The organism is Acidobacteriota bacterium, assembly GCA_040756905.1.
Classification (GTDB): Bacteria; Acidobacteriota; Aminicenantia; order JBFLYD01; family JBFLYD01; genus JBFLYD01.
On record JBFLYD010000030.1, the window covers coordinates 1 to 42,035 of the forward strand.

Consider the following 42,035-nt stretch of genomic DNA (forward strand, 5'->3'; position numbering starts at 1 on the left):
ATACAAACGCATTAAATAAATTGTAGGGCAACCCTTTAGAGCCTGCCCCGAACTTGATTCGGGGGTTGCTTAATGCAAGGCTAAAGCCTTGCCCTACATGTAACAATATTTTATGCGTTTGCTATAGATATTTAAGGGACAGCACACTAGTGTCGTGTCACTTAAATATCTTTCGTTATTCTTATGTGACACGACACTTTCCCTATGGGGGCAAGCCCCCCTTAGACGCTTCGCTGAGCACCCTCCAGACATGGGGAAGCCTCTTCCCCATACCCCTTCAGTGTGCTTTAGGAGAAATTCTTTGTTTGCGAAGATATTTATGGGACAGCACACTGAGTTATTTATTTATTCTGTTCCAGAATATTTTTGAGTCTTTCCCTTGTTTCTTGATCCTGAGCAAGGGGAAGGATTTTATTTAAAATCATTAAAGCTTCTTCTTTCTTATCCAATCTTATAAGAATTCTTATTAGATTTTCATTTATTACAACATCATCTGGAGTAAATTCAAGGGCTTTTCTGAATGAATGTTCTGCTTCTTTTAACTTTCCCTTTTCTTGGAGTAAGATACCTCTTAAGTTGTGAGCAATAGAATAGTGGTTTCTTTTTTCTATCGCTAAGTTTATCATTTTAAAGGATTCTTCATAATTTTTTTGAATGTAGTACAATCTTGCAAGGTTGTAATAAGAAATTTCTTTCTGTTGATAATTTTGATCGGATATCACTTTCTCAAACTCTTTTTTTGCTCTCTCAAAATCTCCTTTCTCCTGATAAATAATTCCTAAATTGTTATGAACCTCGGTAAACTCTGGATTTATACCCAAAGATTTTTCAAAATATGAAATTGCCTTATCCCATTCTCTTTTTATTGTGTATGATAAGCCAAGGGCATTGTATGTCTTATAATTTTTAGGATCCAGTTGAGCACATTTTTGTAAATGGATTATCGCAAGATCTATCTTTCCCTCATTCAGGAATAAAAGCCCCATGTTTAACTGATACAAAGGATCTTTTTCTCTTTTTTTAATCAGGTTAACCTGGGAGGGTACACAGAGATAGAATAGAATTAAGAAAGCACACACAAAAGAATATATTAATAATTTTTTATTCATAAAATTAAAGTTTATTCTACTACCTCCCATACTCTTACATATCTTTTTATACCTTCAATCTTTCTCTCACCTAAAAAATTTGTTTTGAATTTATCTCTTATAAGATTATATGTATTTTCTCCTATTATTAATTGATTTGGCTCTGCGATAGCGTTCTGAAAACGAGATGCAAGGTTTACCGTATCTCCAATGCATGTATATTCCATTCTTTTAAGCGAACCAAAATCACCCACGATTGCTTTGCCACTATTGATTCCGATTCTGACCTTTATTTCTTTTTTAAAGGCAGATTCCATATTTATTTTCTTTGTTTTTCTTATCATTTCCAATCCAGTTTTAGCAGCTCTTTCTGCGTGATTTATCTGGGAAAATGGGGCTCCGAATATAGCCATCAGTCCATCTCCAAGATATTTATCGAGCGTCCCTTCGTTTTCAAAAATTATTTCGGTCATTTCTGAAAAAAAATAATTCAAAAGTAGGCCGACTTCAGAGGGCTCTAATTCTTCAGAAATTGAAGTAAACCCCACAATGTCAAGAAACAAAACAGAAACATCCTTTTCTGAAAATCCCAATTTTTGCTGGGTTAGCTCCATAAGTCTTGAGACAATACCTGGAGAATGATATCTCTCCAGTTTCTCTCTCATTTTAATCTCTTCTGCTAATTTTTGTGTTAAGTCAAACTCATGGAGCGCTATCCCTGCGTAATTTGCTAAAATTGATAAAATTTCTAAATGTTCATTTGATAATTTATTTCTTTCATCGCGGGAGTCAGCATATATAAGACCGAGAACCGAATCCTCGATCCATAAAGGTACACTTATGGCCGATTTAATTCCGTATATTCTTATGCTTTCAGCTTCATCAAATCTGTGATCAATCGATGAGCCAGAAAAGAGGATAGCAACTTTTTCATTAATTGATTTATTTACAATGGTTTTACTCAAAGAAAGTTTTCTCTCCCTTTCCACTTTTTGCAAAAAAATTATGGGTTCAAGGCTATTATTTTCCTTGCTTAATAGTAAAATTGATACTCTTTCGGAAGGGGTAAGTTCAAAAATTGAATTCACAAGATATTTTAATATTTCTTCCTGATTCTTTATTGATATCAAACTTTTGCCAAACTTCAGAATTCCTCCTAAAAGTTTTATCTTTTCTTTTTCCACTATTTCTCCCTTTATGAGAGGAGAGACTTCGTCAACAGATTTTATCATTGTAACCCATGAATCTGCTTCTTCTGTGATTTCAACCTCTGATTCCCTTTGAGAAACTTTTATTTCAAATTTACCTAATTTTATGGTATCACCTGATTCAATTATAGATTCTTTTATTTTTTTTGAATTTAAGAATGTTCCGTTCTTGCTATCTAAGTCTTTTATCCGAAAAGTATCCCCTTCTTTTATTATTTCTGCATGATGACGGGACACTGATATATCAGGAATGACCACGTCATTTCCTGAAGCTCTTCCAAGAGAAGTTTTTTTCTTTTCGAGAATGTAATGAATTTCTTTACTATCTATTTTATAAGAAATATAGAGAGTCATTCTTCTTTCAATTTTCTTGTCATTAGCTCAGATATAGCAACTTTTATATCCTTTCCTTCATAAAGGGTTTCATATATTTTTTCTGTTATAGGCATTTCAATTTTATTTATTTCGGATAATTTCTTAGCCACATACGTTGAAGTGACACCCTCTGCAACCTGACCTGAATCAAGAATAATTTCATCTAATTTTTTTCCTCTTGCTAATTCGATTCCTATCTTTCTGTTCCTGCTCAACTCCCCTGTACATGTTAAAATCAAATCGCCAATCCCTGCCAGTCCATAGAATGTTTTCCTTTTAGCTCCCATTTTTATTCCGAGTCTTGAAATTTCTGCAATTCCTCGAGTCATTAAACTTGCTAATGCATTATAACCCATAGAGAGACCTGAAACAATTCCTGCAGCAATGGCAATCACATTTTTTAAACCCCCTGCTAATTCAACCCCTTTTACATCTGAATTCGTATAGATACGAAATTGAGAAGAAGAAATCTGGCTTTGGATGAATTTCATTAATTTTTTATTTTTTGATGCTACTACAACTGCGGTGGGATATCCCTTTGCAACTTCTCTTGAGAAACTTGGACCTGAAAGCACAGCGATAGGAGGTGATGGAATAAAAATTTCTTCCATTAATTCTGAGATTCTTTTTAGTGATATGACATCGAACCCCTTTGTTAAACTTATTAACGGTACATCTTTTTTTATAAAAGGAGAGGTTTGTTGAAATAGATCTCTGCAGAATTTAGATGGCACTGCAAAAAAAATAACTTCAGCATCAGAAAAAACTTCTTTGAAATCTCCGGTTGGTTTTAATGAATCTGGCAGGATAAATCCTGGGAGAAAAATATTATTTTCTCTGTATTTTTTTATGTATTCCACAATATCTTCTTCTCGAACCCATAGATTTATCCTATATCCAAGACGGGTTAAATAAAGAGAGAATGCTGTTCCCCAGGAGCCTCCGCCTATTACTGAAATTTTCATCCTTCCCAGTCCTTTTGAAATTTTATGTCAAGCATTTTGTAAAGGGGATTTTTCCAATGGAATGTATTGTGCTCCATCAGGTTTCAATATGCTTCTGAATAAGATAATTTCTTTTACTTTTATTTTACCAAACAATGTTTCTCTTTCCTTTTCTATCACATCAAGAATTTTGGTGATATGTTTGGAATCTTTTACCCGTCCTATAGTAATGTGGGGAGAAAACTTTCTTGTTTCTCTCTGAAAGCTCAGTTTTTCCATCTCTTCTTCTATGTTTTCCTGTAGCCGCTTTAAATTAGTTTCCTCTTTTATTCCTATCCATATCACCCTTGGAGATTTTGATCTTTCAGGAAAAGTTCCCATTCCCTGAACAATAAGAGAGAAAGAAGGTATGCTTTCAGATATTTTTTTCAATTTATTATTGATTAAATTTAGTTTGTTCTCGTCTATCTCCCCAAGAAACTTGAGTGTCAGATGTATTCCCTCCTCTCTTATCCATTTAATATTTGCTTCAAATTTTTTTAATACATCTATTTTTTCATAAATCAATTTTTTTATTTCTTCTGGAAAATCGATGGCTATGAATGTTCTCATTAAATGATCAAATCAATATCATGTTTTATAATTACTTTTTTCTATTATATGTCTTCTCAGCATGTCTAAAGCTTTTTGAGTAGCCTGAAATTTTATTTGAGACCTTGTTCCAAAAAATTGATTTTTTGAATGTTTATAGCCTCCTTCAAATGAAAGAGCAACATGGACAAGACCCACTGGCTTTTCTTTGGTTGAACCAGCAGGTCCTGCAATTCCAGTTATGCCAATTCCATATGTAGTTTTACTTTTTTTTCTGATGCTTTCAGCCATAGCAATCGATACTTCCCGACTGACAGCTCCATGTATTTCTAAAAGTTTTTTTTCTACGTCAATCATTTCAACTTTAGATTGATTTGAATAACATATTATGCCCCTTTCGAAATAATCTGAACTTCCTGGTACATCTGTAATTCTTGATGAAAGGAGGCCCCCTGTGCATGATTCAGCAATTGCTAAAGTTTCATTTCTTTCCCTCAGGAGTTCACCCAAATGTTCTTCAAGAGATTTTTCAGAAGTGGAAAATACATTATCACCGAGCCTTTCTTTAAATTTTAAAGCTAACCCTTCTACCGTCTCTTCAGCTTCACTCTGGCTTTTTTTACTCCTTCCAAGAATGTGTATTTCGATTTGTCCAGGATAAGCAAGGAGAGTTACCCTTGGATTTTTAATGTTTCGATAGATATCAGATATCATTGAATCGGTTTCAGATTCGCTCAATCCTGCAATTTTTAAAGTTTTTCTTGAGATATGATATGGAGCTAATTTTCTCAGTTTAGGAATCACATATTTTTCCATCATCGGGATTAACTCAGAAGGAGGACCTGGCAAAATTGCAATTTTGTTCGATTCATCTTCTATCCACATCCCAGGAGCAATACCTACTTCATTATCCAGTATTTCAGCTCCCTCAAGGAAAAAAGCCTGTCTTACATTGATTTCAGGCATTTCAATTCCTTTTTTCTTAAATCTTTCTTTTATCTTATGAAGGATTTCTTCTGAAAATATTAATTTTTTAGCAAGAGCTTTTGAGAAAGCACTTTTTGTAATGTCATCTTCAGTTGGTCCAAGTCCTCCTGTGGTTATTAATATCGGAACTCTCGATGTCGCTATTTTTATTGAATTTATAATATCGTCTTCATTATCTCCAACCGTGGTTTTAAATCCGACGATAATTCCATTTTCTTCGAGCTTCCTTGTTAAATACATTGAATTAGTTTCTGTAAAATAAAACGAAAGAAGTTCTGATCCGATTGTAATTATTTCAGCTCTCATTTGAAAATTGTAATTAATATTCGAAGGAAAATGTTTGCCCAGATTCCAGCAAATACATCATCAAGGACTATGCCCCATCCGCCATTTAGCCTTTGGAGATATCTTGCTGGAAAAGGTTTTGCGATATCAAAGAATCTGAAAAGTATAAAGCCAAGCAGTACATTCTTCTGAGTTGCAGGTATCATAAAAAGAGATACAATCTGACCTATTACTTCATCAATGACAATCGGCTTTGCGTCCTTTTTGAGAAAATATTTTTCAGATGCGGTGGAAGTAGGAATTCCTGTCACGGTAAGAAAAAGAATTAATATCAGAATTAGAATATTAGGTTGATTTCTTAAAAAGAAATAATATAAAGCTGCAGAAATAAAACTTGCTGTTGTTCCTGGGATGAGAGGAAAGTAACCAACTCCAAAAAATGTGGAAACCAATCTGCTTAGATTATTCACCTATGATTTTCCCGAAAAGGTCATGGTATCCAATTTTCTCGACTTTTGCTGTTAAGAAGTCTTTTTTTATAAACCTGTTTTTCCTTGCATAAAAATAACCATCTACTTCAGGAGCCTGAACTTTGGTTCTTCCTATAAAATAATTGGGGTTTTCATCGGAGGTGCCCTCGATTAGAATTTTCATTTCTTTTCCGAGCAGCGTTGCGTTTTTCTCAAGGGATATTTCTTTCTGGAGTCTAAGAAGAATGTTTTTTCTCCTCATTTTTTCTTCTTTTGGGATTGGGTCTCCTAAATGTTCAGCTTTTGTTCCGTTTTCTTTTGAATAAGTGAAAACCCCAAGCCGATCAAATCTTGCTTCTTTGATGAAATCAATCAAATTCGAAAATTCATTTTCTCCTTCCCCAGGAAATCCCACAATGATTGATGTTCTGATAACAATGTCTGGCACTTCTTTCCTAACTTTTTCTAAAAATTTTAAAATCTTTTTCCCATCCATCCCCCTTCCCATTTTCTTTAAAATTTTTTCTTCAGAGTGCTGCACAGGTATGTCAAGATATGGACAGATTTTCTCTTCCTTCAACGTATCTAAAAGAGAATCATAAACTTCATCTGGATATCCATAGAGTATTCTAATCCATTCGATTCCTTTTACGTTCGATAATTTTTTAAGAAGTTTTAAAAGACCATGTTTCAACGCCAAATCTCTTCCGTAGGAAGTTGTATCCTGAGAAATTAGATTTATCTCTTTTATTCCTCTGTTTGCTAAAATTTCCGCTTCCCTTACAATAGAATCAATTGTTCTTGACCGAAAATCACCTTTTATCGAGGGAATCGAGCAGAATGAACAGGAATGGGAACATCCCTCTGCTATTTTAATGTATGTCCAGTTTTTTGGAGTGGAAAGTAATCGCGGAGATTTTTCTGAGTAGATGTAAGGAGTTGAAGAGAAGGGTTTTTGTTTTTTTTCCAGTATATCAACAATTCTTTCCACATCATTTACTCCGAGAAAAACGTCCACATCAGGGAATTCATATTTTAAAGAGTTTTTGTATCTTTCAGACATACACCCCGTAATAACTATTCTTTTATTTTCTTTTTTAAGAGGCAGAACCTCTAAGATGGCCTCCCTTGATTCCTTTCTCGCCTCATCGATAAACCCGCAGGTATTTATTATTATTGTGTCGGCTTCGTTTATCTTATTTGTTATTTCATAACCTTTTTTTTTGAGCGTTCCGAGCATCACCTCAGAATCCACAGTATTTTTTGCACATCCTAAAGATATGATTCCTACTTTATTCATGGATATATTCTGTAGAGAAGCCTTGGATAGGGAATTGTTTCTCTTATATGCTCAATTTTGCATATCCAGGCAACTGTTCTTTCAAGTCCAAGGCCAAACCCTGCATGGGGAACTGAGCCAAACCTTCTTAAATCTATATACCATTCATAATTTTCTCTTGGAAGGTTGAATTCTTCCATTCTCTTTAAAAGGACATTTTTGTCATGAATTCTTTGGCTACCTCCGATAATTTCGCCGTAGCCTTCGGGTGCTAACATATCCATGCAGAGGGCTAAATCAGGCCTTTCTGAGTCTGGCTCCATGTAAAATGCCTTAATCTTTGCTGGATAATGAGTGATTACAACTGGCTTTTCGAATGATTCTGAGATTATGGTCTCTTCGTCTCCACCCAGGTCATCACCCCATTTTATTCCAGAACCTTTTTTGTGGAGGATTTCTACAGCATCATCGTATCGGATTTTTGGAAAGGGTTTTTTTATAATTTCAAGTTTTTTTGTGTCTCTGTTGAGAGTTTCAAGCTCTTTTTTGTTTTTCTCTAAGACCTTTTCAACTATGTATACGATTAAGTCTTCTCCAAGGTTAATGATATATTCAAGATCAGCATAGGCAATTTCAGGCTCTGCCATCCAGAATTCCATAAGATGTCTTCGAGTTTTACTTCTTTCAGCTCTAAAAGTAGGCCCAAAGCAATAAACCTTGCCAAAAGCCATGGCATTTGCTTCATTGTAAAGCTGACCACTCTGGGTTAGAAAAGCTTTCTCATCGAAATAATTGGTTTCGAATAAAGTTGTGGTTCCTTCACAGGCTGCTGGAGTTAAGATTGGAGTGTCAAGAAGAATGAATCCATTTCCATCAAAAAAATCTTTGATGGCTTTTATTATCGTAGCCCTTATCCTCAACACGGCATGTTGTCTTGATGAACGTAACCAGAGATGTCTATGATTCATAAGAAAAGCAATACCATGTTCTTTTGGTGTTATTGGATATTCATCTGCTATCTGGATAATTTTTATGTCAGAAACTTCTAACTCATATCCTCCAGGAGCTCTTTTATCTTCTCTGGGTTTTCCTGTGACTATTAATGATGATTCCTGAGTTAAACTATCAAAAGTTTCAAATATGGGGTCATCTTTATTTTCTCTTGATACAACACATTGAATTAATCCAGTGCCATCCCTGACTAAAAGGAATCTTATTTTCCCGCTTGACCTTTTATTATAGACCCATCCCTTTATTGTTATTTCTTCAGCTAAATGTTCTCCAATATTTTCAATGTATACCCATTTTGCCATAAAGAAATTATAAATTAACTTTACTGATTAATTCAATTAAAAAAGAGTCAGTTACTAATTGATTAAGTTTATTTACGGATTAAGGTATCGCTTATTGCCTCTCTTCTTTTCTCAATATTTGCCATTATCACAGCACATGTGGCATCTCCAAGAACATTGGGCACGGTTCGGAGCATATCAAGAAATCTGTCCACTCCCAGGACCAATGCTATGCCTTCCAGAGGAACATTCACAGCTCTTAATACCATGGTCAGCATTATCATACCAACTCCAGGAACTCCAGCAGTTCCTATGGCAGCGGCTGTAGCTGTTAGAACTATGGTAAGCTGGTCCGGGAGGGTAAGTGGTATTCCGTAGACCTGGGCAATGAAGACTGCGGAAACACCCTGATAAAGGGCTGTTCCATTCATATTAATTGTAGCACCCAGGGGGAGGACAAAGCTATATATAAATCGAGGAACTCCTAACCTTTCACAATTTTCCATGGTTACAGGAAGGGTGGCACTGGAAGAACAGGTAGAGAAAGCCATAAGCATTGCATCCTTCATCCCTTTAAAAAACCTCCATGGATTCTCCTTCCCAAGTACCCATAAATTAAAGGGGAATACAATGAAGGTATGAATGAGAAGACCAGTGGCTACCACTGCGCAATATTTTAAAAGTGTCATTATTATTCCAGTTCCAAACCGACCGATAACCGCGCCTATAAGAGCTAAAACTCCATAAGGAGCAAGCTTCATTATCATATGAACAATCTTGATGATAGAATCAGAAAGCCCATCGAAGAAATCGATGAGAGGCTGGGATTTCCTCTGTTCCATGGCGCTTACAGCTATACCAAAAATGAGCGCAAGAAATATTATCTGAAGCATATTTCCTTCCATGGAAGCTTTTATGGGATTGGTAGGCACAATGTTTAAAATAAAATCTACAGGGGAAAGCTTTTTAATCTCTCCCAGATTTATCTGTTGTTCACCTGAATAATTCTTAAGAAGTTTTTCTTGCGCACTTTTTTCAAGACCATATCCTGGCTTCAGGGTGTTAACGAGGAGAAGTCCAATGCAAATGGCGACTGCAGTGGTTAAAAGATAATAAATCAGAGTTTTTACTCCTATCCTTCCCAGCTTTTTAACATCTCCAAGGCTTGCTGTTCCAACGAATATGGAGGCAAAGACAAGGGGGATAACGACCATGGTTATCAATCGAATAAAGAGTTTTCCTACAGGCTCAATAGCTATTGCTGCTCTACCCCACACAATCCCGAGGATTAATCCCAGTATAAGACCTATGAAAATCTTTTGATACAGCTCGAGTTTTTTCATATTTTACTCCTTAAAAACCCTGGCTTCTTAATCATGCTTCTTTTTCCATGAGAAATTTACACTATATTTTTATTCATTGCCAATCAGAATAATACTATATAAGATACAAAAGAGTCTAAAAAAGCAAGAAGATTGGAGAAGATAGTCAAAAATATTGAGCTCTGGATATAGCATGTTGTCTCGCCTAAGAATCTAGTATTAGATGATTCAAAACGTAATCTTTAAAAATAGATTGATTGTTGATAGAATTTAATTTAATACAAATTATAAGGTGAATTTTATGAGAGTGCTGGTTGTAGGAAGCGGAGGAAGGGAACATGCTCTTGCATGGAAAATTTCTCAGAGTCCTCTTGTGGATAAAGTTTTCTGCGCGCCTGGAAATGGAGGGACTTCTGGGGTGGCTGAGAATGTTGACATTGAGTCATCTAAGATTTTCGATTTAATAGAATTTGCTAAGAAAGAAAAAATTGACCTCACGGTAGTGGGACCTGAGCTTCCTCTTACGCAAGGAATAACAGATGAATTTCAGAAAAATGGGCTTAAAATATTTGGTCCCACACGTTCAGCTTCCCGGCTCGAGGGAAGCAAAATTTTTGCCAAAGAATTTATGAAAAAATATAACATTCCTACGGCTGACTTTGAAATTGTGTATTCTGAAGATGAGGCTGTAAAAATTATTTCTTCAGAAAGATTTAAATTCCCGTTACTTATAAAAGCTGATGGTCTGGCTGCAGGAAAAGGCTCAGTAATATGTAATGATTTTAACGGAGCTCGAAATACAATTGAGTTAATGATGAAAAATAAAATATTTGGCGAGGCTGGAGAAAAAGTTGTAATAGAAGAATTTCTATCTGGTCAGGAGGTTTCATTTATAGTGGTATCAGATGGGGAGAAAGTTATTCCCCTTGTGACTTCCCAGGATCATAAGAAAATCTTTGATGGTGATAGAGGCCCTAACACAGGAGGAATGGGAGCCATTTCTCCTTCTCCATACATAACTAAAGAAATTTATTGGGAAATAATGAGTAAAACAATAATACCAACCATCCAGTACATGAAAAAAGAGGGAAATGAATTCAGAGGTGTTTTATACGCAGGTATGATATTAACTTCCGATGGACCCAAAGTTCTTGAGTTCAATTGCAGATTTGGAGATCCTGAAAACCAGGCCATTTTAATCAGAATGGAAAGTGATTTAATGGAACTTCTGATTGGTGCGGTTGAAGGAGATATATCAAAATCGCAAGTTAAATGGAGTAAGTTTCCATCAGGTTGCGTTGTGGTTGCCTCTAAAGGATATCCGGATAAATATGAAACAGGCAAAATCATTAAAGGACTGGATAAAGCTTCATCGATTAAGGGAATTGAGGTGTTTCATGCTGGAACGAAAAAGAAAAATTCTGAGTTTCTCACATCAGGAGGAAGAGTATTAGGAGTTTCAGGATGCGATGAAAGTATGTCTTCTACCATGGAAAAAATATACAGAGCGATATCAGTTATCTATTTTGAAGGGATGTACTATAGAAAGGATATTGGAAAAGGTGTTGAACGGGAGGCTCGCCGCAATCCCGCCCCTTCAGGGGCAGGTCAAGGCGAGCAATATTAATGATAAAATACCTTGCCGTCGAAGAATCCCCGCCATTTCCTGTCCTGAACTTGATTCAGGAATGGCGGGGTTCTTTAAAAGATTGAGGAGGATACATGAGTAAAATTTTATTTCTTATCGGTTCTGATTCTGATTTTCCTCAGATTAAGGATGCGTTAGAAATTTTAGATGATTTTGGCGTTGATTATGAAATTGAGGTTACTTCAGCTCATCGGACTCCTCAGAGAACTCTTAATATCGTAAAGAAGGCAGAAGAGGAGGGCGTGCAAATTATAATTGCTGGCGCTGGTGGTTCAGCTCATTTAGCAGGTGTTGTTGCTTCTCATACTTTAATTCCTGTTATAGGAGTTCCGATGGAAAGCTCCATTTCAGGACTTGATTCATTACTTTCGACAGTTCAGATGCCGAAAGGGGTTCCTGTTGCTACGATGGGAATAGGAAAATCAGGCGCTTCAAACGCTGCCCTATTTGCAGTTGAAGTTCTTTCTCTCCAGGATGAAAACCTGAAACAAAAACTTCAAAAATACAGGGAGAATTTAGAAATTGAGGTTGAGAAAAAATCTGAAAATTTAAAGAAGTTGGTGAAAGGGAATAAATGAATAAATGAGATTTTCAGTATATAATTTTGGGTGTCGAGCTAACACATCTGAAGCATTTCAATGGGTAGAATCTTTGACGGAGAATGGATATAAGTTTGAAAAGAATTTCGAAGATTCTGACATCGTGATAATCAATTCATGCACATTAACTTCAAGAGCTGACAGAGATGTAAAAAATTTAATAAAGAAAATTAATCAAAAGGATAAAAAAGCCAGGGTGGTTTTGACAGGATGTTATCTCCAGAGAAAACCAGAGGAGTTGGAAAGACTTGGTGAAATATTTTTAAAAGTTTTAAATGAAGAAAAAGATTCAATCCCTCAAAAAATAATTGATACATTCGGAAAAAAACAAAATGGTTCAAAAGTAGTTTCTTATCGGTCAAGGGCGCTTGTTAAGATTCAGGATGGGTGTAACTTAAAATGTTCTTTTTGTATAATTCCATTGGTAAGAGGGAAAAGTAGAAGCATTCCATCTGAGGAGATCATAGAAAAAATAAAAAAATATTCTGATGAGGGATACAAAGAGATAGTGCTCACCGGAATTCACATAAATTCCTGGGGAATAGATTTCTCACCAAAAAGAAAACTTTCAGATTTGATTAGAGAAATAAATAAAATAAATTCAGTCAATTATATGAGGCTGACCTCGCTGGATCCCAGATTTTTAAATGAAGAAATGATTGAAACTTTAATTTCCTCTGAGAAAATAGCTCCCCATTTCCATCTTTCTATTCAGAGTGGCAGCGAAAAAATTTTAAAGTTGATGCGAAGGGATTCCATTGCAAAAAGATATGAAGATATTATTTATAAGTTAAAAGAAAGCCTCCCTGAAAGCTGCGTGGGTGCTGACATCATTGTCGGATTTCCAGGAGAAATAGATGAAGATTTTAGACGCACATACGAGTTTGTTAAAAATGTTCCTTTAGATTACCTTCATGTTTTTCCTTTTTCTCCGAGACCTGGCACAGAGGCTTCTAAAATGAATAATAAAGTTGATGAGAAAGTAAAAACCAGAAGAGCTTCTCTATTGAGAAAATTATCCAGGGAGAAAAAAGAAAAATTTATTAGAAATTTCATGGGCAAAGAGCTTGAGGGGGTTGTAATCAGAAATAATTTCGATAGCGGAGAAGTTCTTACTTCTAATTACATAAAGGCAAAAGTTATAAACTTAAAAAATAGAGAGAAAGAGCTAACAAAGATCAGGATTGGAAAGGTTCAGGATGGAATTGTTTGGGCAGAATCAATTTGAACGGAAGGCTCGCTGAAATCCCGTCCCTTCAGGGGCGGGGTTCTTCAATAGAATTTTTCCTTCCACTCCATTGGGTCAAGGGGAATGTTAATTTTCCTCTTTTTCATTTTATACTTGAAGTATGGCTTTGCGAGGATTTTCAACACATTCATTTTGAAGTTATAGATATAGTATCTAAGATCCCTTTCAACAAGATATTTTGCATCAGCGGGTAAGACAACGAGACTTACTTCAATATTCGGAACAATCCCTGTAGGGATATTTTTTTTAATGCATGATTTATAGAGATATCTAAATACAACATACATATCCTCATAGGATGGAGAAGGAAAATCTTCCATGTCAGCTCCAATTACAGGTCTAAAAATGCATACAGTGGGAAATGCTCCAGTATCAGTTATGTAGTCTATTGCCTTTAGAGTATCTTCTATCGGTTCAACCCCTGCGATTATTTCACCCGATGCTTTCCCTTTTCCCATTTTTTTTGAAGTGTGTTCGAGGGCATCAAAAAAGGTCTTCTGTCTGACAAGTTTGAATTTTCCTGGAAGGAATTTTTCGAAGTACTCAGGATTGTGAAATTCATAGCAATATGAGAAATGATCAGCTCCTAAATCTATGAGCCAGTCGATTTTCCATAGTTCTCTTGGTGGAATCAACTGGACACCGACTAACACTCCAACCTCTTCTTTAAGGGCTTTCACATAAGGAGCCATTACCTCAGCATCTCTTCCACTGTTATAACCCGAGTTTAAATGAACAAATGTAATCTTTGATTCTTCTTTTGCTCGAGTGGCAGTCTCCACTACATCTTCGATCTTTTTTTCAGCTACCTCATTAACTCCAACGTTCAACCCTGTTGTGCAGAATTTACAATTCATCGGAGGATCATAATACCAGAAGCCGCAGGAGTTTGAAACATAAATTCCAAGGTATGTTCCCTGCATAACTCCTATCATAGACATTAAAGTTTCAGAAGATGTTTTTTCATTGTACCACCTGGGTTCCTCTGGAATTTTAATCAAATATTTGAGATTATTCCTTTCATCTATCACAAAATAATCATCCTCTATTTTCTTGAGTAAATAAGGTGAATTTTGAGCGAAGTCTTCTTCTACAGGTATGTTCGTCCATATATCTTTGAGCTTTCCAGGAATAATAACTTCCAATCCGCTTCCAAGCCCAGCCCTTGTCCTTGCGAATAGCCTTGCATCCTTGTCCAGAGTGCAACTTTCATCAATCCTGATTCCTTTGCAGAATAAATCTAACTGAAGCTCTCCTGGATTAAGTTTTACCATTTCTTTTTCATTAAGGTTTTTATTATAGCATAAAAATTCAGAACACGTCAGAATTTTTATTTAATTTTATAAAGAGGTCAACCATCTTCTGAGCGAAGGGGATGGTTGACCTCTTTTTAGAGTTAAGGATTCAGCATAATTTTTATTCTGGTATGTCAAATGGAAACGACCTTCGGAATTTTTCTGGTCTATAAGAAGGGGAGAAACCTGACACGAGAAATTTTAGCCAAGATTTAATTTGATTTTCATCGGAGAATTCAGGTTTTACTTCCATACCGCCGTAGCTGAATCTATCGCGACTATGGGGAATAAGGCTTTTCTTGTAGAAGAAACCAACCACTTTATCTTTATGGAAAAAGAATTTAATTATTCCTCTGTTTGGTTTACCTTTCACTTGATTATCTATAGAGATTTCAAATCCTGTTGCTTTTGGATGGATTTTATATTTTTCCTCCGAATTTCTTAAAATTTTTAACAATGTTTTAAAAATTTCGCCTTTATCAGAATATTCCGTGATTTTTTCCTTTGCTTCTTCTTCATTAAAAATCATATTTTCCTTCAAGCGATTGAAAATAGAAAAAGATGTTATCAAATTCTTTTTGTCAGATCAAAAATCTTGCTTTTTAATTCAGTTTCAATCAAATGAGATATTTTTTATTTTCGTCTATTATTGTTCTACAAGTTCAACACGTCGATTCTTTGCACGACCTTCCTCCGTAACTTTTAAAAAATATCATAACTTTTCAGTCATAATCAATTAACATCCACCCTAATCTTTTTTTTTCTTAAAAATACAAAAGAAAAAGTAGGTTATATTAAAATACATTAATAAGATTATATCTTTGCCATAATATTACTGAGGGCAAATCCTTTATTTGCTTGACAATGAGAGGATTTTATTTGAAAATTAAAGATGTTTCAGAAGAATGGAAAGAATAAAGAAAACACTAAAGATCCAGATCGAAAAACTGGAGAAAGAATTAAGGGTAGACATTCCAAAAGAGCTTGAAAAAGCAGCTTCCTTAGGTGATTTGAGTGAAAATGCGGAATATCAATATTTAAAAGAGAGGCAGTTTTACTTAAGCGCGAGGATTGCTCAGCTTAAGCAGAGATTGTCAGATATTTCACTAATAAATATCGATGATATCCCGAGAGATAAAGTTGGTTACGGTTCTAAGGTATATCTTATTGAATTGGATACAAACAAAGAAGTTGTTTATAAACTCGTTTTTCCAGAGGAATCTGATGTTGGAAAGGGATTGATTTCTACCGCTTCGCCAGTTGGGAGAGCTTTAATGGGGAAAGAAATGGGGGAGGAAGTAGTGGTAACTGTTCCAAACGGAAAGAGAAGTTTTTTAATAAAGAGAATACAGACTATCCATGACTTATTGGAAGAAGAAAGAGAAGAAGTATGAACAATTTGAAGGAGAGAGTAGAGTATGGGAAAGAAGAATAAGGATATAAAAGAAGCGAAAAAAGAGGAAAAAAAGAGAGAGGTTTCAGTATCCAGAGAATATTTTGAATTAATCGTTGAAACTGCTCTGTTTGTTTTCTTTGTTATGACTTATGTTGTTCAGGCCTTTGAGATTCCAACGGGTTCGATGGAAGATACATTGCTGATAGGAGACCATCTTTTAGTAAATAAATTTGCATATTCTCCAGCTACAAATTCTTTTGAAAGAAAGTTTCTTCCATATAAACAAATAAAAAGAGGGGATATAGTAACATTTAAATATCCTGAAGACCCAACAAAGGATTTCGTGAAGAGAGTCATTGCTCTTGGTGGAGAAAAAATTCAAATTGTAAACAAGAGAGTATTCATTAATGGGAAACCACTCGATGAGCCGTATAAATTTCACAAAGATAATAGAATTTATTTCAAAAGTCAGTTCCTTCCTGAAGAAATTATAGTGAGAGATAATTTTGGACCCGTGGAAGTTCCCCAAGATTGTTTTTTTGTTATGGGAGATAACAGGGACAATAGTTCTGATAGTAGAGTTTGGGGTTTTCTTCATAGAGATTATATCAAAGGTAAACCCTGGATAATTTACTGGTCTTATAAAGCAAAGAGGGGCGAGCATTTGAAAACGGGGCTTGAAAAAATAAAGAGCATTTTTGAAACAATCATAACCTTTATCCCGAAAACTCGATGGGAAAGGTTTTTTAAAATAATAAAATAGTAATAAACGTTTTTTATAAAGATATGTTTTGGTTGAATCATTTTTCTTTAGATAATCTAAATATAGGAGATTATCCTCACTCACAGATTTTTAGATGCTCGTCGATATATCGCTCAAAAGATGGTTGACTTCTCAATTTAAATGAATGTTTGTTGGCCACCCTTCCTTCTCAAATTTTTAATATAAATATGAAAAAATAAGGAGATGAAATGCGCAAAATAATTGGAATAATAGTTATATTGCTGTTCTTGATACCAGATAAAGTCTTTTGTTTTAAAAAGGGAGTTGTTGCTTCAGATTCAGAGATTGCTTCACGGGTAGGAATTGAAATCCTGAAAAAAGGTGGAAATGCTGTGGATGCTGCAGTTGCTGTTGGGTTTGCTTTAGCTGTTACGTTTCCCCCTGCTGGAAACATTGGAGGAGGAGGGTTTATGCTTATCAGAATGGCTGATGGGAAAGTATTTTTGATAGATTACAGAGAAAAAGCTCCTAAGAAAGCTCATAGGGATATGTATCTCGATGAAAAAGGAGAGGTTATCGAAAATTTAAGCACAGAAGGATTTCTTGCTATCGGAGTACCTGGGACAGTGGCAGGCTTAACAATGGCATTAGAAAAATGTGGAACCTTAAAATTAGAAGATGTGATAAAGCCGTCAATTGAATTAGCAGAAAAGGGGTTTAAAGTTAATAAATATCTGGAAGAGTCATTGAAAAGGTCAAAGCATCTTTCTAAGAATGCAGAGAGTAAAAAAATCTTTCTTAATAACGGAAATTTTTACAAAGAAGGAGACCTTTTAATACAAAAAGATTTGGCGAAAACATTAAAAGCAATATCTAAAAAGGGCAAAACTGGATTTTACAGCGGAAAAGTTGCATCTAAGATTGAAGCTGACATGAGAAAGAACGGAGGTTTTATAACGAAAGATGATCTTTTGAGCTATGAAGCTAAGCTGAGGAACCCAATAAGATTTAAGTTTAGAAATTATGAGATAATAACACCTTCGCCACCCTCATCTGGGGCAATTCTTGTTGAAATATTGAACATTCTTGAGAATTTTAAGCTTAACACATTCCAACATAATTCTGCTGAGTACATTCATATAGTAACAGAAGCAATGAAATTAGCTTTCAGGGATAGGGCTAAATTTATGGGAGACCCTGATTTTGTGAATATTCCATTGCGAAGGATTATTTCAAAGGAGTATGCATTTAAAAAGGCTCAGGAAATAAAATTTTTAAAGGCAATGGATGAGAAGGAATCAGATTTTGGAGATCCATTCAAAGAATCTGAAGAAACAACTCATTTTTCTGTGGCAGATCAATGGGGAAATGTTGTATCAAACACATATACTCTTAACGGAGGGTATGGTTCAGGAGTGACAATAAAGGGAACAGGGGTATTGATGAATAATGAAATGGATGATTTCTGCATAAAACCAAATTATCCTAACATATATGGATTAATTGGAGGAGAAGAGAATTCAATTCAACCTGAAAAAAGAATGTTAAGCTCGATGGTCCCATCTATAATCTTGAAAGATGATAAGCCATTTCTGGCGTTGGGCTCCCCAGGAGGACCTACAATAATTAATACAGTAGCACAGGTTATTCTGAATTTATTAGATTTTAAAATGACTATTGAGAATGCAGTCTTAGCCCCAAGGTTTCATCATCAATGGATTCCGAATCAAATTGTGTTAGAGGAAGGAAAATTTTCAGATATCGTTCTGAAAGAATTGGAAAAAAGAGGTCATAAAATTTCATTCAGGAAAAGACTGGGAGATGTTCAGGCGATAATTTTTAATGGTGAGGAAGGCGAATTTTATGGTTTTTCTGACCCAAGAGGCCCTGGAAAAGTAGCTGGTTGTGATTAATATCAATTGATAAAAGGAGAATATCAATGAAAAAAGAGCAACCTTGGCTGGAATGGATAGGTTTAGGGGGTATCATTCTGGGAATTGGACTTATTGTGGTTCGAGCCAGATCTTTAGGAAATGCCATCCTCGACTTGCAGTTTCGTATTCCTCAGGATCCTGTGGCGCTTTTTGGGAATATACTTGCAATCGCTTCTGCCTTTTTTGTGGTTTTGCTCAGGCTCAAGCATCGTAAATAGGGTTGATGGCGTATATAGCTCTACCATGCTTCTTTTCAATATCCTCTTATTTCTATAAAAATATACCATCACTGTGGGTCCCTCCTTTTTGAGCATTAGTGAATCAATGATAAAGCTGGTTTTATGTCTTTTATCTTTTAATCGGAAAGAGGGATAAATTTGACATATTTTCCTTTATTTGTTAATTTTTTTATATGTATTTTTGTTTTAATTGCAGAAGCGAGGTGGTGGTTTCATTTCCAATCAAAAGAGAAGATGTCTGCCCTGTCTGTAATTCATATTTGCGTGTATGTTTGAATTGTCAATTTTATGATCATTTTTCTCACAATGAATGTAAAGAACCTGCAGCTGAGCCTCCATTAAAAAAGGATGTTTTTACTGTTTGTGAATATTTCAAATTTAAAACTTCTTCGAGAGAAGAAATGGATAAAAGGGAAAAGGCATTGAAAGAGTGGGAATCTTTATTCAAAAAAATTTAAAAGTTACGTTTTTTAAAATAATTTTTCGTAATCTTTATATCTTTTGATATTCTAAATCTTAATTCCTCTTCGTTCTGAAATTTAATTTCATCCCTGATTTTTTTTATCAGAAAGATTTCAATTTTTTCGCTATAGAGGTCATTTTCATAGTTAAAAAGATGGGTTTCAATTCCAATCGTGCTTCCTCCAAAGGTAGGAGAGAACCCTATGTTTGTTACAGATGGATAAATTTTTTCTTTAATTTTTACTTCAGAAATAAAGACTCCTTTTGGAATTATCTCATTTTCCGGGATTAAGTTTGCAGTTGGAATTCCCAATCTTTTTCCTCTGGAGTATCCTTTAGAAACATTTCCGATTATCGAGTATGGCCTTCCTAAGTATTTTTTTACTTTTTCGATTTCGCCTTCTTCAATTTTTTTCCTGATTAAAGAAGATGATATCTTTTCTCGATTAATTTTTAAAATTTTTACCTGATTAAGTTGGAAGTTATGAATTTTGCTGTATTTCTCAATCATAGAATAATTGCCTCTTTTGTTTTTTCCAAATGTAAAATCCTTTCCTATGAATAATTCTTTCATTTTCAGGTTTTTTGCCAAAAAATAGATGAAATCTTCCGGTTCTGTCTGAGCTAATCTTTCATTGAAATTAAGAATGATGATTTTATCTATTCCCATGTTTTTTAACATTTCAACCCTCTGGGAAAGTGTTTGGATAAGACGGACTTCGCCTTTGCCCAAGATTTTTTCTGGATGAGGATTAAATGTAATTACAACTGGAATTAAATTTTTCCTTTTTGATGTCAGGAGTAAATTTCTTATTACTCGTTGATGACCTAAATGGATTCCATCAAATATTCCAATTGTTAATGACGTTTCTTTTTCAGGCGTTGATATATTATTTAATTCTTTTATTTCCATTCAATCTATATTTTTATAATATTGGCTTTTTTCAAGTATAACATTCTTAAATTATGGAGAATTGATTCAACAAATTTTTCTTCTTCCTGGATTAAATTGCCTTTTGTCTTCTTCTCAAACAGTTCGATTAAATCGATAAGTCTTTTTGCAAAATTAATATCTTCATCTTTTTCTCCAGAGAGAGGATCTTCCATTTCTCCAAGTTTTATAAGAGCCTGCGTATAGAAAGGAACCAGCAACGATGTGATGTCAAGGGGTGGCATAAATTTATTTGATTTCTTATTTTCTTCTTCCATTATTCCTCCTTCCTATTTTTGGATCAATAGAAATAATAACATTCATTGGCTTTGTTTACAACAGTCTTGAATTAAAGTAGACATGCAAAATTTAGAAGAGCTCCCCATCCTCTTCGATCAGAAGAGGTTGAGTTCTCTCCCTTCCTGCCTATAAAAATTAAGTTAATTTTTACTCTTTAAAAACTTAATTTCCTTATTGAATTAAATTGAAGTGAATTGTAGAATAATTTTGCATAATGAAAGAAGAATTTGAAAAATTAGTTAATATAATAGAAAAACTGAGAAGTCCGGAAGGATGCCCCTGGGATAGAGAGCAGGACGAGTTTTCATTGATTGAATTTATTTTTGAGGAATGCTGGGAAATTATTGATTCTATTAAAGTTAATGATAAAAAATCGCTCAAGGAAGAATTAGGAGACCTACTTCTTCAAGTAGTATTTTTAAGTCAAATTGCAAAAGAAAAGGGAGAATTTGATATTAAAGATGTAATTCGTTCAGCAAATAGGAAGACGATTGAAAGGCATCCCCATGTTTTTGGAACCAAAAAATTAAAAACTTCAGGAGAAGTGCTTGAACACTGGGAAGAATTTAAAAAGCGAAAGGAGAGAAAAAGTTCTATAGTCAACGGCATTCCTGAGAATTTTCCTGCTCTTCTTCAGGCATTCACGTTAGGGGTAAAAGCATCAAGAGTAGGGTTTAATTGGAAAAAACCCGAAGAAGCCCTGGATAAAGTTAAAGAAGAATTGATTGAGTTAAAAAAAGCAATTTTAACAGGTAAAAAAGAAAAATTAGAAGAGGAAATCGGAGATCTTCTTTTTTCCATTTCCAATGTCTCAAGATTAATGAGGATAAACCCAGAGATTGCCCTTAAAATCGTTAATAAGAAATTTATTAAAAGATTTAAATTTATAGAAGAAGAAGCAAAAAAGAGAAAGAAAAAATTAAATGAATATACTCTTCAAGAGATGGATATGTTATGGGAGAAATCTAAAAAAAATTAACCCTAAGATTAATTTAATTTATTTTGATTTTTTATCGAGTATTTTTTTTAAGAGAGAAGCTCTTATTAATTCATCAAGATCTCCATCTAAAACTTTCTGAACATTTCCTATTTCAACTTTTGTTCTGTGGTCTGTAATTTTTTGATAGGGCTGAAGTACATAAGACCGAATTTGATTCCCCCATGCAATTTCTCCCTTTTGTTCTTCGATTTCTTCTATTTTTTCTAATCTTTTTTTCTTCTCAAGTTCGTAAAGTCTTGATTTTAGAATTTTCAATGCAATTTCTCGATTTCGATGTTGAGAGCGTTCATTTTGACACGAGACAACTATGCCTGTGGGTGTATGGGTGATTCTGACAGCAGAATCAGTAACGTTTACGTGCTGACCACCTTTCCCAGACGAACGAAATGTCTCAATTTTAAGGTCGTTTTCGTCTATTTTAACTTCAATATCTTCTTCTATTTCAGGGCAAACAAAAACTGCAGCAAAGGAGGTATGTCGTCTTTTATTTGCATCAAAGGGAGAAATTCTGACAAGTCTGTGCACTCCAGATTCCTGACTGAGATAACCGTATGCATATTTTCCTCCCACTCTGATTGTTACGCTTTTTATTCCAGCTTCTTCTCCGGGAAGTAAATCTACTATTTCTGTTTTAAATCCTTTTTCCTCACAATATCGCAGGTACATCCTCATTAACATTTGTGACCAATCCTGAGATTCAGTTCCTCCTGCGCCTGGATGGATTGTTAAAATTGCATTTTTAAAATCATCCTCCTCATAAAAGAAAGTAATTAGTTCTAAAGAAGCTAACTTTTCTTCCAGATATCGAGTTTCATTTTTTAATTCAGATTCCACATTTTCTCCCTCTTCACCAAGTTCAATAAGGACATCTATATCTTCTATTTTTTTTCCAAAAATTTTAATATTATCAATTTCTTCCTCAAGGTATTTTTTTCTTTTTAAAAGATGATGAGACTTTTTCGGAGCAGTCCATACATCTTCTTTCAAAAGTTCTTGATTTATGTCATTTAATTCTTGCTGTTTTTTTTCTATTTCAAAGAAAATCTCTTAATTTTAAGTATTTTTCTTTGATTTCTGAGATTTTATTCTTTACTTCCATAAAATCCATTACTTCCTCCTTCTATATTATACATTATTATACATTGTACATTGAAATTTTTATTTTTTCTAAGTTAAGTTTGTCAAAGACAGTGGCAAAAATTTTGACAATTCAAGATTTAATCAGGATAGGTTGATTTTTTTATTAACGAAACTTTACTTGCTTCCTTAATATAATAAAAAATATAAATGCAAACAAAGAAATAAGAATGCAGAAATGCGCAAAAACATCGCCATATCTTGTGTAAAAGCTTAAATAACTTATAGGATAAATTTCTGAGACAGCATAACCTTTTTTTTCAAGGTCTATGAGTTTCACAATTTTACCGAAAGGGTCAACTATACCACTTATTCCAGTAGATGCAGCTCTTATTAAAAATCTTCTATTTTCTACTGCTCTCATTCTTGCCATAGCGAAGTGTTGGTAAGGAGCTGATGTTTTTCCAAACCAGGCATCATTTGTTATTGTTACAATGAACACAGCTCCTTTCTTTACAAATCTTCTGACTAAATCTGGGAATATAATTTCATAGCATACAGGAGTGCCGAATTTATTGCCATTTACTTTATGAAGGATAGAATTTTTTCCAGGCGTAAAATCTCCAATTTCTTTTGTGATGCTTTCAAAGAAACCGAGGAACTTTCGCAGAGGGACATACTCACCAAAAGGAACAAGATGAATCTTATCGTAAACAGATTCTACTCCATCTTTTGAAATTAAAAATGAAGAATTATAGAAGTTATTACTGTTATTCTCATATCTGATATCAGTAAATCCAGCTAAAAATGAGACATTTCTATTTTTAGCAAAATCAATCATTATCTTCTTAAAGAAGGAGTTATACCTGATATAGATTGGAACAGAAAATTCAGGCCATACTATTAGTTTTGCATGGTTTTTCGATGAAGCTTCTGAAAGTTCCATATGTTCATTGAATTTTTCAATCAGATTTTTTGAGTCCCAGATAATGTCCTGATTTATATTTCCCTGAATTACTGATACTTTAAATAAACCATTTGTTCTGTAATTAAAACTTGTTGTCGCTATTCCGTATAGAATTGTAAAGAAAATTAAAAGTATTGTGATCAATACATACCATTTTTTCTTTGTGATTAACAATAGAGTAATCGAAGCATTAAAGAGAATTATTAAGAATGATATTCCATATACACCTGTTACTGAGGATATCTGAATCAGGGGAATAAAATCTACCTGAGAATATCCGATCAGATTCCAGGGGAATCCTGTAAAAATGAAACTCATAATATATTCAATTGAGATCCATAGAAATGGTGATAAAATCATAAAATTTGTGCTTATCTTAATGAAAATCGATATAGCTGCAGAGAAGATTGCCCAGAAAAGACTGAGGAGAAGAATTAGTGCCAGGAAAAAAATCGATGACAATACTTTTGACAGGTTTCCATACTTAAACATTACGCTTGGAATCCAATAAAGGGAGATGAGGTAATAAGAAAAGCCATATAAAAACCCAGAAAAAAATGATAGCCTTTTTTTCCTGAAAATTGAGATAAATAATAATGAAACAGAGAACCAGGAAAAGAAAAATAAAGAAAATTTTTCGAAAGAAAGAGATGTAAGAATTCCTGAAGCAATCGGAAGAATAATAAAGATAAGAAATTTTTCTCCAGAATTTTTAATAAGCATAAAACTTTGTTTTCTTATTTTATAATATAATTAATTAAATAAGCTACAAATAAAGAAAAATTTTGTAATATTAATAAAATATACTTTCTTTTTCGATAGACTTAAATATAGGAGATTATCCTCACTCACTTCACAGATTTTTAGATATTCGTCAATATATCGCTCAGGAGATAATCGACCTCTCTATAAAAAAATTCTTGCTCTGCACTTCCTCCTCAATAAAGAAGAAAAGTTACTCTTTAACTTTTTCCCATAATAAAATATATTTAGCTTTGTTTTGTTTTTCTAATTCGTTCTTAACTTTTTCGGCTTCCTCTTTTGATTGGTAACTTCCAATTCTAACTCTGAACACAGGATTTTTTTCTTCTTTTAATGGATCAAGTATTGCTACTTTAAATCCCTTTTTTGAATATTCAGAAGCTAATTTATCAGCCGAGGCTTTTGTACTGAAAGCTCCGATTTGAATAAAATATAATAATTCTGGTTTCAGTTTCTCCTGAGGTAGTGCTTTTTTTACCTCAGGTTTTTTTTCTTCTGGCTTTGCTTGTTCTTTCTGGGGCTCTGGTTTTATAATAACTGGAGGTTTAGTTATTTCTTCGATTTTTTCTTTCGCTAATTTTTTCTCCTGGGCAGAGCTGTATTTTTTCCCAACAGAGACTCCCATTATGAAAATTAAAACTTCAAGACCAAGAACAAGAATTAAGAGAAATATAAGTTTTGGATAGGTAATTTTTACTTCATATTCACCATATTCTTTTCGCATTAAAATTTTTCTCCATCAATCAAAAAATAGGGTTTATTTTTTTTCAGATATAAAAGCTTTCATCAAATCCAGAGGAAGAGGGAATATTATCGTTGAATTTTTTTCAGTTGCTATTTCGGTCAGAGTTTGCAAATATCTCAATTGTATAGTAATTGGGTTCTGGGAAACTATTTCAGCAGCATTATGGAGAGTATTTGATGCCTTATACTCTCCTTCGGCATGGATGATTTTCGCCCTCTTTTCTCTTTCTGCTTCTGCCTGTTTTGCAATTGCCCTTTGCATTTCGACTGGTAAGTCCACATATTTAACCTCAACCCCGATTACTTTTACTCCCCATGGGTCAGTATGTTTATCGATTATATTCTGAAGCGTTAAATTTAATTTTTCTCTTTCTGCCAGGAGTTCATCAAGTTCTGCCTGACCTAAAACTGATCTTAAAGTCGTTTGAGAAATCTGGGAAGTGGCGTAAAGAAAATCTTGAACCTCAACAACAGCTTTATTTGGGTCAATAACTCTAAAATAAACCACTGCGTTCACTTTAACTGATACATTATCTCTTGTTATGAGATCCTGAGCTGGGACATCCAATACAACAGTTCTCAGAGAGACTCTTACCATTTTATCGATTGGGGCAAAAACAAGGATAATTCCAGGACCTTTTGGTCTGGGAAGTAATCTCCCAAGTCTGAAAATTACTCCTCTTTCGTATTCTCTTAAAATTTTGATGGAGTTTAAAATGTAAAGAAGTATTATCCCGAGAATAATTAAAATTGGGCTCATTTAATTCCTCCTTTTATTCTTCAAATTTTTCAACTACTAATTTAAGTCCATTTATTTTTTTTACTATTATTTTTGAACCTTTTAAAATTTTTTGATATGAACATGCATCCCAGATTTCTCCGTGGATGAAAGTTTTTCCTGATTCTCCAATATCTGTTAAAGCTTCTCCAATTTCTCCTACCATTCCCTGTTCTCCTGTGAATACTTTTTTTCTATGGGTTTTAATTGCTAAATAGAGGAGGAAAATAAAAATGAGAGAGATTCCTATTGCGACAGGGAAAATCAAACTCAATTCAGGTTTCATTTCTGGAATCGGTGCATTGAAAAGCATTAATGAGCCGAATATCATTGCTATTACTCCTCCTATTCCAAGAACTCCATAACTCTGGATCTTGACTTCTGCGATAAAAAGTCCAAGGCTGAGCAGGATCAAAAGTAGACCCACATAATTTATTGGAAGAATTTGGAATGAAAAAAAGGCCAGAAGAAGACATATTCCACCAAGGACCCCTGGGAATATAGCTCCAGGATTACTCAATTCAAAATATATACCAAGCATTCCGAGTATCAGAAGGATATAAGCAAGGTTCGGATTTGAAATAATACTTAAAATTTTTTGCCTGGCTGACATTGGAACTTCTTTTTTTTCGGCATTTTTTATCCTTAGCAAGACTTCTTTTCCGCTGAATTTTTTTATTTTTTTGTTGTGGAGCTTATCTTTTATTTCATCAGGAGAATTTGCTATAAAATCAATCAATCCACCTTTTAAAGCTTCCTCTTCAGTATATGACTGACTGGTCTTTACAGCTTCCTCTGACATTTTTATGTTTCTTCCTCTCTTTGAGGCAAGACTTTTTGCATATGAAATTGCATCATTTGTAATTTTGTCACTCATAACAGGATCTATTTTCTCGCCTGTTGCTGATACAGGATGGGCAGCTCCTATTGATGTTCCCGATGACATGATAGCTATATCAGAGGCAAGAGTAATAAAAAAACCTGCAGACCCAGCCCTCGCTCCAGGAGGACAAACCCACACTGCAACAGGTGTTTCAGAATTGAGAATCTTTTGAATAATCTCTCTCATTGAGATATCAAGGCCACCAGGAGTATCGAGCTTTATTATCAATAGCTCAGCTTTTTCTTTATCAGCTTTTGCGATTGAATTACATATATATTCAGAGGAAACGGGGTGGATGGGCTGGCTTACTTCAATTATTATAATGGAAGAGAAGAGATAAACATGGGTCAAAGAAATAATAAATACAAAAAAAATTTTTTTCATTCTAAGAAATTTTAATCATTTATCTTAAAATAAGTCAAGTTAATAAAAATAATATGGAGCCTTAAAAAACTTGACAAGAAATTTATGAAAATATATTATTCTTTCGTTAATTACAGTATGAGGTGATTTATGATTAAGAAGCGATTAACAATCTTATTATTTATTTTCTATCTGGTAATGCCATCTATGGCTCAAACGACAATAGAAGAAGACGCATACAAATTGTTCATCAAGGCCATTCAGGAAAAAAATCTATCGAAGAGAATTGAAATTTTTAACGAATATCTCAACAACTATGCAAAATTGGGTTTGATGTATGATAAATTTGTTTATATGAATTTAGCGTTTACTTATAATGATCTCCGTAGATTTGATAAGGTTGTAGAATCTGGAGAAAAAGCCCTTTCTTTTTCAGATTTGGGAAATATGGAGAGAGCAAATTTGCTCAATGTTGTAGCTGGGGCATATGCTGAATTGAATAAGAATTTAGAAAAGGCTTTGAATTATTCCAAAACAGCTATTCAGATTGCTTCGAATAGTTTAAAAGTAGAGTCCCAGGCTAATAAACCAGAAGAATGGAAAAAAGTTTTAGGAGCAGGGCATTTTGTAGAGGGCTCAATTTATTTTAAAAGGAAAGAATATAAAAATGGACTCGACTCTTGGACAAAAGCTTATAAAGAACTCAGAGCTCCTGAAATAATAAAGGAAATTAGAAAGAATGGAAAAAGTTTTTATGCCGATAAAAAATTTGGTGAGGCTGAGATGTTTTTTAGAACCTCCTATGAGCTCTCCAAAGACCCTGAATGTGCCTATTGGTATGGAAAAACCAATTACCAATTAAGTCATAAATCAGAGGCATTGGAGTATTTTAAAATTGCTTATTCAAAGAAGAAAGATTCAGAAATTGCTTACAATATAGGAATATTACTTTTGCAGGCTAATAGGCCTGACGAAGCTTTTAATTATCTAAGTGAAGCTTCGGTTTTGAATAACAGTAAATTTTCAGGTGATGCAAGAAAACTCCTTGAAAGCGAGTATTTCAAGAAGTTTGGAAATATTGATGGCATTCCGAAGCTTCTTGAAGATGCCAAGAAGAGGCTCGGAATAAGTTGAGAGAATAAATAGTTCAGTTATTAGTTAGCATTAGAAATTTTTATAATGCTTCAGAAAGAATCAGCAAAAAAAAGAATCTTTGAATTACGAGAATTGATCAGATATCACGAAAAAAAATATTATGTAGAAAATAATCCGGAAATTTCTGATTATGAGTTTGACCAGCTCTTAAAAGAATTAGAAAGATTAGAGTCTTTATACCCTGAGTTGAGTACGCCAGACTCTCCAACCCAGAGAGTAGGAGGTGAACCAGCAGAAGGCTTTCCAACAGTCAGACATGAAATTCCGATGCTTAGCCTTGATAATACCTATACTTATGAAGAGCTTAAAGAATTTCATAATAGGGTAAAAAAAGGACTGCCAGGGCAGGAAATAAACTATGTGACAGAACTTAAGATCGATGGCCTGAGTATATCAATTACATATGAAAATGGAAAATTATTAAGAGGTGTAACAAGAGGAGATGGAGAGAAAGGCGAGGATGTTACTCTGAATGTTAGAACGATAAGAAGTATTCCTCTGTATATAAAAGAAAAAGGAAAGGTAGAGGTAAGGGGTGAAGTATATCTTCCAATTAAATCTTTTGAAAAGCTAAATCAGGAAAGAGAGAAAAAAGAAGAGCTTCTTTTTGCAAACCCGAGAAATGCCGCAGCTGGATCGATGAGAACTTTGGACCCGAGAGAGGTAGCTGGAAGAGGATTGGATAGTTTTATTTACTATATATTTAAAGATGGAAAAGAGCTCAGGAATTCCCACTGGGAGAATATTTTAATGTTAAGAGAATTAGGTTTTAAAACAAATCCCCACGCTCGTTTTTGTAAAGATATTGAGGATGTTATAGCATTCTGTGAAGAATGGGCTGAAAAAAAAGATAAGATTGATTATGATATAGATGGAGTAGTAGTAAAAGTTAATTCCATAAGTCAACAAAAGGCACTTGGTGCGACATCTAAGTTTCCAAGATGGGCTATTTCGTATAAATATCCACCAAAACAGGCTACTACCAGGATAAGAGATATTGTAGTTCAGGTAGGAAGAACAGGAGCATTGACTCCAGTTGCTCTATTTGACCCTGTAGAACTTTCGGGCTCAACAATTTCTCGTGCCACACTTCACAATGAGGATGAGATTAAAAGAAAAGATATAAGGATTGGAGATACTGTATTGATTGAAAAAGCAGGAGAAGTTATTCCTCATGTGGTAACTGTGATTAAGGAGAAAAGAAAAGGGGATGAAAAAATTTTTCATATGCCTAAGAAATGTCCTGTTTGTAGTGGCGAGACTTTTAGACCCGAAGGAGAGGCAGTTTCGAGATGTCTTAATGTTTCATGTCCAGCAAAAATAAAAGAATCAATTCTTCACTTTGCCTCGAGAGATGCTATGAATATCGAAGGCCTGGGTGAAGCTCTGGTGGATCAGCTGATAAATAAAGGACTTGTAAAGAAATTATCAGACATTTATAGATTAAAGTATGAGGATCTTGTAGAACTTGAGAGAATGGGTCCGAAAAGTTCTCAAAATTTACTTGATGAGGTAGAAAAAAGTAAAAAAAATGACCTTGCAAGGCTTTTATTTGCGCTGGGAATAAGGTATGTGGGTGAGCATATAGCTGAAGTATTGGCAAATAATTTTGAAGATATTGAAGAACTGATAAAAGCTGATGAAGAGGGCCTTCTTAATATAAGGGAAATAGGAGAAAAGGTTGCTACAAGTATTGTTTTATTCTTTTCTCAAAAGGAAAATCTGGAGCTTATTAAGAAACTTAAAAGTTTTGGAATAAATATGCGCTCTGTAGAAAAAATCCAGATAAAAGATACTCTAAAGGGAAAATCATTTATTATTACTGGAGCTTTATCAAAATATACAAGAGAAGAAGCAAAAAATTTGATTGAGAGATACGGAGGTAAAGTTGTTTCTTCCATAAGCTCAAAAACAGATTTTTTGATTGTCGGGAAAGAGCCTGGCTCAAAATTTGAGAAGGCAAAAGAGCTTGGAATAAAAATGCTGTATGAGGAAGAGTTTTTGAAATTAATCGAAGAATAGCATTTGTGTTATTTTTTTAATATGAGAATATACATTTCGCAGAATTCATCTTTTTTAGGTGATGTAAAGAGAAATTGGGAGAGGGATCTCTCAAACATTGAAAAGGCAATAGAAAAAAAAGCGGATCTGATAATATTTCCTGAGCTGAGCATAACTGGATATTCACTCCAGGATCTTGTCCAGGATGTAGCATTGGAATTAAAAAAAATGAAAATAGAGGAGAAACTTAAGGAATTAAGTAAAAAAATATCAATAATAACAGGGTATGTCGAAGAGGAGAGTAAAGGGTTATTTTATAATTCAGCCTTATTTTTTAGTGAGGGCGAAGTTATTCATAAGCATAAAAAAGTTTATCTTCCCAACTTCGGGCTTTTTGATGAAAAGAAATTTTTTGCTGGAGGGAAAAATTTTAAGACTTTTAACACAAAATTTGGGAAGTTTGGCTTATTGATATGCAGGGATTTTTTCCATATTTCTTCATCCTATGTGTTATTTTTAGGGAATGTTGATTATTTGGTGGTCATTTCTGCTTCTCCATCAAGGCAGATTAAGGAAGACCCCTCATTTGTATCAACGGAGAGCTGGGAGCTTATTGGAAAGGTAGTCTCAAAATTTTTTACTACATATGTAATGTATGTCAATAGAGTAGGTTTTGAAGATGGGCTTGGATTCAGTGGCGGCTCCTACATTTATGACCCATTTGGAAACTTGGCCTGGAAAGCCCCTTACCTTGAAGAACATTTCGAAATAAAGGAGATAAATCCCCTTGATCTAAGGAGAGCAAGAGTAATAGCCACGTACAGAAGGGATGAGATGCCAGAAATAATTTATTTTGAAGTTGAGAGATTGATAAAGGAGAGATGAGACTTAATCAAGATTTACTCAAGAAATTTCTTGTAAAATTCATAAGGGAAGAATTGACAAAATTTGGTTTTGATAAAGGGATACTGGGGCTTTCAGGGGGAGTAGATTCTACAGTGGCTGCCTTTCTTACAAGTGAAGCATTGGGAAGAGAAAATACCATTGCATTAATAATGCCTTACAAGGAATCAGAAAAAAGTAGCGTTAAGGATGCAGTTATGCTGGCAGAATCGAAAGGAATTAGATATAAAATTATTGAAATAACTCCAATGATTGATGTTTATTTCAGAGATAACTTCATAGAAAATAGGATAATAAAGGGAAATAAAATGGCGAGAGAAAGGATGTCAATTCTTTACGATTATTCTGCGAGAGAGAAGGCCCTTGTTATCGGAACGAGTAATAAAACTGAACTTCTCCTTGGTTATGGAACTCTTTGGGGGGATATGGTTTCAGCAGTAAATCCATTAGGAGATTTATATAAAACACAGGTCTTAGAGCTGGCAGAGTATTTAAAAATTCCAGAAAAAATTTTGAAGAAAATTCCATCAGCTGATTTATGGGTAGGTCAGACAGATGAAGATGAACTGGGAATGTCTTATCAGGAAATGGATAAAATATTGTATCTATTAGTGGATGAAAGAAAAAGCGCAGAAGAGATAAAAAATTCGGGTTTTTCAGAGGAAAAAATTTTTTATATCTTAGAAAAAATAAGGGATACCCAGTTTAAGAGGAGATTACCTGTAATCCCGAAGTTATCCTCCAGAACACTCAGTTTAGATTTTTTGTATTTTCGTGATTGGGGGAGATAAATAAAATAAATAAAATTCGAATATGAAAATCAATGGTGTTGAGAAAAGCAGAAAAGGTGTATTATATATCGTTGCAACCCCTATTGGAAACCTTGAGGATATCACATTAAGAGCTCTTAGAATATTGAGGTCAGTTTCGTTAATTGCATGCGAGGATACAAGAGAGACAAGTAAAATCTTAACTAAATATAAAATAAGGAAGAAATTGTTAAGCTATTACAGACCAAAAGAGTCTCAAAAAATACCTTACATTTTAAACATTCTAAAGAACGGAGAAGACGTTGCTTTGGTCACAGATTCAGGAACACCTGGGATTTCTGATCCTGGATACCTTTTGATAAAAAGGGTTATAAATGAAGAAATTCAAGTAATTCCTGTACCTGGAGCATCTTCAATCATGGCAGGACTTATGGCTTCAGGATTGAATACATCATCGTTTAAGTTTGTTGGGTTTCCCCCAAAAGGAGAGAAAAGAATAAAAAAATTTTTAGAAAGATTAAAATATGAGAGATCCCCGTTAATTTTTTTTGATAACCCGAAAAGAGTAAAAAATTTTATAAATATGTTGAAAGACTCTCTCGGAGAAAGGGACATAGTGGTGGCAAGAGAGGTAACAAAAATAAATGAAGAATTCATAAGGGGAAGGGTGAGCGAAGTTCTAAAGAATGAGAAGTTGGAAAATTTGAAAGGAGAGGTTTCGATTATAGTGGAAGGTTATAAGAAAAAAGGGCATCAGGAAGAGTTTAAAGAGATAGTAAAAAGAAACTTAAAAAGAGTTATAAAGGAATACGGCATCCCAAAGAAAATTATAAAAGAAATTTTGAGAACTTAACAAAATTATAATCATATATTATATATATATAGAGAGACTAAAATTTATAGGAGGTAAAAGAAAAATGACAATAACAAGATGGGATCCCTGGAGAGACCTTATAACTCTTCAGGAGAAAATGAATAAATTGTTTGAAGATAGTTTATTAAGAAGTAAATTTGGTGAGGAAGGCCTTATGACCGGCACATGGAATCCCCCAGTGGATATTTATGAAACCGAGAATAGCGTTGTTTTAACCGCTGAGATACCTGGGGTTAACGAGAAAGATATTGAAGTCAAACTCGAGAACAACCAGCTGTCCATAAAAGGTGAGAGGAAATTTGAAAAAGAAACGAAAGAGGAAAATTATCACAGAATTGAAAGATCCTACGGAAGCTTTTATAGAAGTTTTACCATTCCCAATGCCATTGACCAAGATAAAATATCTGCTGAATACAAAAACGGCATTCTGAAGGTTACGATGCAGAAAAAAGAGGAAGTTAAGCCAAAATCCATTAAAATTAACATAGAATAATGAGCCTTAAATAGTGAAGAAAAAAATTTATAAAAACAAGGAGGTAATGAAAGGTGAATAATCTCAAAACAGTTATATTGTTAGGACTGTTAACAGGTTTGCTTATTTTTATAGGAGATTTAGCAGGCGGAAGAAGTGGAATGCTAATAGCTTTAATTTTTGCAGGAATTTTGAACTTCGGTTCCCTTTGGTTCTCCGATAAAATAATACTTTCAATGTATAAAGCAAAAGAGGTTAATTCTTCGAGATTCCCTATTCTCCATGGAATAGTTGAAGAATTAAGCAGAAGAGCAGGGATACCAAAACCAAAAGTTTATCTTATTCCATCTCAATCTCCAAATGCTTTTGCTACAGGCAGAAGTCCTCGTAAAGGAGCAGTTGCAGTAACTGAAGGGCTTTTAAAGATAATGGAAGAAGAAGAATTGAGAGGAGTTTTATCCCATGAGGTTTCTCATATAAAGAATCGAGATACATTTGTAAGTGCAGTTGCAGCAACTCTTGCAGGGGCAATTATGTTTTTAGCTCGCCAGTTGCAATGGTTGTTTCTTTTTTATGGAGTAGGAGATAGAGATAGAAGAGAAGGAGGAGGTTTGGGGCTTATATTTACTCTGATATTAGCTCCTATTGCAGCTCTACTAATTCAGATGGCAATATCCAGATCAAGAGAGTATAAAGCAGATGAATCAGGTGCAAGAATTTCAGGTACTCCTCTGGCTCTTGCATCTGCCCTTGAAAAATTAACATTGTATTCAAAGAGAATCCCCATGAAAGTAGAGCCATCCACATCCCATATGTTTATTGTCTCTCCCCTTCGAGGTGAATCAATTTTCTCTCTGTTCAGTACGCATCCACCTGTTGAAAAGAGAATTATGAAACTAAGAGAATTAGCAAGATTATAAGAATTTATAAGGAGCGGGCAAGAGTAATGATAGAAATGCTTTTAGGGTTTCCTTTTAATAAAGTTTTTGCACATTCAAAAATGGTAGAGCCTGTAGTATATACATCATCAACCAGTAATATGTTTTTATCTTTTATAACTTCTGCATTTTTCAACTGAAAGGCTCCATGAATATTTCTCTTTCTTTCGTTAAAATCTATTAAAGTTTGGGGAATCGTATTTTTTCTCTTTACTAGAACATCATTTAAAATTTTTTTGTTTACCATTCTATTGATTTCTTTTGAAATTAATTCTGACTGGTTGAATCCTCTTTCCTTCAATCTTTTTTTATGGAGAGGAACTGGAATGATGAAATCTATCTCTGAGAAATTTATATCAATTTTTGTAGAATTATAAAGGAATAATGCCAGTTTACCTCCCAAAGATTTAATCTTTCTGAATTTAAAAAGGAGAATCAGTTCCTTGAGTGTTCCGTCATATAACCCAGCTGATCTGTGAATTTTAAATGGTGGTTTTTCTTTCAGGCAATCACTGCAGAAATGGAAACTGTAAGGAGCTCTGAAAGGCTTTCCACATAAGATACAGCAAGGGCCCCTGAAAGGCTTTAGATTCTGATAGCAATTATTACAGATAGCTTTTTCATAATAATTCCCTAAAGGAGAATTGCATATCTTGCATTTTGATGGATATACTAATATTTCAATTAGATTGAGAAAATTTATAAGATAATGTTTTATTACTTGGATTTTTCGATTTTTTCCTGGCATTCAATGCAATATTTTGCCCAGGGAAGAGCTTCCAAGCGCTTTTCACCTATTGCGGTTCCACAAGAAAGGCAATACCCAAAACTACCTCTTTCAATCCTTTTCAGAGCTTCTTCAATCTGGGTGAGTAGCTCTCTCTCAGAATTGGAAAGACTGTATAAAAATTCTTTTGAATATGCTGAAGATGCTTTATCAGCTTGATCCTGAGTATCATCATAATCTGTTAACTTTCCTATCTCTTCACTTTGTGTTAGATTTCTAATTATTTCTTCCCTCTTTGTTAACAGTCTTTTTCTGAATAATTCCAGTCTTTTTTTTGGCATAAATTACCTCTGCTAACTTTACAGAACTTCGATTATAAATGAAATATTTTTTTTTGACAATAATATTTTTGACGATTTTTATCCTTATGAGATTTAATTTATTTTTAAAAATTTAAAATTCATATTTTTTTGCATCTGTCCAGAGACTTTCTAAAGAATAATAATCTCTTGATTTATCCGAAAAAATGTGAACAATAAAATCTCCATAATCGAGAAGAATCCACTCAAGATTTTCAAGCCCTTCTACATGATGCGGCCATCTTTTTAGCTTAGCCAGGTTTTCTTCTATGGATTGATAAATCGCTAAATTCTGTCTTGAAGAGTTTCCTGTCGTTATTATGAAATAATCGGTGAATGTGACCAATTTTCTCAGGTCAAGAACTATGATGTCCTCTCCTTTTCTTTCTGATATGGTTGAAATTGTAATTTTGATAGGCTTTGGAAGTCTTTTATTAATATCCAATTTTCTAAACCTCCGAGTATAAATTATTTTTTATTATATAACTTTCAACTTCATCAGGAACAAGATATTTTATAGATAATTTTTTCCTGACTTTTTCTCTGATTTCCGTAGAAGATATGTTAAGGGAATCCATTGTAAAAATATATATTGCAGGATATATTTCATTTTTCGATTCAAATTTTTCATTTTCTTGAAAGAATTTTATTTCTAACCCCTTTTCTTTATTAAGAATTCTCAGGATATTATTTTTTTCATAACCGGGTCTGCTCAATATTAGAAAAGAACATGATTTAATTACAGTTTTGTAATCTTTCCAGGTTTCTATGAGGGAAAAGGCATCGTCTCCGATGAGAAAATAAAATCTGTCCTCTGGGAAGTTCTCTTGGAGTTTGTTCAGAGTGTCTATAGTATAAGAGATTCCGCCCCTTTCTATTTCTAAAGATGATGGAATGAAATGGGCGTTGGAATGGATAGCAAGGGAAACCATAATAAACCTATCTAAAGGAGGAGAGATTTTCTCTGTTTCTTTGTGAGGAGGTAAGTAAGATGGGATGAAAATTATTCTGTCAAGAGAGAAACATTTTCTTGATACCTCAGCAGCCCTTAAGTGTCCTAAGTGAATAGGGTCAAATGTGCCACTAAATATACCTGTTCTATTTCCCATTCTTGGTAGATAATTTAGATAAAACTTCCCACATTTTTTCCTTTAATTCTTTAAGTCCTAATTCTTTCAATGCCGATATTGGAAAAAATTCAATTTTTTTTTCAACAAAATATTCTTCTATTTTTTTAATTATACTATTTTGTTCCATTATGTCAATTTTATTTAATGCAACTATTCTGGGTTTGTAAGAGAAAGAGTTATCATAAAATCTGATTTCATTTTTAAGAATTTCAAACTGATTTGTGATATCTTTAAAATCAGATGATGAGCCATCTAAAAGAAAAAGAAGAAGTTTTGTTCTCTCGATATGGCTTAAAAACTTAATTCCTAATCCTTTTCCCAAATGGGCTCCTTCAATCAGCCCTGGGATATCTGCTATTATATAGCTTCTTTCATAATCAAGATCAACAACACCAAGATGGGGGGTGAGAGTAGTAAAAGGATAATCTGCAATTAAAGGCTTTGCAGCTGAGACTTTCGAAAGAAGAGTGGATTTCCCTGCATTGGGTTTTCCAACAATTCCAACATCTGCAATTAATTTCAGCTCCAATAAAATTTCTCTTTTTTCACCTTCTTTGCCTTCTTCTCTTATCTTTGGAGCTCTTTTTATAGAAGTAATAAATGATGCATTTCCTCTTCCTCCTTTTCCTCCCTTTGCAGCTAAAAATATAAGATTAGGAGAAATAAAATCAAATATTATCTCATCTGTTTCAGCGTCTTTTATTATTGTTCCAACAGGAACTTTTAAATACATATCTTTTCCATTTTTACCTTTTTTATTTGACCCCTTTCCATGGGCTCCTCTTTCTGATTTGATTAATGGATTGAACCTGAAAAAGGTGAGAGATTTTATACCACGGTCACTTATAAGGTAAATATCTCCTCCATCTCCTCCATCTCCTCCATCTGGACCACCTTTTGGAACATATTTTTCCCGCCTGAATGAAACACATCCATTTCCCCCATTTCCAGCTTCTAATCTAATTTTTACTTTATCAACAAACATTAAGGGAGGGCTGATATTTTAAAAAGAAGGGCTTCCACCAGATTTTTTATGAGCCATTTCTCACCTCAGATGATGTTTCATCATTTTCTTTTGGTTTGCGCCCTCTTTTTTTGATTAAAATCTTTTCTATTTTTATTTCTGAAAGATATTGTCTATGGCCTGTTTTTTTCTTGTAATGTTTCCTTTTTTTCTTTTTAAAGACGATAATTTTTTTGTCCCTTAGATTTTTTAAAACAACAGCTTCAACTTTAGCACCCAAAACTATTGGATTTCCGATTAAGAGTTTCTCCTCTTCTTTTAACAGGGCTATATCTTCAAATATAATTTTTTCTCCTTCTTTTTTATTCAGCTTTTCTACCCGAATGATATCCCCTTCTTTAACTTTTATCTGTTTTCCACCCATTCTTATTATAGCAAACATTATTCCCTCATTTTCTTGAAATTAAAATATTTATTTATCATATTGAAGGTATTATTGTCAAACAGAGGTCGACATTTCCTTCGCTCAGAATATGATTATCCTCATACTTTATACAGTGACCAGCAAGGGTGACTTCGTCCCGCACTAACTTATTATTACCTAATACAAACGCATTGAATAAATTGTAGGGCAACCCTTTAGAGCCTGCCCCGAACCTTGCCCTGAACTTGTTTCATGGGTTGATTCGGGGGTTGCTTAATGCAAGGCTAAAGCCTTGCCCTACATGTAACAATATTTTATGCGTTTGCTATAAATTAAGGAATTCATAATATCTCTACTCCCATCACTTAATTTTTTTGGAATAAATATAGTTAGTGCGGGAGCACTCATGTTTCGCTCCCCCTCACTTATCCCGCTACGCATTTGTGACGGTTTTCAGGAACCTTCGGTTTCTCCGCCACCCTTCCTGCTCACTTTTCTTCTTTTCAGATTTTAATCCCTTTCGATATATCGCTCGGGAAATGGTCGACCTCATATTTCTTGGTCAACTTTCCTGATTGGATTCCTTCTTTTCCTCTTTAGAGGCTTCTTCCATAGCTTCCTCAATTTCATTGCCAAAATCTTCTCCCATTTCTTTACCCATTTTCTTCATCCATTTGGCTATGCTTTTTGGATCTCTTTCATCGAAATCTGAAAATTTTGATGGGTCAGCAAGGCTCTCGAGTCTGCTCTCTTCAGACCTGATCACAGCTACTCTTGATATTATTTTTTTCATGTTTGAACTTCCACAGGATTTACATCTTATCTCTGGTAAATTGTTTATATTGAGGATTAAAAAGGAAGATTTTTTGTTGCAGTCTTCACATTTATACTCATAAATAGGCATTTTTGCTCCTAAAATATAATTATTTTAAAAAATCCTTGACAAAAATGTAAAGGTTTTATAATATAGAAACTATGAAAACAAAAAAAGTTTATAAAGTTTCCAAATATAATCAACATAAAGAAAAGATATTGGAGTTGAGCCAGGAAATTCTTTTCAAAAAAGGTTATTCTGGATTGAAGGTAGATGAATTAGCTAAGGAATTATCGATGAGCAAAAAAACAATTTATAAAATATTTGCCAGCAAAGAGGAAATAGTTAAGAATATGATTAAGAGGTTTTTGATTAGGATTGACAGGGAAGTATCCCACATAGTTAAAAGCTACGATGATCCATTACAGAGGCTTCAGCAAATTATCTATTACATGGGAAATGAACTCTCTAAGATTGAAAAACCATATTTCGATTTAAAAAAGGTATTGCCATCTCTGTGGAAAGAAACAGAAGATTTCAGAGAGAAAAAATTTAAATATCTGCATGATATTTTAAAAGAAGGGAAAGAAAAAGGGTGGATAAGGAATGATGTAAATTTAGAAATTGCTCTTTTAATGTACATTGGAGCTGTGAGGTATGTTACAGATCCGGAAGTTGTATTAAATCAATCCTTTTCGCTAAAAGAAATTGTAGAAAATGTTATAAAAATATTTTTTGAAGGAATTTTAAGCAACGGAGTTCGTATAAATAAATATAGAGAAAGAAATTGAAGGAGGAAATGCGAAATGACAAGATTTGTTTTGATGGTTTTAGTGTTAAAAATCTTTAGCTATTCTCTTTATGCCCAGGAAGTAATTGAGTTGACCTTGGAAAGAAGCCTGAAGATTGCCCTTGAGAACAACCCCAATTACATTGCCTCTTTAAAAAGAGTTGATGAGGCAAAAGGGAAAAGATGGGAAGCAATTTCAGAATTGCTACCAGCATTAGATTTAAGAGAAACCACAACTCTTCGAGAAAAAGTTATTGAAGTGGAAATACCAGCATTTTTTCCAGGTCAGAGACCAACAAAAGCCAGGTTCGACTTCACAAAAGACTACGAATTCAATCTATTTTTTACTCAACCGATTTATACCGGAGGAAAGTTAGCGGCAAATCTAAAACAGAGCATTTATAATTTTAAATTGAATGAAGAAATTGAGAATCAAACAAAGCAAACTTTAATTTTCGAGATAAAACGAACCTTCTATGGATACTTGGTTGCACAGGAATTATTGAAGTTTTCCCAGGAAGCCCTTGAACTTGGAGAGAAACATCTTGAGAGAACAAAAGTTTTATATGAACAGGGTATCGCATCAAAGCTTGATTTGATGAGAGCAGAAGTTCAGGTTGCGAACCTGAAGCCTCAAAAAATCAAAGCTGAAAATAATTTAAAGCTTGTTGAAATTTCTTTAAAAAACTTACTGGGATTAGACCCGAAAATACCCATAAAGATAAAGGGGTCCCTTGAACATAGAGATATTCAGCTCGATTCTCAAAATATTTTAAAGAAAGCCATTGAAAAGAGACCAGAGTTAAATCAACTCCGATACCAAAGAGGGATAGGAGAACAGATTCTAAAAATAGCAAAAGCTTCTTATATTCCAAATTTCTCAATAGTAGGGAGCTTTAATTACAGAATGGATAGATTAACATTGAATAGAAAAGTCTGGGATGAGTACTATTCTGTAAATCTTGTTCTTACCTATCCTATCTTCGCTGGCGTCTCAAGAGAGGCAAAAATAATGCAGAGTAAGGCTATTCTTGAGAGAATTGATTATACTTATAAAGCTGTTGAGGATGCTGTAAGAATAGAAATTGAAGAAGCTCTTTTGAATTTAAAGGAAGCAAAGGAGATTATAGAATCTCAGGAGAGAAACATTGAACAGGCCAAAGAAAGTGTCAGGATTGCAGAACTTAATTACGAAGAAGGCTTGGTAACATCCCTTGAAGTTTTAACTGCTCATCAGGCTTTGACTCAAGCAGAAATGAATTTATCTCAGGCTCTTTATTCCTGGTTAGTCGCTTCAGCAAAGCTTGAAAGAGCAACAGGAATTCCTTTGGAAGAATTAGAAAAAATTGGCTGAAAGGAGAGATGGCAATGAAAATTAAGAAATCAATCATATTTTCAATAACAATTTCGACATTATTTTTAATTATAAGCTGTAACAAGTCAGCAAAAAAAACAGAAAATGATGAATCTCCAGCTTATTTTAATGTCAGAGTAGAAAAAGTTATTAAGGGGACGATTAAAAAAACTCTCTCATTTACCGGAACTGTAGAACCAGAAGAGAAAGTTACTATAATTCCTGATATCGGAGGAAAGATTCATAGAATATATGTAAAGGAGGGTGACAGAGTTAAACAAGGACAGGTACTTGCTGAGCTCGATACAAGACACATACGTCTTCAACTGGAGCAGGCAAAAGCAGCTCTTGATGTTGCAGAAGCAAATTTTAAAGATGCTGAAAGAAATTTAGAAAGAATGAATAAACTGAAGAGTGAAAATGCAGTATCAGATCAGCAATTTGAAAAAGTAAGACTTGTCTATGAAGGAGCTTCATCCCAGCTTCAGCAGACAAAAGCAGCTTTGAATCTTGCTCAATATCAGCTTGATGTTTCCATAATGAAAGCTCCATTTGATGGAATTGTTTCGATGAAGATAGCTGATGAAGGAGATGTGATAAATCCGATGATGGCAGGTTTTGGTGGAAGAGGAGGGGTGTTAGTGGTTATGAATTTTTCCAAGGTAAAAATAAATTTAGATGTTTCAGATAGAGAAATAAAAGAAATTAAAAAAGGAGATGAAACTGTTGTCAAGATTGATACATATCCTGAGAAAGAGTTTATAGGAAAAGTTTCTATAGTAAACTTAACTGCTGATCCACTGACAAAGACTTTTAATGTTCAAGTTGAAATCCCAAATAAAGAGCTATTTTTAAAACCAGGTGTTTTTGCAAAGGTTACAATTATCACTAAAGAGAAAGACAATGTTCTTGTCTTGAATAAGAAAGCTTTAATTGAAGGAAAGTATGTGTTTGTTGTGAAAGAAAATAGAGCTGAAAAAAGAGAAGTGCTTACAGGACTTGAGAGCGAAGATTTTGTTGAACTATTAAAAGGTATTGGTGAGTGTATATTCCGATCCAAAGTGGCCATCGATTCCGATTCAAACCGGCCACTGATTCTGATTGAAAGTGGCCACCCATTCCGATTTATTCCGGCCACTTTTTCGATGAAATCAGAATTTGAAAAAGT

Annotated in this window: 42 protein-coding genes and 1 pseudogene; 18 read left to right on the forward strand and 25 right to left on the reverse strand. The window is 34.0% G+C overall.

Features of this window, described 5'->3' with window-relative positions:
• Positions 1-341 precede the first annotated feature (341 nt).
• The 9 genes from AB1410_04295 to AB1410_04335 form a co-directional block, all read right to left on the reverse strand.
• A complete protein-coding gene (locus tag AB1410_04295) occupies positions 342-1,109 on the reverse strand; it encodes a tetratricopeptide repeat protein (GenBank protein ID MEW6455919.1) in 768 nt (255 codons plus the stop codon).
• Positions 1,110-1,120: 11 nt separating this feature from the next.
• Positions 1,121-2,650 carry an adenylate/guanylate cyclase domain-containing protein gene (locus AB1410_04300; protein MEW6455920.1) on the reverse strand — a complete coding sequence of 510 codons (1,530 nt, stop codon included), beginning with the start codon at positions 2,648-2,650 and terminating at the stop codon, positions 1,121-1,123.
• Positions 2,647-3,636 carry an NAD(P)H-dependent glycerol-3-phosphate dehydrogenase gene (locus tag AB1410_04305; protein ID MEW6455921.1) on the reverse strand — a complete coding sequence of 330 codons (990 nt, stop codon included), beginning with the start codon at positions 3,634-3,636 and terminating at the stop codon, positions 2,647-2,649. The genes AB1410_04300 and AB1410_04305 overlap by 4 nt, the downstream gene beginning before the upstream one ends.
• Before the next feature lie 27 nt (positions 3,637-3,663).
• The gene (gene thpR / locus AB1410_04310) at positions 3,664-4,227 is read right to left on the reverse strand and encodes an RNA 2',3'-cyclic phosphodiesterase (GenBank protein MEW6455922.1); all 564 of its coding nucleotides are present in this window, start codon (positions 4,225-4,227) and stop codon (positions 3,664-3,666) included.
• An 18-nt stretch (positions 4,228-4,245) separates the two neighbouring features.
• Entirely contained in the window at positions 4,246-5,499 is a 1,254-nt protein-coding gene (locus AB1410_04315; protein MEW6455923.1) for a competence/damage-inducible protein A, read from the reverse strand.
• Positions 5,496-5,948, reverse strand: a complete 453-nt coding sequence (locus AB1410_04320) for a phosphatidylglycerophosphatase A (GenBank protein ID MEW6455924.1) — start codon at positions 5,946-5,948, stop codon at positions 5,496-5,498. The genes AB1410_04315 and AB1410_04320 overlap by 4 nt, the downstream gene beginning before the upstream one ends.
• Positions 5,941-7,248 carry a 30S ribosomal protein S12 methylthiotransferase RimO gene (gene rimO / locus AB1410_04325; protein MEW6455925.1) on the reverse strand — a complete coding sequence of 436 codons (1,308 nt, stop codon included), beginning with the start codon at positions 7,246-7,248 and terminating at the stop codon, positions 5,941-5,943. The genes AB1410_04320 and rimO overlap by 8 nt, the downstream gene beginning before the upstream one ends.
• Positions 7,245-8,540: an asparagine--tRNA ligase gene (asnS, locus tag AB1410_04330; GenBank protein ID MEW6455926.1), complete on the reverse strand. Its 1,296-nt coding sequence runs from the start codon at positions 8,538-8,540 to the stop codon at positions 7,245-7,247. Before asnS ends, rimO begins: the two co-directional genes overlap by 4 nt.
• A gap of 68 nt (positions 8,541-8,608) precedes the next feature.
• On the reverse strand, positions 8,609-9,862 hold the full coding sequence (locus AB1410_04335; protein MEW6455927.1) for a dicarboxylate/amino acid:cation symporter: 1,254 nt from the start codon (positions 9,860-9,862) through the stop codon (positions 8,609-8,611).
• 280 nt (positions 9,863-10,142) lie between these two features.
• Here AB1410_04335 and purD point away from each other — a divergent pair, with 280 nt between their 5' ends.
• The 3 genes from purD to mtaB all read left to right on the forward strand — a co-directional run bounded on the left by purD (position 10,143) and on the right by mtaB (position 13,316).
• Entirely contained in the window at positions 10,143-11,468 is a 1,326-nt protein-coding gene (gene purD, locus AB1410_04340) for a phosphoribosylamine--glycine ligase (GenBank protein ID MEW6455928.1), read from the forward strand.
• Positions 11,469-11,563: 95 nt separating this feature from the next.
• Complete coding sequence (purE, locus tag AB1410_04345; protein ID MEW6455929.1) at positions 11,564-12,067, forward strand: 5-(carboxyamino)imidazole ribonucleotide mutase; 504 nt, start codon at positions 11,564-11,566, stop codon at positions 12,065-12,067.
• Positions 12,068-12,071: 4 nt separating this feature from the next.
• Positions 12,072-13,316, forward strand: coding sequence for a tRNA (N(6)-L-threonylcarbamoyladenosine(37)-C(2))-methylthiotransferase MtaB (gene mtaB, locus AB1410_04350; GenBank protein MEW6455930.1), 1,245 nt, complete (start codon positions 12,072-12,074; stop codon positions 13,314-13,316).
• Between the two features lie 44 nt (positions 13,317-13,360).
• Here mtaB and AB1410_04355 read toward each other — a convergent pair whose 3' ends face one another.
• The gene (locus AB1410_04355) at positions 13,361-14,611 is read right to left on the reverse strand and encodes a radical SAM protein (GenBank protein ID MEW6455931.1); all 1,251 of its coding nucleotides are present in this window, start codon (positions 14,609-14,611) and stop codon (positions 13,361-13,363) included.
• A gap of 142 nt (positions 14,612-14,753) precedes the next feature.
• Positions 14,754-15,161, reverse strand: coding sequence for a hypothetical protein (locus tag AB1410_04360; GenBank protein ID MEW6455932.1), 408 nt, complete (start codon positions 15,159-15,161; stop codon positions 14,754-14,756).
• Positions 15,162-15,537: 376 nt separating this feature from the next.
• Here AB1410_04360 and greA point away from each other — a divergent pair, with 376 nt between their 5' ends.
• The 4 genes from greA to AB1410_04380 all read left to right on the forward strand — a co-directional run bounded on the left by greA (position 15,538) and on the right by AB1410_04380 (position 18,904).
• Positions 15,538-16,026: a transcription elongation factor GreA gene (greA, locus tag AB1410_04365; protein ID MEW6455933.1), complete on the forward strand. Its 489-nt coding sequence runs from the start codon at positions 15,538-15,540 to the stop codon at positions 16,024-16,026.
• A 24-nt stretch (positions 16,027-16,050) separates the two neighbouring features.
• On the forward strand, positions 16,051-16,791 hold the full coding sequence (gene lepB, locus AB1410_04370) for a signal peptidase I (GenBank protein MEW6455934.1): 741 nt from the start codon (positions 16,051-16,053) through the stop codon (positions 16,789-16,791).
• Positions 16,792-17,000: 209 nt separating this feature from the next.
• Positions 17,001-18,665 carry a gamma-glutamyltransferase gene (gene ggt / locus AB1410_04375; protein MEW6455935.1) on the forward strand — a complete coding sequence of 555 codons (1,665 nt, stop codon included), beginning with the start codon at positions 17,001-17,003 and terminating at the stop codon, positions 18,663-18,665.
• A gap of 26 nt (positions 18,666-18,691) precedes the next feature.
• The gene (locus AB1410_04380; GenBank protein ID MEW6455936.1) at positions 18,692-18,904 is read left to right on the forward strand and encodes a hypothetical protein; all 213 of its coding nucleotides are present in this window, start codon (positions 18,692-18,694) and stop codon (positions 18,902-18,904) included.
• 475 nt (positions 18,905-19,379) lie between these two features.
• On the opposite strand, the gene AB1410_04385 is transcribed toward AB1410_04380, so the two are convergent.
• Entirely contained in the window at positions 19,380-20,300 is a 921-nt protein-coding gene (locus AB1410_04385) for a bifunctional riboflavin kinase/FAD synthetase (GenBank protein MEW6455937.1), read from the reverse strand.
• Between the two features lie 5 nt (positions 20,301-20,305).
• Complete coding sequence (locus AB1410_04390) at positions 20,306-20,596, reverse strand: DUF1844 domain-containing protein (GenBank protein ID MEW6455938.1); 291 nt, start codon at positions 20,594-20,596, stop codon at positions 20,306-20,308.
• A 236-nt stretch (positions 20,597-20,832) separates the two neighbouring features.
• On the opposite strand from AB1410_04390, the gene mazG reads away from it, so the two are divergent.
• Positions 20,833-21,597, forward strand: coding sequence for a nucleoside triphosphate pyrophosphohydrolase (mazG, locus tag AB1410_04395; protein MEW6455939.1), 765 nt, complete (start codon positions 20,833-20,835; stop codon positions 21,595-21,597).
• A gap of 18 nt (positions 21,598-21,615) precedes the next feature.
• Here mazG and prfB read toward each other — a convergent pair.
• From prfB to AB1410_04420, 5 genes are all read right to left on the reverse strand, one after another.
• A protein-coding gene (gene prfB, locus AB1410_04400) for a peptide chain release factor 2 (protein MEW6455940.1) occupies positions 21,616-22,726 on the reverse strand; the annotation gives its coding sequence in 2 pieces (ribosomal slippage) (positions 21,616-22,653 and positions 22,655-22,726; 1,110 coding nt in all).
• 135 nt (positions 22,727-22,861) lie between these two features.
• Positions 22,862-24,385, reverse strand: coding sequence for an apolipoprotein N-acyltransferase (gene lnt, locus AB1410_04405; GenBank protein MEW6455941.1), 1,524 nt, complete (start codon positions 24,383-24,385; stop codon positions 22,862-22,864).
• Positions 24,386-24,617: 232 nt separating this feature from the next.
• Positions 24,618-25,148 carry an SPOR domain-containing protein gene (locus AB1410_04410; GenBank protein ID MEW6455942.1) on the reverse strand — a complete coding sequence of 177 codons (531 nt, stop codon included), beginning with the start codon at positions 25,146-25,148 and terminating at the stop codon, positions 24,618-24,620.
• A 33-nt stretch (positions 25,149-25,181) separates the two neighbouring features.
• Positions 25,182-25,928, reverse strand: coding sequence for a slipin family protein (locus tag AB1410_04415; protein ID MEW6455943.1), 747 nt, complete (start codon positions 25,926-25,928; stop codon positions 25,182-25,184).
• A 13-nt stretch (positions 25,929-25,941) separates the two neighbouring features.
• Positions 25,942-27,213 (reverse strand): nodulation protein NfeD, encoded by a 1,272-nt coding sequence (locus tag AB1410_04420; GenBank protein ID MEW6455944.1) that lies wholly within the window; start codon positions 27,211-27,213, stop codon positions 25,942-25,944.
• 129 nt (positions 27,214-27,342) lie between these two features.
• Here AB1410_04420 and AB1410_04425 point away from each other — a divergent pair, with 129 nt between their 5' ends.
• The 7 genes from AB1410_04425 (at position 27,343) to AB1410_04455 (ending at position 34,287) form a co-directional block, all read left to right on the forward strand.
• Positions 27,343-28,326, forward strand: a complete 984-nt coding sequence (locus AB1410_04425; protein MEW6455945.1) for a hypothetical protein — start codon at positions 27,343-27,345, stop codon at positions 28,324-28,326.
• Between the two features lie 45 nt (positions 28,327-28,371).
• Positions 28,372-30,369 (forward strand): NAD-dependent DNA ligase LigA, encoded by a 1,998-nt coding sequence (ligA, locus tag AB1410_04430; protein ID MEW6455946.1) that lies wholly within the window; start codon positions 28,372-28,374, stop codon positions 30,367-30,369.
• A gap of 21 nt (positions 30,370-30,390) precedes the next feature.
• A complete protein-coding gene (locus tag AB1410_04435) occupies positions 30,391-31,233 on the forward strand; it encodes a nitrilase-related carbon-nitrogen hydrolase (GenBank protein MEW6455947.1) in 843 nt (280 codons plus the stop codon).
• A complete protein-coding gene (locus AB1410_04440; GenBank protein MEW6455948.1) occupies positions 31,230-32,042 on the forward strand; it encodes an NAD+ synthase in 813 nt (270 codons plus the stop codon). Before AB1410_04435 ends, AB1410_04440 begins: the two co-directional genes overlap by 4 nt.
• A gap of 22 nt (positions 32,043-32,064) precedes the next feature.
• Positions 32,065-32,874, forward strand: coding sequence for a 16S rRNA (cytidine(1402)-2'-O)-methyltransferase (gene rsmI / locus AB1410_04445; GenBank protein MEW6455949.1), 810 nt, complete (start codon positions 32,065-32,067; stop codon positions 32,872-32,874).
• A 64-nt stretch (positions 32,875-32,938) separates the two neighbouring features.
• A complete protein-coding gene (locus tag AB1410_04450) occupies positions 32,939-33,388 on the forward strand; it encodes an Hsp20/alpha crystallin family protein (GenBank protein MEW6455950.1) in 450 nt (149 codons plus the stop codon).
• 53 nt (positions 33,389-33,441) lie between these two features.
• Positions 33,442-34,287, forward strand: coding sequence for a zinc metalloprotease HtpX (locus AB1410_04455; protein MEW6455951.1), 846 nt, complete (start codon positions 33,442-33,444; stop codon positions 34,285-34,287).
• A 4-nt stretch (positions 34,288-34,291) separates the two neighbouring features.
• Here the strand turns inward: AB1410_04455 and AB1410_04460 are convergent, their stop codons facing one another.
• The 7 genes and pseudogenes from AB1410_04460 to AB1410_04490 all read right to left on the reverse strand — a co-directional run bounded on the left by AB1410_04460 (position 34,292) and on the right by AB1410_04490 (position 38,813).
• Positions 34,292-35,053: a ComF family protein gene (locus AB1410_04460; GenBank protein MEW6455952.1), complete on the reverse strand. Its 762-nt coding sequence runs from the start codon at positions 35,051-35,053 to the stop codon at positions 34,292-34,294.
• On the reverse strand, positions 35,023-35,373 hold the full coding sequence (locus AB1410_04465) for a TraR/DksA family transcriptional regulator (GenBank protein ID MEW6455953.1): 351 nt from the start codon (positions 35,371-35,373) through the stop codon (positions 35,023-35,025). Before AB1410_04465 ends, AB1410_04460 begins: the two co-directional genes overlap by 31 nt.
• Positions 35,374-35,485: 112 nt before the next feature.
• Positions 35,486-35,836, reverse strand: coding sequence for a ribosome silencing factor (gene rsfS / locus AB1410_04470; GenBank protein ID MEW6455954.1), 351 nt, complete (start codon positions 35,834-35,836; stop codon positions 35,486-35,488).
• A gap of 4 nt (positions 35,837-35,840) precedes the next feature.
• Positions 35,841-36,500 (reverse strand): nicotinate-nucleotide adenylyltransferase, encoded by a 660-nt coding sequence (gene nadD / locus AB1410_04475; GenBank protein MEW6455955.1) that lies wholly within the window; start codon positions 36,498-36,500, stop codon positions 35,841-35,843.
• The gene (gene obgE / locus AB1410_04480) at positions 36,490-37,506 is read right to left on the reverse strand and encodes a GTPase ObgE (GenBank protein ID MEW6455956.1); all 1,017 of its coding nucleotides are present in this window, start codon (positions 37,504-37,506) and stop codon (positions 36,490-36,492) included. The genes nadD and obgE overlap by 11 nt, the downstream gene beginning before the upstream one ends.
• A 118-nt stretch (positions 37,507-37,624) precedes the next feature.
• Positions 37,625-37,927, reverse strand: a pseudogene (gene rplU, locus AB1410_04485) (50S ribosomal protein L21).
• 544 nt (positions 37,928-38,471) lie between these two features.
• Positions 38,472-38,813 carry a zinc ribbon domain-containing protein gene (locus AB1410_04490; protein MEW6455957.1) on the reverse strand — a complete coding sequence of 114 codons (342 nt, stop codon included), beginning with the start codon at positions 38,811-38,813 and terminating at the stop codon, positions 38,472-38,474.
• Positions 38,814-38,884: 71 nt separating this feature from the next.
• Here AB1410_04490 and AB1410_04495 point away from each other — a divergent pair, with 71 nt between their 5' ends.
• From AB1410_04495 to AB1410_04505, 3 genes are all read left to right on the forward strand, one after another.
• Positions 38,885-39,514: a TetR/AcrR family transcriptional regulator gene (locus AB1410_04495; protein MEW6455958.1), complete on the forward strand. Its 630-nt coding sequence runs from the start codon at positions 38,885-38,887 to the stop codon at positions 39,512-39,514.
• Positions 39,515-39,529: 15 nt separating this feature from the next.
• Entirely contained in the window at positions 39,530-40,867 is a 1,338-nt protein-coding gene (locus AB1410_04500; protein ID MEW6455959.1) for a TolC family protein, read from the forward strand.
• Positions 40,868-40,881: 14 nt separating this feature from the next.
• Positions 40,882-42,035, forward strand: a 1,154-nt coding sequence (locus AB1410_04505) for an efflux RND transporter periplasmic adaptor subunit (GenBank protein ID MEW6455960.1), incomplete at its 3' end; no start/stop codon positions are given.

What these genes read in the sequence shown, in the direction of transcription:
- mazG (MEW6455939.1), top strand. Translation starts at nt 20,833, where the DNA reads ATGAAAGAAGAATTTGAAAAATTAGTTAATATAATAGAAAAACTGAGA.
- lnt (MEW6455941.1), bottom strand. Translation starts at nt 24,385, where the DNA reads ATGCTTATTAAAAATTCTGGAGAAAAATTTCTTATCTTTATTATTCTT.
- AB1410_04315 (MEW6455923.1), bottom strand. Translation starts at nt 5,499, where the DNA reads ATGAGAGCTGAAATAATTACAATCGGATCAGAACTTCTTTCGTTTTAT.
- AB1410_04495 (MEW6455958.1), top strand. Translation starts at nt 38,885, where the DNA reads ATGAAAACAAAAAAAGTTTATAAAGTTTCCAAATATAATCAACATAAA.
- AB1410_04460 (MEW6455952.1), bottom strand. Translation starts at nt 35,053, where the DNA reads ATGCCAGGAAAAAATCGAAAAATCCAAGTAATAAAACATTATCTTATA.
- ligA (MEW6455946.1), top strand. Translation starts at nt 28,372, where the DNA reads ATGCTTCAGAAAGAATCAGCAAAAAAAAGAATCTTTGAATTACGAGAA.
- AB1410_04490 (MEW6455957.1), bottom strand. Translation starts at nt 38,813, where the DNA reads ATGCCTATTTATGAGTATAAATGTGAAGACTGCAACAAAAAATCTTCC.
- purD (MEW6455928.1), top strand. Translation starts at nt 10,143, where the DNA reads ATGAGAGTGCTGGTTGTAGGAAGCGGAGGAAGGGAACATGCTCTTGCA.
- AB1410_04390 (MEW6455938.1), bottom strand. Translation starts at nt 20,596, where the DNA reads ATGGAAGAAGAAAATAAGAAATCAAATAAATTTATGCCACCCCTTGAC.
- AB1410_04465 (MEW6455953.1), bottom strand. Translation starts at nt 35,373, where the DNA reads ATGCCAAAAAAAAGACTGGAATTATTCAGAAAAAGACTGTTAACAAAG.
- AB1410_04300 (MEW6455920.1), bottom strand. Translation starts at nt 2,650, where the DNA reads ATGACTCTCTATATTTCTTATAAAATAGATAGTAAAGAAATTCATTAC.
- AB1410_04435 (MEW6455947.1), top strand. Translation starts at nt 30,391, where the DNA reads ATGAGAATATACATTTCGCAGAATTCATCTTTTTTAGGTGATGTAAAG.
- asnS (MEW6455926.1), bottom strand. Translation starts at nt 8,540, where the DNA reads ATGGCAAAATGGGTATACATTGAAAATATTGGAGAACATTTAGCTGAA.
- AB1410_04360 (MEW6455932.1), bottom strand. Translation starts at nt 15,161, where the DNA reads ATGATTTTTAATGAAGAAGAAGCAAAGGAAAAAATCACGGAATATTCT.
- AB1410_04425 (MEW6455945.1), top strand. Translation starts at nt 27,343, where the DNA reads ATGATTAAGAAGCGATTAACAATCTTATTATTTATTTTCTATCTGGTA.
- AB1410_04355 (MEW6455931.1), bottom strand. Translation starts at nt 14,611, where the DNA reads ATGGTAAAACTTAATCCAGGAGAGCTTCAGTTAGATTTATTCTGCAAA.
- AB1410_04420 (MEW6455944.1), bottom strand. Translation starts at nt 27,213, where the DNA reads ATGAAAAAAATTTTTTTTGTATTTATTATTTCTTTGACCCATGTTTAT.
- nadD (MEW6455955.1), bottom strand. Translation starts at nt 36,500, where the DNA reads ATGGGAAATAGAACAGGTATATTTAGTGGCACATTTGACCCTATTCAC.
- rimO (MEW6455925.1), bottom strand. Translation starts at nt 7,248, where the DNA reads ATGAATAAAGTAGGAATCATATCTTTAGGATGTGCAAAAAATACTGTG.
- ggt (MEW6455935.1), top strand. Translation starts at nt 17,001, where the DNA reads ATGCGCAAAATAATTGGAATAATAGTTATATTGCTGTTCTTGATACCA.
- mtaB (MEW6455930.1), top strand. Translation starts at nt 12,072, where the DNA reads ATGAGATTTTCAGTATATAATTTTGGGTGTCGAGCTAACACATCTGAA.
- rsmI (MEW6455949.1), top strand. Translation starts at nt 32,065, where the DNA reads ATGAAAATCAATGGTGTTGAGAAAAGCAGAAAAGGTGTATTATATATC.
- purE (MEW6455929.1), top strand. Translation starts at nt 11,564, where the DNA reads ATGAGTAAAATTTTATTTCTTATCGGTTCTGATTCTGATTTTCCTCAG.
- thpR (MEW6455922.1), bottom strand. Translation starts at nt 4,227, where the DNA reads ATGAGAACATTCATAGCCATCGATTTTCCAGAAGAAATAAAAAAATTG.
- AB1410_04305 (MEW6455921.1), bottom strand. Translation starts at nt 3,636, where the DNA reads ATGAAAATTTCAGTAATAGGCGGAGGCTCCTGGGGAACAGCATTCTCT.
- AB1410_04500 (MEW6455959.1), top strand. Translation starts at nt 39,530, where the DNA reads ATGACAAGATTTGTTTTGATGGTTTTAGTGTTAAAAATCTTTAGCTAT.
- AB1410_04385 (MEW6455937.1), bottom strand. Translation starts at nt 20,300, where the DNA reads ATGGAAATAAAAGAATTAAATAATATATCAACGCCTGAAAAAGAAACG.
- AB1410_04440 (MEW6455948.1), top strand. Translation starts at nt 31,230, where the DNA reads ATGAGACTTAATCAAGATTTACTCAAGAAATTTCTTGTAAAATTCATA.
- greA (MEW6455933.1), top strand. Translation starts at nt 15,538, where the DNA reads ATGGAAAGAATAAAGAAAACACTAAAGATCCAGATCGAAAAACTGGAG.
- obgE (MEW6455956.1), bottom strand. Translation starts at nt 37,506, where the DNA reads ATGTTTGTTGATAAAGTAAAAATTAGATTAGAAGCTGGAAATGGGGGA.
- AB1410_04450 (MEW6455950.1), top strand. Translation starts at nt 32,939, where the DNA reads ATGACAATAACAAGATGGGATCCCTGGAGAGACCTTATAACTCTTCAG.
- AB1410_04380 (MEW6455936.1), top strand. Translation starts at nt 18,692, where the DNA reads ATGAAAAAAGAGCAACCTTGGCTGGAATGGATAGGTTTAGGGGGTATC.
- AB1410_04410 (MEW6455942.1), bottom strand. Translation starts at nt 25,148, where the DNA reads ATGCGAAAAGAATATGGTGAATATGAAGTAAAAATTACCTATCCAAAA.
- lepB (MEW6455934.1), top strand. Translation starts at nt 16,051, where the DNA reads ATGGGAAAGAAGAATAAGGATATAAAAGAAGCGAAAAAAGAGGAAAAA.
- AB1410_04295 (MEW6455919.1), bottom strand. Translation starts at nt 1,109, where the DNA reads ATGAATAAAAAATTATTAATATATTCTTTTGTGTGTGCTTTCTTAATT.
- AB1410_04335 (MEW6455927.1), bottom strand. Translation starts at nt 9,862, where the DNA reads ATGAAAAAACTCGAGCTGTATCAAAAGATTTTCATAGGTCTTATACTG.
- AB1410_04415 (MEW6455943.1), bottom strand. Translation starts at nt 25,928, where the DNA reads ATGAGCCCAATTTTAATTATTCTCGGGATAATACTTCTTTACATTTTA.